The following is a 57,671-nucleotide window of genomic DNA, read 5'->3' as shown; positions in this document are numbered from 1 at the left end:
TTGACGTCCAAAAACTCGTTTTGATGCGGCAAATCCTGCGCGAATTTGATCAGTAGAAACATCCAATATCCGACCAACGCTATAAGCAGCTAAGGCATTATAAATATTATATTGTCCACCAATCTTAATTTCAAAGTCATCTCCGTCAATTTCAAATTTAGACGATTCATGATCCATATGAGTCAAGTCCGTTAAACGATACGTCAATTCGGGACGTTTGAAATCACAATTAGGACAATAATACTTCCCAAGATTGCTGTAGGTTAAAAATTTGTAGTGTAAAATATTGTTGCAGTGTGGACATAAGACACCATCTGTATTGTAATGAGCTTTTAATTCACCATCTGGAAGGTGGTCAAAACCAAAGTACACACGTTTATTAATGGTTTCTTTTGAATTGAAAATTGGAGCGTCCCCATTGCTGACAATCAAAGCCTCAGGAGCTAGCGCTGCGCCATTCAACATCATTTGATAAGTCGTATAAATTTCACCATAGCGATCCATTTGATCACGAAAAACATTCGTAAATACAATCGCTTTTGGTTTGATGTATTTTGTTACATGAATCAAACTAGCTTCATCTACTTCAAGAACAGCAGCTTTTTTCTCGGTGTTATTTGTGTAAGAATGATGTTCAAGAAAAGTTGAAATGATTCCTTGCAACATATTTGCACCAGTAGGGTTTGTAATAATTTCAGGGTATTTTTGTTTTAACACTTGATAAGTCAATGCAGTCGTTAATGTTTTACCATTCGTTCCGGTAACGATAACCACATCGTAATTTCTTGATAACGTACCTAATACAGTAGGATCTAATTTCTGTGTTAGTTGACCGGGATAACTACTTCCGCCTTTTAAGAACGTATGAAGTCCCCATTTAGTTGTTCTTCCTACTGCAATGGCAAATGCACTACGTATACTCAATTGAGTTTCCTCCAATTACTAAAAATACTTTTTTTTTGCTACTTTGATATTCTAGCACATAATTCTTGTGAAATTGTTAAAAATTGCCTAACTTGTTCATTTTAAAGACAAACTTAATCTCTTTTCTCACAATTAATGTAAGATTCTTCTATATATAAATCAGGAGAGAGGCTTCACTTTTACATAGTTTTAACGTATAATTCATAATGGATTCCTACAAGAGAAATGAGGAAAAACAAGATGGCCCAACTTTTTTTTAAATACGGAGCAATGAATAGTGGAAAGACGATTGAAATTTTGAAAGTAGCATATAATTATGAAGAACAAAACAAACCTGTCGCAATTATGACAAGCGGCTTGGATGATCGTGATGAGATTGGTGTAGTATCTAGTCGAATTGGTTTAAGACGTGAAGGAATCGCAATATTTGAAGAAACAAATATCTTTGAAACGATAAAAGCATTGGACTACGTACCAGCATGTGTATTAATTGATGAATCGCAGTTTTTAACAAAAGAACATGTCCTTCAATTGGCTCATATTGTGGATGAATTAAATATCCCAGTTATGGCATTTGGATTGAAAAATGACTTTAAAAATGAACTGTTTGAAGGTTCAGAGTACTTATTATTATACGCGGATAAAATTGAAGAAATGAAAACCATTTGTTGGTATTGCCATAAAAAAGCAACGATGAACATGCGTATGATCGATGGAAAACCTGTTTATGCAGGAGCTCAAATCCAAATAGGGGGCAATGAAAGTTATTTCCCAGTTTGTCGCAAACATTACTTCAATCCGCTATTGAAGGACGATTTGTAGCGTTCTTAGTGTTGTGAAGAAAGACAACTAAAGACACAACGATGCAATAGGCTTAGAAGAAAAGGAGAATAACTTATGTTTGATAGATTAGAAAGCGTTGAAGGACGTTATGAAGAACTAAATGAATTACTGAGTGACCCAGAGGTAGTCAGCGATACCAAACGATTAATGAAACTGACTAAAGAAGAAGCTGCTATTCGAGAAACAGTTGCAACTTACCGTCGCTACAAAGAAGTCAGTCAAGATATTTCGGACACAGAAGAAATGCTTGGTGAAAAATTAGACGCTGAGATGGCTGAAATGGCAAAAGAAGAATTAAATGATCTAAAGAAAGAAAAAACAGAAATTGAAGAAAAAATGAAAGTCTTAATGTTGCCAAAAGATGAAAATGATGACCGTAACATTATTATGGAAATTCGTGGAGCAGCTGGCGGAGACGAAGCACAATTATTTGCTGGAACTTTGTTTAATATGTATCAAAAATACGCTGACGCACAAGGTTGGAGAACTGAAGTGTTAGATGCTAATATCACAGGTATCGGTGGGTACAAAGAAATTACTTTAATGATTACTGGAGACAATGTTTATTCTAAATTGAAGTATGAAAATGGCGCTCATCGTGTTCAACGTGTTCCAGCAACCGAATCACAAGGACGTATCCATACTTCTACTGCAACTGTAGTGGTTATGCCTGAAGCTGAAGAAGTGGAACTGGATCTGCCGGATAAAGATATTCGTACAGATATCTACCATGCAAGTGGAGCCGGTGGACAGCACGTTAATAAAACAGCATCTGCCGTTCGTTTGACTCATTTACCTACAGGAATTGCTGTAGCGATGCAAGATGAACGTTCACAAATTAAAAACCGTGAGAAAGCGATGAAAGTTTTGCGTGCTAGAGTATATGATCATATCCAACAAGCAGCTCAAAGCGAGTATGATGCCGAACGGAAATCAGCAGTTGGAACCGGAGACCGTTCAGAACGTATCCGTACGTATAATTTTCCACAAAGCCGGGTTACCGATCATCGTATTGGATTGACCATTCAAAAGTTAGATCAAATTTTATCTGGTAAATTAGATGAGATTATTGATGCTCTAATTTTAAATGATCAAACAGCTAAAATGGAGCAATTGCAACATGAAGAGTAAGACAACTTATAGAGAAGTCCTGAAATGGGCTTCTTCTTTTTTAGAAAGATGTAAAAGAGAACCCATTGCTGCAGAGATCTTATTAAGAGAACGACTAGACTGGTCGAAAACGGATATCATGATGCATTTAAATGAAGAAATGCCGTCGGATGTGAAACGCCAACTTTTACAAGATGTGTCCAATCATGGGTCTGGTATCCCTATTCAACAATTATTAGGTTACTGCTGGTTCTATGACCGAAAGTTTAAAGTTACAAAAGACACATTGATTCCACGACCGGAAACAGAAGAAATTGTGGATGTTTTTTTAAAAAGCTCTTATACAGGACAGAAGAGAGCCGTTTTGGATATTGGAACGGGGACAGGAATCATTGCAATCACCATAAAAAAAGAACGGCCGCTTTACGAAGTGACCGCAACGGATATCTCATCTAAAGCCCTAAAGGTAGCTCAAGAAAATGCAACAGCATTAGAGGCAGATGTTCGCTTTCTGCAGGGTGATTTAACAGATCCTGTAAAGACTGAGACCTTTGATGTCATTCTTTCCAATCCTCCATATATATCAAACGACGAAATCAGTTATATGGATGAAAGTGTTTTGCACTACGAACCACATTTAGCCTTATTTGCTGAAAACAATGGGTTAGCTATGTACCAAAGATTAGCAAAAGAACTTCCAGCTGTTTTAAATCCAGGTGGTGAAGTATTTTTAGAAATTGGATTTAAACAAGGAGAAAAAGTTCAAGAGCTTTTTCAAGAGGCTTTCCCATTGGCTGAAGTAACCATTGAAAAAGATATGAGTGGAAATGATCGCTTGATACAAGTTAAAACAAAATAAGGATTCAATATCATTTAAATAAATGTGATGAGTTTTCTTGAAATGAACGGAGGAAAAACTGTGGAGACTATTATATATCGACCATCTGATGTGCTTAAAGCAGCTCAAAAAATCCAACAAGGTGAACTGATTTCTTTTCCTACAGAAACCGTTTATGGATTAGGAGCTGATGCAACAAACGAAGCAGCAGTTAAAAAGGTTTATTCAGCAAAGGGAAGACCAAGTGACAACCCATTAATTGTTCATGTCTCGACGATAGAAGAAGTTGAACAGTATGTACAGGAAGTGCCTGAGGTGGCTAAGAAACTAATGCAAACATTTTGGCCAGGTCCATTGACACTGATCTTTAAAGTGAAGGATCATGTTTTTGCGCCAACCGTTACGGCTGGTCTAACGAGTGTGGCTATGCGGATGCCCAATAACGAGGTGACTTTGCAACTGATTCGTGAATCAGGTAAACCTCTTGTAGGGCCAAGCGCTAATACATCTGGCAAACCAAGTCCGACAACCGCAGATCATGTTTACCACGACTTGAAAGGTAAAATAGCGGGCGTACTGGATGATGGAGACACCGGGTTAGGATTAGAATCAACTGTTTTAGATATTACGGATCCAAAGTTACCCACCATATTGAGACCAGGGGCAACAACTAAAGAAGTTTTGGAAAAAGTGATAGGAACCGTTTTTGTTGATCGTCACTTGATTTCAAGTGAGGAAGTTCCTAAAGCACCCGGCATGAAGTACAAGCATTACAGCCCTAATGAACCTGTTATTATTGTTGCTGGAGAAAGCGAAATCTGGCAAAAAGCGATTAAAACGTATCTACAACAAGGTGAAAAGATTGGTCTTTTAGCCAATCAAGATCTTCTAAATCAATTCCAAGATACCGTTACAGCTGCCTATTCATTAGGAGAAAATAAAAATATCCATGATGCTTCAAGACGATTGTATTCAGGATTAAGATACTTCGAAACAACAGATGCCACACTTATTTTAGCCGAAGCTCATGAGAAAATAGGGTTAGGCGAAGCCTATATGAATCGACTCCAAAAAGCAGCAGGTAACCATTTTTTTGATTAACCATAAATCAGTAGAATCAACTAATAAAAAAGCGTTTATTATAACTATTGAAGGGTGTGGCCGATATGAATAACATGAATTTTGATAAAGAGATCTTTGATGCCATTGAACAAGAAAGCAAAAGACAAGAGCAAAACATTGAATTAATCGCTTCAGAAAACTTTGTATCTGAAGCTGTACTTACTGCGCAAGGAAGTATTTTAACGAATAAGTACGCAGAAGGTTATCCCGGTAAAAGGTATTATGGCGGGTGTGAATTTATTGATGTTATTGAAAATTTGGCTATTGAACGTGCAAAAAAACTTTTTGGAGCAGAATATGTAAATGTTCAACCACATTCAGGTTCTAGCGCAAATATGGCAGCTCTTAATGCTTTAATAAATCCAGGAGATACTGTGTTAGGCATGGATTTAACACATGGTGGTCATTTAACACATGGTTCTCCCGTAAACTTCAGTGGCAAAACGTACCATTTTATCTCTTATGGTGTAGATAAAGAGACAGAAGAGTTGGATTATGAAGTGGTTCAAAAATTGGCCAAGCAACATAAACCTAAATTGATTATTGCAGGAGCTAGTGCATACTCTAGAAAAATAGATTTTGCAAGATTTAGAGCAATTGCGGATGAAGTTGGAGCTTACTTAATGGTTGATATGGCTCATATAGCAGGTTTGATTGCAGGAGGTTTGCATCAAAACCCAGTTCCTTATGCAGATGTTGTCACAACTACTACACATAAAACTTTAAGAGGACCACGCGGTGGAATGATCCTAGCTAAAGAAAAGTATGGAAAAGCAATCAATAGCGCTATTTTCCCAGGCATTCAAGGTGGTCCTTTAGAACATGTTATAGCGGCTAAGGCAGTAGCTTTAAAAGAAGCATCCACTCCAGAATTTAAAGAATATGCTGCTCAAATCATTAAAAATGCAAAAGCCATGGAAAGTGTTTTGAACGAATCAATTGGTCATTTGATTAGTGGCGGAACAGATAATCATCTATTGTTGTTTGATGTGACAAACTTTGGATTAAATGGAAAAGAAGCAGAAGTTCTATTAGATAAAGTCGGCATTACTGTCAATAAAAATACGATTCCTTTTGAAACATTGAGTCCTTTCAAAACAAGTGGTATTCGAATTGGAACGCCAGCTATTACAACAAGAGGATTTAATGAAGTCGATTCTAAAAAGGTAGCCGAATTCATTATTGAAACATTGACAAGTAATGGAGATGTTAAAAAAATGGCGGCTATTCAAACGCAAGTTCATCAATTGACTGCTAAACATCCATTATATAAATCTAAAGTATAATTCAGTAATTAATCTTTTTAAAATAGACGAAAAGGTAGAATAAAAAGAAAAATACTAAAAAGGTAGCACTAGACGCTAATATCCTTTACAATAGAAATGTTTAAAAAATAATGAAAAATGAGGGCTGAATACGATGTCGAAAGTTCAAGTTATGGATCATCCATTAATCCAACACAAATTAACTATTCTTCGTGATAAGAATACAGGAACGAAAGATTTTAGAGAAGCAGTTAATGAAATTGCACGCTTAATGGCATTTGAAGTTTCTAGAGATATGCCTTTACAAGATGTGGAAATCGAAACACCTTTAGTTAAATCTATTCAAAAAGAGTTAGCGGGTAAAAAAGTTGCGATTATTCCAATTTTAAGAGCTGGATTAGGTATGGTTGATGGGATGTTAGATTTGATCCCTGCAGCAAAAGTTGGACACGTTGGAATGTATCGTGATCACGAAACATTAGAACCGGTAGAATATTTTGTGAAATTACCATCAGACATCAATGAACGTCAATTGCTTGTTGTAGATCCAATGCTTGCTACAGGCGGATCAGCTATTGCAGCTATTGATTCATTAAAAAAACGCGGTGCGACAACAATTAAATTTGTTTGTTTAGTTGCAGCTCCAGAAGGTGTAGAAGCGTTAGAACAAGCTCATCCTGATGTAGATATCTATACTGCAGCATTAGATGAACGTTTAGACGAAAATGGTTACATATTACCAGGTTTAGGCGATGCTGGTGATAGATTATTTGGTACAATGTAATTTGTAAGATTGATTAAAAAAAGAGTCGTAAACCAAAGGATAAAATTCTTGGTTTATGGCTCTTTTTGTATAGAAGATAGTTTTGTTTTCTATACGCTAAGAATTAGATGATAAAAATAAGATAAATCTTATTTGCTGTTGGCGAGATATAAAGAATAAACCGTAACTGTTTTCAGAATGACAAAAATGAGTAGGTCGTATTTTGCATACTTTTATAAAAAAGTAAAAATTATGCAATTAGAATAGAAAAAACAGGATAAAAAAGAGGATTTAACGAAAAATTCAAAGTTGTATAAAACCAATAAAGAATTTGGGGCACTATAAAAGTCTGGAAAATTGTCATTGGAGAAAAATTAGAAAAACAAAAAGATGGAGGATTGGGTTGGGGATTTAAAGGAGTATATAAAAATTAGTAATCATTTTTATACAATAAAACGCTGAAAAACCCGTTTTAATAGTGATTTATTGAAAAGTAGAAATGTTTTTCATTTTCTTTTGTAATTTAAATCGAATGGTGGTATGATAACGAATGCCAGTGAAAAAAAGATGAATTTTTTTAAAACTTAGTCAGCATTTTTTACATTGCTAAAAGAATAAAAGCAAAATTGTGCCTAATCCATTTATATAGGAAAGAAAGCAGAACTATGCTAAAATGGGCGTGTGAAATTAAAATAGATGATAGTTTCACAAAATATATTTTTTTCCTGTTTGCAATTATAGATTTTAATTATGGAAAGAGGTGAACGTTGTGGATCACGAAAATCCGATTGTTACATTTTTTGGCTTAGATTTCAATGTCACCAATAATCTTGTAACAGTATCAGCGTGCGTGATTGTATTCTTGATTGCGTTTATTTGTACGAGGAATCTACAGATTAAGCCAACAGGTAAACAGAACTTTATAGAATGGATAGTTGATTTTGTAGGCAATATTACTACAAGTGCAATGTCTAAACAACAAGGAGAACGGTTTAAATTATTTGGTTTTACTATTCTAACTTTTGTATTTGTTTCAAATATTATGGGTTTGCCATTGATTTTAATTGCTGAACCTTATCAAGTATGGAAAAGCCCAACGGCTGATCCGGTGGTTACCTTAACATTAGCAGCTATGGTAATTGTTATGACACATTATTTTGGTGTACAAGAACAAGGGGTCAAGAACTACTTTATGAATAGTTTTGTTAGACCAGTCCCATTTTTATTTCCAATCAAAATTTTTGAAGAGTTTACGAATACATTGACTTTAGCTCTTCGTCTTTATGGAAATATCTACGCAGGAGAAATCTTGCTTGGATTGATAGCTTCGTTAGCTCAAAGTGGAGGGGTCTTTACTTGGGTAATTGGTATTCCTTTAGAAATGGCTTGGCAGGCCTTCTCATTATTTATCGGAAGTATCCAGGCTTTTGTTTTTACAACACTGACAATGGTTTATCTTTCTCATAAAATTGAGCACGAAGAAAGTACAGATCACATCAAAGAAGCAACTTAAGCAAATCAAGTTATAAGCTAGTAAGATATGCAGTAATCAATATCATTAAGAAAAATAACAGATGACTATATTAGGAGGAAAATGAATTATGGGTTTAATAGGAGCAGCAATCGCAGTAGCAGGAGCAGCAATCGGAGCAGCACTGGGTTCAAGTAGAGTAGTATCAAAAACAATTGAATCAATTGCTCGTCAACCAGAAATGAAAGGTCAATTACAAACATTGATGTATATTGGGATCGGTTTAGTAGAAGCTATTCCTATTATGGCAGTTGTTATTGCCTTTATCTTAGTTTTCCAATAAAAAGCTAGCAAAAAAACGAAGTATTAGAAATTGACAGGTAGAGAATAGAATTCTCTCTACCTGTTCTTTTAAAGCAACATTGAAGTATAGGTGAAGGAGTGTGGAGAATGGTCAGTCCATTGTTTGTAGGACAAATAACAGCTGGAGATTCTATTGTCACTTTGGTCTCATTTTTACTATTAATGCTAGCATTAAAGATGGTTGCTTGGAAACCTCTGATGGCAATGATGGAGAAACGAGAACAATTGATTGCAGGAAATATCGATAACGCAGAAGCGAAAAAATTAGAAGCGGATCGATTGCTTACAGAACAACAACAAGAATTAGAAGAGACAAGAAACAAAGCGAGTGCAATTATTGAACAAGCAAGAGACACTGCTGATAAAGTTGAACGAGAACAAATAGCATCCGCTAAAGTAGAAATTGCACGATTAAAAGAAGAGGCTAAAAAAGCCATTGAGTTAGAAAGAAAACAAGCTTTAGCAGGTGCACAAAACGATATTAGTCGCCTGTCTATGGATATTGCAGAGAAATTGATTGGCAAAGAATTATCTAATGAAGGGCATGCTGAACTAATCGAAGAGTATATTGAAAGGTTGGCGAATAATAATGAAATTAAATAGAAATATGAACAATCGCCAACTTGCAGATGCTTTTTATCAAGACTCTAAAGAAAAAGGGATAGTTGATGTAGCGTTTGATAATATGATGGACGTTCGTCAAGTATTAGAAACGATTCCTAATCTAGGAACAATTTTAGTAGATCCTCGTTTGGAAAAATATAAACGAGATCATCTTTTGGCAGACTTGATTCAACACTTTGATATAAATACACAAAGTTTCTTGCATATGCTTTATGACTATAATTTAATTAGTGATATTAGAGATGTCGTAAATGAATTTGAAAAAATTTACGATTACAAAAATAGGACGGTAGTTGCCAAAGTCACTACAGCTGTTCAATTGACCGATAGTCAAAAGGAACGTTTAATAGACGTTATGAAACAAAAATTAGATGCGAAAAAAGTATTATTGCATACAATCGTTGATAGACATGTTCTTGGTGGAGTAATTATAGAAGCCGAAAGTCAAGTTTATGATGGTAGTATCCGTTCTAACTTGGAAGCATTAGAAAAACAATTGATTCGATAAAAGAAGTTATGAGGTGAATCGTTTATGGGCGTAAAAGCAGAAGAAATTAGTTCACTAATCAAAAAGCAAATTGCAAGCTATCAAAGTGAATTAGTAATAGATGAAGTAGGAACAGTTAGTTACGTAGGTGACGGAATCGCCCGTGCTTATGGGTTAGAAAATGCAATGTCAGGAGAACTATTGGAATTTGCCGATGGTACTTTTGGTATGGCACAAAATTTAGAAGTAAATGACGTAGGGATTATCATCTTAGGCGAATTTACAGGGATTCGCGAAGGCGATATTGTTAAACGAACTGGTCGAATTATGCAAGTTCCAGTTGGAGAGGCAATGATTGGACGTGTAGTTAATCCTCTTGGACAACCAATTGATGGTTTAGGTGAGATCGTTACAACTAAGACTCGCCCAATTGAATCAGAAGCTCCAGGAGTTATGGATCGTCATTCGGTTAACGAACCCTTGCAAACAGGAATCAAAGCAATTGACGCATTAGTTCCAATTGGTCGTGGACAAAGGGAATTGGTTATTGGTGACCGGAAAACAGGAAAAACAACATTGGCAATTGATACAATTTTAAATCAAAAAGGCCAAGATACAATTTGTATTTATGTAGCAATTGGACAAAAAGAATCAACAGTACGTAATCAAGTTGAAACATTGAAAAAATATGGCGCAATGGATTATACGATCGTTATGACAGCAAGTGCATCTCAACCGGCTCCATTACTTTATATCGCACCTTATGCAGGATCAGCTTTAGGAGAAGAATTCATGTATAACGGCAAACATGTTTTGATTATTTTTGATGATTTAACAAAACAAGCAGCTGCTTACCGTGAACTGTCTCTCTTGTTGCGTCGTCCTCCAGGTCGTGAAGCTTATCCAGGGGATGTCTTCTACTTACATTCACGATTATTAGAACGTGCTGCAAAATTGAGTGACAAATTAGGTGGCGGTTCTATGACAGCTATTCCATTTGTTGAAACTCAAGCAGGTGATATTTCAGCTTATATTCCTACAAACGTTATTTCAATTACAGATGGACAGATTTTCTTAGAAAGTGATTTGTTTTACTCCGGTATCCGACCAGCGATTGCAGCTGGCTTATCAGTATCACGTGTTGGAGGATCAGCTCAAATCAAAGCAATGAAAAAAGTTTCTGGAACTTTGCGTTTAGATTTAGCAAGTTTCCGTGAATTAGAAGCCTTTACTCAATTTGGTTCAGATTTAGATGCTGCTACTCAAGCAAAATTAAATCGTGGACACAGAACGGTTGAAGTTTTAAAACAAGGATTGCATCAAACAATACCTGTTGAAAAACAAGTAATGATTTTATATGCTTTAACACATGGTTTCTTAGATACAGTTCCGGTTAGTGAATTAAGTCGTTTTGAAATTCAATTTTATGATTTCTTAGATAATCAGCATGCTGAAATCTTAAGTGAAATTGTTGAAACTAAAGATTTGCCAAGAACAGAGAAACTGGATGCAATCATCACTGAATTCATTACTAATTTTTTCACTAATTATATTGACTCCTCAGCTGATGCAAACGGCGGACAAACCAATTAAAGGCGGTGAATAAGAATGGCAGCCTCTTTAAATGAAATTACAAAAAAAATAAGTTCAACAAAAAAGACTAGTCAAATTACGAATGCCATGCAAATGGTATCTGGTGCAAAATTGGCAAAAGCTGAAAATACAGCAGCTGGTTTTCAAGTTTATTCTCAAAAAGTAAGAGAAATCGTTACTCATTTAGCGCATAGCCAACTTTCTTTGATTGAAAACGAAATGATTGGAACGAATTCACCTTCTAATATTGACTTTCATGATATGTTGGTTGAACGTCCTATTAAAAAGACTGGATACATTGTTATCAGTTCAGATAAAGGGTTGGCCGGTGGATACAATAGCTCTGTTATTAAATCAACAGTTGATATGATCACCAGAGACCATACTTCTCCAGAGGAGTATGTATTTATGGCTGTAGGTTCAACAGCAGCTGATTTCTTTAAAGCTAGAGGGATGAATGTTGCTTACGAACTAAATGATATCAGTGATCAACCTTCTTTTGAGGAAGTACGTACGATTGCTAGAACAGCGACTGAGATGTATAAGAATGAAGTTTTTGATGAGTTGTATGTTTGTTACAATCATCATGTAAACACAATCATGTTCCAATATAGAGCTGAAAAAATGCTGCCGTTATCCGATTTGGATGTAGCAGAAACAAAAGATTATGCAAAAGATTATATTTATGAACCATCTAAAGAAGAAATTTTAGATATTATATTGCCTCAATATGCTGAAAGTTTGATATACGGAGCAATTTTAGACGCTAAAGCTGCAGAACACGCAGCACGTATGACAGCTATGAAAGGTGCAACAGATAACGCTAAAAATATTATTGATGATTTAACAATTCGTTATAACCGAGCACGTCAAGCCGCTATAACAGAAGAAATTACAGAAATCATTAGTGGTGCTTCAGCGTCTAAGTAAATAAATGGGAGGAATAACGAATGAGTATTGGACATATTGTTCAAGTTATAGGACCTGTTGTGGATGTAGAATTTCCAATAAACGATACTATGCCTGAAATTAATAATGCTCTCATTGTTGAAAAAAATAAGAGTAAGAATGAAACAGTTGTCTTAGAGACAGCATTATTGCTAGGAAATGGTGTCATTAGAACGATTGCAATGGAAGCTACAGAAGGACTGCAACGTGGTATGAGTGTCATTGATACTGAAAAAGCGATTTCTGTTCCTGTTGGGGAAGAAACTCTAGGACGTATGTTTAATGTTTTAGGTGAAACAATCGATGAAAAAGAACCATTTCCAGAAGATGTACAACGTCATCCAATCCACCGCAATGCTCCAGTATTTGACGAATTAAGCAGTAATACTGCTATTCTAGAAACTGGAATTAAGGTTATTGATTTATTAGCTCCTTACTTAAAAGGTGGTAAAATCGGTCTATTCGGTGGAGCAGGAGTAGGTAAGACAGTTCTGATTCAAGAATTAATTCATAATATCGCTGAAGAACATGGTGGAATCTCTGTATTTACGGGTGTAGGTGAACGTACGCGTGAAGGAAATGACTTGTATTTTGAAATGCAAGGTTCTGGTGTTATCAAACGTACAGCAATGGTATTCGGTCAAATGAATGAGCCACCTGGTGCTAGAATGCGAGTGGCGTTAACGGGATTAACAATTGCTGAATATTTCAGAGATGAAGTTGGGCAAGATGTATTGTTATTTATCGACAATATTTTCCGATTTACACAAGCTGGATCAGAAGTATCGGCCTTGCTAGGTCGTATGCCATCAGCAGTTGGGTACCAACCAACTTTAGCAACAGAAATGGGACAATTACAAGAGCGAATCACTTCAACTAGTAAAGGATCCATTACATCTATTCAAGCGATCTATGTACCAGCAGATGACTATACTGACCCAGCGCCAGCTACAGTTTTCGCCCATTTAGATGCAACAACCAACCTGGAACGTAAATTAACAGAACAAGGTATTTATCCAGCCGTAGATCCTTTAGCATCAACTTCTAGTGCCTTATCTCCTGAAATTGTTGGGGAAGAGCACTATAAAGTTGCTACAGAAGTTCAACAATTATTGCAACGTTACCGTGAATTGCAAGATATTATTGCTATTCTAGGAATGGATGAATTATCTGCTGATGAAAAAATCGTGGTATCTAGAGCAAGGCGTATCCAATTTTTCTTATCACAAAATTTCCACGTAGCTGAAGCTTTTACTGGTTTGCCGGGTTCGTATGTTCCTGTTGAAGAAACAGTACGTGGATTTAAAGAAATTATTGATGGACGTTATGATCACTTACCAGAAGATGCATTCCGTAATGTAGGAAGAATCGAAGAAGTCGTGGCTAAAGCAGAGTCAATGGGTTACTAGGAGGTAAAAGTGATGAGTGAAATGCAAGTAAACATTGTTACGCCTGCTGGAATTGTCTACAATCATCGAGCAAGAAGCGTGATTGCTAAAGCAGTGGATGGAGAAATTGGTATTTTACCCAATCATATGCCAATTATTGTGCCTCTAACTATTCATTCCGTCCGCGTACAACGTGTTTCTATTGATGCTGAAGACTGGATCGCTGTAAATGGAGGCGTTATGGAAGTTAGAGATAACGTTTGTTCCATTATTGCGGATAGTGCTGAACGTGCAAGAGATATTGATGTTGAACGTGCTTTTGAAGCGAAACAGCGTGCAGAAGAAGAATTGCGTAAAACAGAAGCCATTGAGAATAAGAGTCATTCAAAACGTGCAGAAATTTCTTTAAGAAAAGCCGTTAATAGAATCACTGTATCTAAACATAAAAAAGGAAATTAAGTAAAAGTTGGAATAAAGCAGTTAGCCTGTATTTATTCCAACTTTTTTTAATTGACTAAAAAAATAACCTCATTAAGCCTGTTAGAGTGCAAATTTAAGTCAAGAGAATGTTCTTTCTGCTTCTTTTATGTTAGTATGAGAGTAAGTATTAGAAGGGAAGATAACTAAAAATATGAACTTTTTAGGTGTGCAAGCTCTTATCACTATTGTGTCGCATTTATTTTTTGTTTTGCTGACTTTTTGGGCATTAAAAGGAATACGAATAGAAAAATTGATTAAAAAAAATAGCATTGGCCAAGCTCGAGTGCTCTACTTGTTTGTGTCTATAACTATAGGATACACAGTAAGTTCATTTTTTATGGATTTCTTGCTAACATCACAAAATCTAATTTTTTTATTTTATTAAGAATTAACTAAATTTATGACAAAACATCAGTTAAGTTTGTACCTTCACATGGCTTCGTGTTATAATATTAAATGTTGTCTTGTACTATTTACCTCACACAGTTGTGATAAAGGCAATGAAAATTTTGGAGGGATACTACATGGAAAAGATTGTCGTTCGTGGTGGAAAACACCTAGCTGGTACAGTGAAAGTAGAAGGGGCAAAAAATGCCGTATTACCTATTTTAGCTGCTAGCATTTTAGCAAGTAAGGGACAAAGTAAATTAACTAATGTTCCCATATTATCTGACGTATTCACTATTAATGAAGTTTTAAGCCACTTGAATTTAACTGTTGATTTTAACGAAACTGAAAAAGAAATTACTTTAGATGCTACAAAGGAATTGCATTATGAGGCTCCTTTTGAATATGTAAGTAAAATGCGTGCATCAATCGTCGTAATGGGACCTCTCTTAGCTCGATTAGGACACGCAAAAGTTGCTCTTCCTGGAGGATGTGCAATAGGAACACGTCCGATAGATTTGCATTTAAAAGGATTTGAAGCGATGGGTGCGGAAGTACATATCGAAAATGGATATATCGAAGCATTCGCCGATCAATTAAAAGGAGCTCACATCTACTTAGATTTTCCAAGTGTAGGAGCTACGCAAAATATTATGATGGCTGCCACACTAGCTAAAGGAACAACTACCATTGAAAACGTTGCGCGCGAGCCAGAAATTGTTGACTTAGCAAACTTTTTAAATCGTATGGGTGCTAAAGTCGTTGGTGCTGGTACAGAAAGTATACGTATTGAAGGTGTAACAGAGTTAACAGGTACTGAGCATAGCATTATTCCAGATCGTATTGAAGCTGGTACATTCATGATTGCAGCTGCTGTTACGAAGGGAAATATCTTTATTGAAGATGCTGTTGCAGAACACAACAAACCATTAATTTCTAAATTAAAAGAAATGGGCGTTCAATTTAAATACGAAGATAACGGATTACGTGTTATCGGACCTCACAAATTAAAAGCAACCGATGTAAAAACAATGCCGCATCCTGGCTTCCCAACAGATATGCAAGCACAAATGACAATTGCTCAAGTGTTTGCTGAAGGTACAAGTACAATGAAAGAAACTGTATTTGAAAACCGCTATATGCATATGGAAGAATTACGTCGTATGAATGCTGAATTTAAAATTGAAGGACAATCGTTAGTTATCTATGGACCATCTGAGTTGCAAGGAGCTGAAGTAGCTGCAACAGATCTTAGAGCAGCAGCTGCATTGATCATTGCTGGTTTGGTTTCAAAAGGTTATACAAGAGTAACACATTTAGAATACCTAGATCGCGGTTATTATGAATTCCATAAAAAATTACAAGCCTTAGGTGCAGATGTAGAACGTATTGAAGAGTCTGTAGAACTTACTATGAAAGAAACTGAACTTGAGCGATTATTTTCGTAAGTATAAGTTGATAGAAAAACAATCTTTTTTATATATTTAGAAGATATATTTTAATCTAAGTCTTTTGAAGCAGACACTTAAAAAGTGTTGCTTTAGAGGGCTTATTTTAGTTTTTTCACAAATAGTCTAATACTTCAAAAGAAATTTAATGTAAGTGACTGTCTTAAACGATAAAACAATAAAAATTTATGTCACAAAAACCCTTAAATTTAGTTAAATGTCTTTAATTCGACATTTAAGAATGATACAAGTTATGCTATAATAGTAAATTAGATGGCTACTTTATTTTTAAAGAGTAGTCAATGAAGAACGAACAAGAGCTTGAGAGGAGAAACAAGTAATGGCGAGAGATATAGGGATAGATTTAGGTACAGCCAATGTATTGATTCATGTAAAAGGAAAAGGCATTGTTTTAAATGAACCTTCAGTTGTTGCAATTGATACTACAACAAAACGTGTTTTAGCAGTTGGAGAAGAAGCGTACTTAATGGTTGGACGTACTCCGGGTAACATTCGTGCTATTCGTCCATTACAAGGAGGAGTCATTGCTGATTTTGACATAACTGAAGCAATGTTAACTCACTTTATTAATAAATTAAATGTTAAGGGATTTTTATCAAAACCAAATATTTTGATTTGCTGCCCAACAAATATAACAACAATTGAACAAAAAGCGATTATTGAAGCGGCTGAGAAAAGTGGCGGAAAAAATGTTTATCTTGAAGAAGAACCTAAAGTAGCAGCTATCGGAGCGGGTATGGATATCTTCCAACCAAGCGGAAATATGGTCATTGATATTGGTGGCGGAACAAGTGATATTGCTGTTCTTTCTATGGGTGGAATTGTAACTAGTCGTTCATTAAAAGTAGCTGGAGATCAATTAGATAATGAGATTACCCAATTCGTTAAGAAAACTCACAAGTTATTGATTGGTGAACGCACGGCTGAAACAATCAAAAAAGAGATTGGAACAGTCTTCCCTGGTAAACGCGATGATTCAATGGAAGTTAGAGGTCGTGATATGATTACTGGATTGCCTAGAACAATTACGATTACTTCAGATGAAGTTCAAAAAGCTACAGCTGAATCTATGATGATGATCGTTCAACAAGCTAAAGATGTGCTAGAGCAAACGCCTCCTGAATTGTCTGCAGATATCATCGATCGTGGAGTGATTTTAACTGGTGGTGGTGCATTATTAGATGGTATTGATCTATTATTCTCTGAAGAATTAAAAGTCCCTGTATTTGCTGCTGAACAACCATTAGATTCTGTTGCATTAGGAACAGGAATCTTATTAGAAAATATGACAAAAAAAAAGCGTAAGTTTTAGAAAATAGTCGACCAAAATGAGGTGAGCTAATGACTAGGGAAAAAATAGGACTTCAAATCGCCACATTTATTCTAAAAATAGTGCTTGTGATCGTTTTAATTGCTCTCGCGTTTATTATTGGAGCGATGATCGGTTATGGTGTATTAGGCGATGGAAATCCTTTTGCTATTTTTGAAAAGGAAACATGGGTGCACATTTTTAGTTACTTTGCAAAGCCTACAATAGTCAACTAATTGTAAACCTTATAAAAAGTTAAATAAAAGAAGCAAACAACACAAGTAACATTATTTGTGTTGTTTGCTTCTTTTACTATTTAATTGATCGTAAAAAAAGTAAAGAGGGTAGATTTGCAGATACTAAATAGAGTAAAACAAAAGGAGGAAAGAAAATGAATCAAATTGGATTAGTTGGGCGTTTAGTACGAGAAGTAGAGCTTAAAGAAGTTGGTGAAGACAAAGTGGTCACTAATAATACATTAGCGGTAGCAAGAAGAGGGAAGAAAGAGAATAGTCCATCAACAGACTTTATTCCTATTGTTGCATGGGGACAAATAGCGAAACTTATCCATCTATATTGTGAGAAAGGCCATATGGTAGGGCTTACGGGAAGAATTCAATCAAGGTCTTACATCAATAAAGAAGATGAAACTATTTTTATAGTTGAAATGTTCGTAGACGAGGTACATTTTTTACAAAACAAAAAATTAGAAGCAGTTGTAAAATAATGAAAGCGATATACTTTTTGTTACAGAATCGTAATAAAACGCATAGAATATGATAATATAGAAAAAAATGATTAAAAATAAAGAGATTAAGAGACTGGTTTTGTAATAAATAGTCAAAGAAAATGGACAACAATAAACATTAAATAACACTTAAAATGAATATTAAATTAGAAAAATGTTAGTTATTAAACTTTGTTCTATCAACTTTGAACATAAAATACGCAATCAATATGAGAAAATATCCTGAAATAACATTTATTTGAATATTTAGAATCTTTACAGTTGTCTCTATGAAAACGGTACTATTTTTTGCTGTGTTACAATTCCTTAATTTTTAAGTAACCTTAACCTATATCGTACGTGATAAGATGTTTCTCGTACTGAAATAGGAGGAAAATAATCCAATGAAAAAAATAGTTTTATCTATCATTGCCTTATTTACGTTGGCATTAGGAACAACTGGAATCACAACTGTTTTAGCTTCTCAGAATGAGAAAAGCGAAAACTCATCAGATGAAACAGAAATCAAACAATCAGATGAATTAGGAACACAAAATGGTTTAGATAATTTAATAGATAAAAGAGAAGATAGCAAAGCCGTTGTTCAAATATTAGCTACTAGTCAGTCTAGTAAAGAAACCTTATTAGAACCGGTTAGTATCGAAGTGGAACAGGAAAATGCTGAGAATGAAGAAAAGAATACTGTTGACTATACAGTAGAATCGGGAGATACATTAGTAAATATCGCAACTGCTTTTGAAGTTGAGGTAAGTGAATTGATAAAATGGAATGAACACGTAACAAATGATTCACCATTGCAGGTTAACGAAGTTATCAAAATTGAAACAAATTTAACTAATGAAACAATCAAACCTGAAAAGCTTACATGGAAAACTGAAACAATCGAAGAGTCTCTCTCAGGATCAAACCAACAAGATACAGTTATAGAAGAAACAAGTGCAGCTTCTTCTGAGGCTTCAACGGAAAAGATGACGGTAGTTGCTACTGCTTATAGTCGAAATCAGCCTTCTCTAACGAATATCACTGCTTCAGGAATAGACCTAAGTCAAAATCCTCAAGTTATTGCGGTAGATCCTACTGTCATCCCTTTGGGAACTAAAGTTTATGTCGAAGGATATGGGGAAGCCATCGCTGGCGATACAGGAAGTGCAATTATTGGAAATCGTGTAGACTTGCATATGGATAGTATAGATGAGTCGTTCAAATGGGGTATTCAAGAAGTTGAACTAACCATTTTAAATTAATAGAGAAAAGAGAGTTGAAGATAATGATCTTAACTCTCTTTTTTTGACTAAATAGTGAAGATTGTGAGATGTTTCGGCATGATGCTTTAGTTGCAAGGGTAAAAAGAGTATAATAAGGTAGAGAATTTTTTTGAGAAAGAGGGTATTTCATGAATATATTAATGATTGAAGACAATCAATCCGTATGCGAAATGATGGAAATGTTTTTCATGAAAGAAGAATGGAAAGCTACGTTTGTCCAAGATGGTAAAGAAGGACTAGATGCTTTTCTAAACGATTCCGAAAATTGGGATTTGATTACGTTAGATTTAAATTTGCCAAGTATGGATGGTATGCAAATTTGTCGTGAAATACGAAAAGTCTCAAAAACAATACCCATTATTATGCTAACAGCTAAAGATTCTGAAAGTGACCAAGTCATTGGACTGGAAATTGGAGCGGATGATTATGTTACAAAACCATTTAGTCCACTAACTTTAATTGCCCGTATAAAAGCTTTATACCGTCGAGTAGATTTGATTCATGATGAAGCCGGTAAAGTAGACGAGAAAGCCTATGAAGTTGAAACAAAGTATCTTAAAATGGATAAGAGAACGCGTGAAGCTATTTTGTATGATCAGCCCATCGATAGTTTGACACCAAAAGAGTTCGAATTGCTTTATACGCTAGCTAAAAGTCCTAAGCAAGTTTTTTCTAGGGAACAGCTGTTAACGATTGTCTGGGATTATGAGTATTTTGGAGATGAGCGAACAGTGGACGCGCACATCAAAAAATTGCGCCAAAAAATTGATAAAACGGGTCCACAAGTTATTCAAACTGTTTGGGGAATAGGGTATAAATATGATGATTCGGGAGTCTCTTCATGAGATTGAATTATTTTTACCAACAAATGTTGGCCTTTTTTGCAGTTGTGACAATCGTCTTAATCATACTAGGATTTTCTTTTTTACAATTTGCCCGAAACACGGCCTATCAGAATACTGAAACTCAATTGTTTGGGTACGCTGAAGCTTTAATTGATGAAGATCTACAGATGGATAAACTAGAAAATGGACAAGTTATTTTAAAAAATCAAGGTGTGTCAATTTTTGTATTTGATAGTACAGATAGCATGATTTACCCTAGTACAACTGAAAAGTACATTAGTGGTATTTCAGATCAAGATCTTAAGAAGTTGAAAAATGGTGAGCCAATTTCATTAACTCAAAGAAATACAGATTTTTTTGGCAATCAGATCAATACTGCTATCGTTTATCAACCATTTTTCACTCAAAGTACGGGCGAATTTTACGGATTTATAGCCGTTAGTGCGCCAATCAGTACAATAGAAGCAAATCTAAAGGATATCCGAAACAATTTGTTTAGTGCATTTATTTTCTCAATTGTGGGTGCAACTATAGCTAGTTACCTTTTTGCTAAGTTTCAGGTGAAACGAATCAATCGCATTAGAAGTGCGACTCATAAAGTAGCAAAAGGAGATTTTAATGTTCATTTAGAAAACAAAGAAATGGACGAATTTGATGATTTGGCAGCTGATTTCAATAGTATGGTGGACTCTTTAAAAAGTTCCCAAGAAGAAATTGAACATCAAGAGAAGCGACGCAGACAATTTATGGCTGATGCTGCACATGAGATGCGTACACCTTTGACAACAATCAATGGGCTATTGGAAGGTTTAGAGCATGATATGATTCCAGAAAATCAAAAACAGAGAAGTATCCAATTGATGCAAAATGAAACACGACGTCTAATACGCTTAGTAAATGAGAACTTAGATTATGAAAAAATTCGGTCTAACCAAATTACTTTGCAAAAACAAACTTTTGATGCATATGAAGCATTAGAAATGATTGTTGAACAACTGAAAGGAAAAGCTCGTGATTCAGATGATGAACTGATATTAGACTGTCCAACAGAGTTAGAGGTATATGCAGATTATGATCGATTTTCTCAAATTATTGTAAATATTATCCAAAATGCTATTCAATTTACAACTAATGGAAAAATCAGTATTATAGGTTATTATGGCGAGAATGAAAGTATTATAAAAATAAAAGATTCTGGTATTGGAATGACAGCTGAAGAAATTAAAAATATATGGGAACGTTACTATAAAGCAGATATTTCAAGGAAAAATACTAAGTACGGAGAGTCTGGATTAGGTCTGGCAATTGTTCAGCAATTGGTAAATCTACATGGTGCAAGTGTTGAAGTAGAAAGTTTACCAGGCGAAGGAACAACCTTCACCTTATCTTTTCCACTTGATTTAAATGAATAGAGTAACTCGCTCTAAATCAAATAAAAAAGGGGGTTAGTAGAAGCTAAGACAATAGTCTAACTTCTGCTAGCCCTTTTTTATTTTAACTGACTTTTTTGGAATGGTAAGCGATAGGATGTAGATTAAATGGTTTTTCAGAAGCTAAAATTTGATTATCGGAAGTAACTAATATAAATGAAAAATCTTTTGTACGTGCATAGTAGCGAAGGGACATTAGCCAATCTTGTTTTGAAGAAGCCGTTTCAAAGCTGAAACAATCTTCTACTAAAATAACTTTTTTATTGCAGAGTTCATTTAACCGTAATTGCAACTGAAGAGATAGGTTTAAAGGCAATGTTTTAAAAGGTTGATCAGCTAGGACATCACTTATATTGAGTTCTTCTAATACTTCATTTACTACTAAATCAAGTGAACGTTTCATTTGATTAGATGCTAAGGACAAAACAACCAGCATGTTTTCTCGGACAGTTAAGTAATCAATAAAAGTTTCATTATTTGTAATGACTCCAGGAAAAGAGCCTAACTGTCTATTAAATTGCTTCATCAAAATAGGGAAATCAACTTCTTTAGCTGATAAACTGTAAATCGTTTTAGGTTTGATTGAAAATACAGGATGATTGTCTTTTTTTTTAAAAGAATGTTTAAACATAATAGTTCCTCCTTAGTCATGACGGTCAAATTAAGAAAGTGTGCTTTTTTTCAGTGATAACAGCAGATAATTAGGAATACCGACAACCATACAGCTATAAAAGTTAATGATTCCCGCTAAGAAAAAAGCTTGCAATGTATTATTTTGAGTAAAGGTGTTGTGTATAGATTCACCCATTAAAAAAGCATTAACGTTGAAGCGTGTAAAATCTCCATTTTCACTACTCGATAAAGGAGAATCCCCTTGTAAATGGACTAGAGAGGTATTTGGTTTTATTTCCTGTTGTAAAATTTCAGTTTCTAGATGAGAAATCTTATTCATTACAGGAGTTGTAAATAGACTGTAAATGGAAAAAAGTAGCAGAATAATCGTATTGATTAAAAGGAGTTGTTCCACTATTAATTGGGTTGTTAGCTTATAAACCCGTTCTCCCATCAAAAGATAATTTTGGTATTCTTTTTTTCTAAAGCGACTTAAAAATAACTGAATCATTACCATACTAAGCGTACCTGCAAACACGATTAAAAGAAGAAGGTACTGAAATTCTATTGTATAGTGAGTTGTAATCGATTCTAAGACTTTAAAAGGCTCATACAGTGAAGTGTGTTGTGAGTCTAAAGAAGCGATAATGTGGCTTAACTGAATAGAAGAATCTGAAAATTGTTTGGCTAATAATGCAACTACAAAAGCTAGGATAAAATAAACTAGGTAAAAGATAAGCATAAACAGAAAAAAATAAGGATGATTTTGTAAATGACGGTAAGCACGTTTAGCAATTGTCAAACACAGTACTCCTTTCTACATGAAAATTGATTCTATTTTTATTGTAATCATTAAATATGAAAAAACTGTGAAGCAATTAATAAGAGGGAATGTTAGTTAAATGATTTTTAGAGGTTCTATAATTTTTAGTGTGGATAGATGAATCAACCTACTCACCAAAAACTTCTGGAGGAATAGGGTTGCTTGTAGCCTGAATAGGATTCAATGAGAATTAGAAACCGTTAGCGCTTCAGCGATTACAGTTTATTTGAAGCTTGAAATCCGATAAGACTACAGGCTTACCGGGGGTCCCATGCTTCACAAGCAAACCTGTCCATTCCAGAAGAAATTTCATTTTGAAGCATCCACACCATTTGACGAAGAGCTTTTTTAGAACAAAAAAGGTTGAATCCTAATGGACTCAACCTTTTTCGAATATTTAAGAGATAGTTTATTACTCTGCAACCTTAACGTCAGGGGCTTCTGTTTCAGCTGGTTGTGTTTCGTCAACTGATTCAGGATCGTCTAACAATTCAGGAGCATTTGTTTTATAAAGATCAACTGTAGACTGATTGCCGTTTTGACTATAGATACTTGTAGCTTCTGTTTCTAAACTTTCATTTAAAGCTTTCATACGACTTAATTGATCCCGGTAATCGTAATCAGCAGGATTTGTCGTAACAAGACCTTCAGGAGTATAGAAACGCAAAAGATCACTTGTCAAAATACTGTCAGATAAACTTAATTGAGCATTTGCGTCTAATCTTAACTGTTCAACTTCTGCAAGAACTTCTTCTGAAGGTTCTACGATTAATTCACCTGTTTTAGTGTCATAGATAGTTGAACCATCAACAGTGTATTTAGGAGTTACAAAATTTCCGTTACGGAAGGCAACTGTTTCATCATGGTTTTCAGAGAATAAATCTGTTCCAAGTAAAACATTGTTTTTAGTATCAATACCTAATAAATGAAGAAGAGTAGGAAGACTATCGATTTGACCTCCAAATTCTTCATGGATTTTTCCATTACCTGTTCCAGGAATGTGAACCATATAAGGAACTCTTTGCATCATAGTATTGTCATAGCTTGACCAAGTCTCAGGATCTTTTCCAAGTAAAGGTGCTAATGTTTCATTTCTTGAATTAGATATACCATAATGATCACCGTAAAGAACAATGATGGAATTATCATATAAACCAGATTCTTTTAGATAGTTGAAAAATTCTTCAATAGCTTGATCTAAATAATGGGCAGTCACAAAGTAATTATCAATTGTATCATCCCCCGTTGTAGCAGCAGGAAAATCGACATTTGCTTCATCCAATGGGTAAGGAAAATGATTAGATACAGTAATAAACTTAGAGTAAAACGGTTGTGGAAGTTGTTCTAGATATTGGACAGATTCTTTAAAGAATATTTTGTCTTTCATACCATATTCTAAGGTGTTTTCTTCAGTGAATGTGTAAGATTCATCATCAAAGAAGTAATCAACACCCATTGATTTATATGTGTTGTCTCGATTCCAGAAAGAACCGACGTTACCATGGAACATAGCACTTGTATAATTTTTTTCTGAACCTAATATTTGTGAAGCAGATTGGAAAGTGTTGCTGCCTCCAACTTGTGTAAAGGCACCACCTTGGGATAAGCCAAACAAAGAATTCTCAAGGAGCATCTCAGAATCGGCTGTTTTACCTTGTCCTACTTGGTGGAAGAAGTTACTGAAACTTTGTGTGTCTTCATTGTGGTAAATACTATTGATAAATGGTGTAACTTCAAGAGATTCTCCTTGTTCGGTCTCTAATTTGTAATCAATAAGAAATTGTTGGAAACTTTCTAAATGTAAATAGATAACATTGCGATCTTCAGCAATACCAAACATTTCAGCATCAGCTCCAGCAAAATGTTCATCGACATAACTCAAGACACCTTCAATATCTGATTCGTCTGCACTTGCTTTAACTTGATTAGCTTGAGCAGTTTGATAACCATCGTAAGCTGTAAAGAAATTAATACCAAGGTATTTAACAATATAATTACGGTCAAATGTACGAGCCAATAATTGGGGACGATCACTTTCAGCTAAAGCCAAGTTACCAGCAAATAAGGTGAACCCAACAATTGTAGCTGCAAATGCATACCGTTTTTTGAATGGGCGTTTATCCATTGTCACATTCTTAGTAGCTAATAAAGCAATCAAGATGAAGATGTCAACTAAATAAAGAAAATCAGTTGCATGCAATAAAGCAAAAGTACTTGCTCCTAATCCTCCAGCAACATTTCCGGCGCCCAAGATGGTGCTGACCGATAGGAAATCCGAAAACTCTCTATAATAGAGAATATTCGCAAAGAATAAAATGGTCATTAATGTATAGACCGTTATTAAAGCGATATAGGATTTTTTTGAGCTTTTAAAGTAAAGAGCAATTGAAAATAAAATAATCGTTGTTGCAACTGGGTTAATCAATAAAATAAATTGTTGCATAACTCCTTCTACACCAAGAGAGAATTCTGCCTGATACCCTATATATGTTTTAATCCAAAAAACGATAATCGCTAAAGAAAAAAATCCCAGCCTCGTTTGTAGTAGTTTTTTTATGTTGTTCACTGTTGAATCCTCCTTAAATAAATGACCAAGTATAAATAGTATAAGTTGAAAATTACAATTTTTAAATGAGACCTGCGATAATCCTGCATCATAACACATTTTACAATTTATTTACATTATAGTCAATTTTACTCGCTTTAAAATAGCTGAATAATTTAATCAAATGACTATAGTATCAGGGATAGGTTTTTAAAAGTAAAGTTTAAGTAAAATTTAGGTACTTCGAATAAACTATCTCTTAATAATAATGTATACTTAATTCGTAATGACAAATGAGGAGGATTTTTTAATGGTATTTTTGCAACCCCTCTTTAATTGGATTGAATCAAGGTTTGGTGAATCAATCAACCACTTTCCATTAGTAGAATTAATTTTTCACAGCGTTGACCAAACATTCGTTTATTTTATTTTTTGGCTTATCGTACGTGGAGTCGTTCTAGCTGTCAAAAAAAAGAAAAAACAGCCAGTAAAATGGCGCAGAGAAATTGTTTTAAATGTGTTTATTTTTTATATCCTTCTCTTGATTCATTTAACGGTCTTTCGCGAAGATAATTCTATTATGAATGTGTCTATTGTTATGCGTCCTTTGAGCGAAATCAATTGGATACCGTTTGTAGAAACGGCAAAATTAACTCAAGGAACATCGTTGTTTGATTACTACTATAACTTATATGGAAATATTCTTTGGTTCGTTCCAATGGGTTTTGGTGCAGCTTATTTAATGAAAAGAAAGTATACTTTTTTACGCTCATTAGGTATTGGGTTAACTGTTTCGTTTTTAATTGAAACTATGCAATTTCTTTTCTTTACAGGTGTGTCGGATATTGATGATTTAATTTTTAATACTATCGGAACAATGATTGGAATTGTATTATTTGAAATAAGTCAATGGCTATATAAAAAATGGCAAAGTAAGAAAACCACTTGAAATCATAAATCAAGTGGTTTTCTTATTGCTCTCACAGCTTAATTAGATGCTATATATGGTATACTAGATAAAATAAAAAGGAAAAAGGAGTTTATAAATAGTGGAAAAATACAAATTAAAAAGACGAGCAACTCAAATGGTAAGAGATGGTTACCCAGTATTATTGAAAGAAGATTTTGTGAAAGAACCGATTGAATCTGAAGGAACGATAGTTGAATTACTCGACGACAACAAAAAATTTGTTGCACGAGCATACCTTGCTAAACAAAATAAGGGGGACGGTTGGATCTTAACGATGAATGAAAATGAAAAAATCGATCAAACTTTTTTTGAACGATTATTTAATCAAGCATTGGCCGAACGTACGGATCTTAAATTAAACGAACAAACGAATGCTTACCGATTTTTCAATGGCGAAGGTGATGGTCTTGGTGGATTGACGATTGATGTCTATGCTGATTATTATGTCTTCTCATGGTACAGTGCGGGAATCTACAAGCATCAACAAACGATTTTAAAAGCGTTTCTTGCTGTCGTTTCAGATGTCAAAGGGGTATATGAAAAAATAAGATACCAAACTAAAACGAAGTCTGAAACAAATCACGTTTATGGTGAAGAAGCACCGGAACCGTTATTAATCAAAGAAAATGGCATAACTTTTGCTACTTATTTAAATGATGGATTAATGACTGGGATTTTCTTAGACCAACGTAATGTTCGTCGTAGTATTCTTGAACATTACTCTATGGACAAAACTGTCCTAAACACGTTCAGCTACACAGGAGCTTTCTCTGTTGCTGCAGCAATTGGAGGCGCCAGCCATACAACAAGTGTAGATCTAGCCAATCGTAGTCTAGAAAAGACAAAAGAACAATTTGAAGTAAATGGATTAGATCCAGAACTTCAAACGATACGAGTAATGGATGTGTTTGATTACGTGAGATATGCTATTCGTAAACAGTTGAAATTTGATACGGTAGTTGTTGATCCACCAAGTTTTGCACGCTCGAAAAAAAGAACATTTAGTGTTTCTAAAGACTACACTGCATTATTGGAAGATATCATTGATATTACGAATGAAGATGGTGTGATTATTGCTTCTACAAATGCAGCAAATGTATCAACGGAAAAGTTTGAGCAGTTTATTGAAACAGCATTTGATCATAAAGGGATATCTTATGAAATTTTGGAAAAACATACTTTACCAGAAGATTTCAAAATCAATCCTCATTACCCACAAAGTAATTATTTGAAAGTTTATGTAATACAAAAAGGATATTAATCTTATTCAACCTACTTTGAAAAGAAAGTTTGATACAAATGAAAAAAAATAAAGTACAAAAAACAAATGCTATTCGGAGATTGGAAACCAGTGACATTGCTTATCAAGTATATGAGTTTCCTTGGAGCGAGGATCATTTAGGAGCAGATGCGGTTTTTGAGCAGTTAAACGTAGCGAGAAATCAAATTTACAAAACATTAGTTATTGTAGGTGATAAAACAGGTGTGATTGTTGCTTGTATACCGGGTACTAGTGAACTTGATTTGAAAGCACTAGCTAAAGTTAGTGGAAACAAAAAAGTAGAGTTGCTTCCCTTAACAGAACTAGAAAAAACAACAGGTTACGTTCGTGGAGGCTGTTCACCCATTGGAATGAAGAAATCTTTTCCAACCTTTATCTCTACCCAAGCTCAAACGCTGGAACAAATCATTGTTTCAGCAGGGAAAAGAGGCATGCAGATTGAAGTGAATCCTAATGAATTACGAAAATTGATAAAAGCTGAATTTGCATCGATTGAAGCGAATCAATACTGAATATAAGAATACAAAAATGAACTCCAGATCAAGATAAAAAATCTTGGTCTGGAGTTCATTTTTGTAGAATGCTTTCAAAAAGTAAGTTGACTTTACGTCACTTGACATGTAAAGTGAAGAAAGAAGGACTAAAGGGGGACAGTATGAAAAATAATACGTTAGCTTCATTAACTTGGCTAAGACTCATACGTTTTGTTAATCAAAACAATCAGTTGTCCAATGAATTTTTGAAACGTTTTAAACTGACGAGTGCTCAATTTGATGTGCTTGTCCAAATTCAAGTTTATCAACCTTTGACTCAAACAGAACTAGCTCAAAGAGTTACGGTTACTCAAGGAGGCATTTCCAGAATGTTATCTCGGCTGGAAAAAGAAGGCTATGTTCTGAGGACGCAGGAATGGAAACAAAAGACCATCAGTCTTTCGTCAAAAGGAACAAAAGTATTAGAAAAAGCAATGCCCGAGCAGCTAGATTTTCAAACATCTTTATTTGAAGATACATTAACTAAAGAAGAACTAAAAAATCTTTATAATATGTTGACTAGGCTGTATAAAAATAATGAATCAAAGGTATTACCGCCAGAATAATTTTTTGAACTATCACTTGATTAGTCAATTAAAAAGGAGAAATCAGAGATGAAGGAATATCGTATCGATGAAACAAAAGGAATGGAAGTTGGTTTGTATTCTATTGGAGATCACATGGGAAATCCTCACACTGGGAAAATGATTACTGCTGAACAACGCATAGGAGAGTTTGTTGAAGCTGCTAAACTAGCTGAACAAGCTGGAATTGATGTATTTGCACTCGGAGAAAGCCATCAAGAACATTTCACATCACAAGCTCATACAGTTATTTTGGGTGCTATTGCTCAAGCCACTAGTAAAATTAAAATAGCTAGTTCAGCAACCGTCTTAAGTGTTTCTGATCCTGTACGTGTTTATGAAGACTTTGCAACACTAGATCTGATTTCTCACGGAAGAGCGGAGATAGTTGCAGGAAGAGGATCACGTGTAGGAGCGTATAGCTTATTAGGGTATGATGTTCGTGATTATGAAGAACTATTTGAAGAAAAACTAGAGCTTTTAATGCAGATCAATAAGGAAGAGAGTGTAACGTGGGATGGGAACTATCGTGCACCACTAAAAAATGCTCAAATTCTTCCGCAACCTCAAAATGGAAAATTACCGATTTGGCGTGCTGTAGGTGGACCACCAGCTAGTGCAATGAAAGCAGGATATGCTGGTATACCAATGATGTTAACAACCTTAGGAGGACCAGCAACAAGTTTTAAGGTATCAGTAGATGTTTACCGAGAAGCTGCTCAAAGAAGTGGATTTGACCCAAGCACTTTGCCAATTGCTACAACGAGTTTGTTTTACACAGCTGAAAACTCACAAGATGCACTTCGTGATTTCTATCCACATTTAAATTATGGTATGCAAGCAATCAATGGGGCTGGGTATCCAAAACAACAATTTGCCCAATCTACTGATTACAGAGATGCTTTAATGGTAGGAAGTCCGCAACAAATCATTGAAAAAATGATTTACCAATACGAATTATACGGTCAGCAACGTTTCATGGCTCAAATTGATTTTGGGGGAGTCCCATTTGATAAAATCCAGAAAAATATCGAACTCATCGCTACCCAAATCCTCCCAGCCATAAAAAAATATACAACTAAATAAAGGATGCTGAACGACCCTGAAAGACATACAGTAAAAACAGGAAATCACAGAGAAGATGTTCCATCTTCGGCGGGATTTATCTTTTTTTACAAAGTGTCTGGGGAGTGAAGCTCAACTAGATAAAGGATGCGGAGTTCGACGTTTAGGCTCGACAGAAAAACAAAGAATTCTGAAAGGGATGTTTCACCCCCTGCAAGAATTATGTTTTTTCCGAGAGCCTGTCGAACGCAGCTCAACTAAATAAAGGATGCGGAGTTCAACGTTTAGGCTCGACAGAAAAATAAAGAATGCGGAGTATCTCGGTTAACCGAGACATATGCACATAATAACTAGCGAATGTTTAAGAAAAAGGTGAGTATAAATGAAAATAGTAGGGATTTCGGGATCGACTGTAGGAACGAAAACAAAAACAGCAATGAATTATGTAGAAATAAATTTAAAAGAAAAATACTCAGATGTAGAATTTGAATTAATCGATTTAGCAGAGTATGAAATGTTTTTTAGTGATGGAAGAAATTATTGGGAGTATGAAGGAGATACAAAAGACATTTCTGAAAAAATTATGGCTGCAGATGCGCTTATTATTGGAACACCAACTTTTCAAGCTTCTATTCCAGCATCTTTAAAAAATGTATTCGATTTATTGCCGGTTAATGCATTTCGCGATAAAGTAGTGAGTATGATCGGTACTGCTGGTACTCCCAAACATTTTCTAATGCTTGAACAACAACTAAAACCTATTTTAGCTTACATGAAAGCAACGATTGTTCCGACGTATGTATTTATTGAAGAAAAAGACTTTTATAGAAATAAAATCATCAATGAAGACATTATTTTCCGAATTGAACGATTGGTTGAAGATACAATTATGCTCAATGATGTATTTGTAGAAATGCGTAAAAAGAAAGATGAAGAATACGACTTTTAAAACAATAATGATAAGAAAATAAAAAACCACTTACTATCCATGTAGATTTTGGATGATAAGTGGTTTTTATTTTCTTAAGAACAAGATCTATCTATAGCTTATTCTTAAAATTTATAGATAAAAAATAATCGCGAATATCTTTCCAATTATTTGCACGAATATAACGATCCTCAGTTTCATTTAATGAGTTGACAAACAAAATACCGGTCCCAGAAAAGCGTTCTAACTGACGAATAGAATCATCAATCAAATAATCTGTATGAACGATACTCTTATCGCCGCAAAAAATATAATGCTGAGGATCAATGAAATCAAAATGCTCTTGTAGCCATTCATACTTCGCAGTGAAGGTTTTAGGTACATCCATAGCAGCTGTTGCAATATACAACTCATACTCTTCAGCCAACTCGCGTAAGACCATTTGGCTATCTTTCATGACTGGAATATCCCTGAAAAAGGTGTACGTATTGATGATAGGATAAAGTTCTTTAATTGTTGAAACCAGATCAAAGTTTGGATTTTCCTGTAAATACTCTTCAATAGATTCAAAAGAAACGTGGTATTCCTTTTTGAATAATTCAATAAAACTTATTTCCATATCCGCAATAACTTGATCCATATCAATCGCAATTTTCTTTTTCATAAAAACATCCTTTCAGGTTGAAAAACTCTTTATTTCGATAAAGCCAGTTCAGCAGCATGCATACCTGCGATTCTACCTGTGATAAAAGCACCCGTAATATTGTAGCCACCTGTATAGCCATTGTAATCCAATATTTCACCTGTAAAGAATAGACCCTGGGTAAATTTGCTTTCCATCGTTTTTGGATTTACTTCTTTCGTATGAATTCCTCCTCCAGTAACAAAGGCTTTTTCAATGGGCTGAGTACCATTGGCTGTAAATCGAAAATCTTTAATGAACTCAATAAACTGAATGATTTTATCTGGTGCAACTTGTTTTAATGGCATATTTTCGTCCAAACCAGCTTTAACGAATGCGAATAACAAATATCGTTCAGGTACAAGGCCTTTCAAAGCATTTTTTGTACTTTTATCGCCATCATTTTTTATTAATTTCTGAATTTGTTGTGTTAATTCACCTTTGGATACATTTGGAAGGGCATCTAGACTCATGGTAACTTCCTCTGTTTTATCACGTTTCATCGTTTGATGAACAAACATAGAACAACGTAAGACTGCTGGACCTGAAATACCAAAGTGAGTAAAAATCATGTCCATTTGATGAGAGACAACTGTTTTATTTTTTTTATTCAATACACTGAGCGCAACATCTCTTAAAGAAAGACCTTGTAAAGTCGTATCTTTGATAAAAGGTTCATCAGAGAGAATAGGCGATTCTGTAGGGTAAAGTGGCGTAATGGTATGACCCGCTTTTTTTGCCCATTTATACCCATCACCGGTTGAGCCGGTTCTTGGCATGGCTTTACCCCCTGTTGAGACGATGACACAACTGGCTTCTATAGTGCGACCATCTTGCAATTGGACACCCGTTACTTTTCCTTCATCAAATAATAAAGTGTCAACAGGAGCCTCTGTATAGATATCTATTTCTAACCTATCCATGATGCCAATCAAAGCTTCTAAAATTGTTCTTGATTTATCTGTAATAGGGAACATTCTTCCGTGATCTTCTTCTTTTAATGTAACACCATTTGATCTGAAAAAATCCATAATATCATAATTGTCGTATTGATAAAAAGCGCTGTATAAAAAGCGCCCGTTTCCAGGGATGTGAGCAATGATTTCTTCTTTATCTCGATTATTGGTAACGTTGCACCGTCCACCACCCGTAACAAGTAATTTACGCCCAAGAGAGCTGTTTTTTTCGGTTACTGCTACTTTTGCGCCATGTTCTGCTGCGGAGATAGCAGCCATCATGCCGCTAGTTCCTCCACCAACTACTAATACATCATACATTGTCATTTCTTTAGTTAACCTCATTTCTGTTCATTCCATCTGTTCAAATTTTATTTACTTACTTTATCATATTCTGGCAGTTTGTTCCATAAACCTGTAAACTGTTTTAAGATACAAGAACTTTTCTTGTTAAGAGAGTGCCTTAGCTGTTATGATGTACAAGGCGATGAAATAAATTGAAAAGGAAGATGGAACATATGGAAATTTTAATTGCACTAATACCTGCCATAGCTTGGGGCAGCATTGGATTAGTGAGCAATAAATTAGGTGGAAACTCATATCAACAGACAATAGGAATGTCAGCTGGAGCCGTTCTTTTTTCAATAGGTGTTTACTTTGTTTATCAACCAACAATTGATATGAAAATTATTTTAGTTGGATTGTTGTCAGGAGCTTTATGGTCTTTAGGACAAATGCAACAGTTTCAAAGTATGAAGTTTATTGGAGTATCCAATACTTTGCCTATTTCAACAGGATTACAATTGATTGTCAATACACTTGCGGGAGTACTGCTGTTTAGAGAATGGACAAGCACTAGAGACATTATTCTGGGAATTATTGCTATTATTGTATTGATTTTTGGTGTAACATTTACGACTGTTTCAGATACGAAAGAAACAAAAGATGATTCTAAAGAACAAAAAAAATCTGGAGCAAGAGCATTACTTTTTTCTACACTTGGATATGGATTATATACAATAACAATTAATGCTGCTGGCGTTGATGCAATGGCTGTTATTTTGCCACAAGCTGTAGGTATGCTAATTGGTTCTTTATTGTTCTCAATGAAGCAAGAGATAAAGAGCCAGTACACATTGCGTAATATTTTGACAGGATTGTTATGGGCGTTAGGAAATGTCTTTATGTTGATTTCAATGGAAAAAATTGGTTTGGCTATCAGTTTCTCACTTTCACAAACTGGGATTATCATTTCAACGTTAGGAAGTATTTGGTTCTTAGGAGAAACGAAAACAAAAAGAGAATTCCGCTATATCTTACTTGGTTGTATTTTAGTTATTGTTGGCGGTGTGCTATTAGGTTACGTTAAATCCTAAATAAATTTAATCAATAGACGGGTGGTATTAAAATGAATTACCTTAGAAAGAAGCCATTAGAAACAACTGAGAGACCATCTAATTTAAAAAGAGAATTAAAAACTATGGATTTAATCTTACTAGGTTTAGGAGCAATTGTTGGGACGGGTATTTTTGTTATTACTGGAACGGCTGCTGCTCTAACGGCTGGACCTGCATTGATTTTATCTTTTATTATTGCGGCTTTCTCATGTATCTTATCCGCTTTATGTTATGCAGAATTTGCTTCTCGAATTCCCGTTTCAGGAGGAGCTTATTCTTATGCCTATACTGTTTTTGGTGAATTGATCGGCTGGTTGATCGGTTGGCTGATGATTTGTGAGTACCTACTGGCAAATGCTTCTGTAGCTTCAGGTTGGTCAGGATATATGAACGGATTTTTAGAGGGTCTTGGTTTGGGGCTACCGGTTGCATTGCGTTCTTCTTATAACGCGGAGACTGGGGCTTACGTGGATGTAATCGCAGTATTGGTTACATTCGCTGTAACGTATGTTGTGATTCAAGGCGCTAAAAAAGCATTACGTTTAAACAATATTATGGTATTTATAAAATTTGGTTTAATTGCTTTATTTATTGGAGTAGGTGTTTTTTATGTTAAACCAGAAAATTGGACGCCTTTTGCTCCATTCGGATTAAATGGTGTTGTTTCAGGAGCGGCTGTCGTTTTCTTTGCTTTCTTAGGGTTTGACGCAGTGAGTACTGCTGCGGAAGAAACAAAAAATCCGCGTAGAGATGTTCCAAGAGGGATTATTGGTTCACTTGGAATTGCAACGCTCTTGTATATCATAGTGACACTCGTATTAACTGGAATCGTTCCTTACGCACAGCTAGACATCAAAGATCCAGTAGCTTTTGCTATACGGTTTATCGGACAAGATTTCGTTGCCGGTATTATCTCTGTAGGAGCGATCTTAACATTATTAACGGTACTCATTTCGATGACTTATGGATTAGGGCGTTTAATTTATGCGATTGGAAGAGATGGTTTACTGCCAAAAAAATTGAGTCAAGTTGATCCGAAGACAAAAAGTCCAAAAAATGCAACACAAGTAGTTGGTGTGGTTTCAGCAGTATTAGCTGGGGTAGTTCCGCTTAATAAATTAGCAGAACTTACAAATATCGTAACCTTGTTGATTTTTGTAATTATTGCGATAGGAATTATTAAATTACGTAAAGATTTTGGAGAACCAAAAGAAGGCGAATTTAAAGTACCTTTTGTACCTGTTTTCCCGATTGTTTCTGTAATGGTGTGTGTTTACTTGATGGTTCAATTATCATTATCTGTTTGGATCGCGTTCCTTATTTGGTTAACTGTTGGAGTAATTATCTATTTTATTTATGGATACAAGCACAGCGAACTCAATTAAAAGGACTAAAGGACTAAAAAATAGTAAGATGTACAAAAAGACGCTCATTCCTAAAAAGGAATGTACGTCTTTTTTTCCGCAGAAATAAAAGTGAGGAAATATTATTTTTATTACTTACTTATTCAAGGTACTTATTCTAGTAATTTCTCATCAAATACTGTAAAATTGTATGAATTGAGTGTTTGTGGTAGTTATTTTTAATTTGCTTCATACGGCACTTGTAAAGTAAAATTTTTGAGAAATGAAGGTGCAAATATGTCTTTTGTAGAGATAAAAAATGAATTTAAACGCTATAAAATGGGTGAAACAGTTATTGCCGCAAATGACGGCATCTCTTTTGAAATTGAGCAAGGAGAATTTGCAGTCATTGTTGGACCAAGTGGTGCAGGAAAATCAACAGTCCTGAATATTTTAGGCGGAATGGATTCAGCAGATGAAGGTCAGATTCTTGTAGATGGCACTGATATTGCCAAATTTAATTCAAAACAGCTGACGCAATACCGTCGAGACGATGTAGGATTTGTTTTTCAATTTTATAACTTAGTACCCAATTTGACAGCTATTGAAAATGTGGAGTTGGCATCTGAAATCTCCAACAAAGCATTGGACGCAAAAAAAGTGTTAGAAGATGTTGGATTAGGTCATCGACTAGATAATTTTCCAGCACAATTATCAGGTGGGGAACAACAACGAGTAGCTATTGCTAGAGCTTTAGCCAAACAGCCGAAACTTCTATTATGTGATGAGCCAACTGGAGCATTAGATTATGAAACTGGAAAACAAGTGTTGAAAATATTGCAGGATACTTGTAAAAATACAGGAACAACAGTTATTGTCATTACGCATAATAAAGCAATTGCACCAATGGCTAATCGAATGATTGAAATAAACAATGCGAAAGTACGTAGTGTGACCATGAATGAAAATCCTATGTCCGTAGCTGATATCGAATGGTAAGGGGTGGGAAAAAATGAAGAAAAAAGCACTATGGAAAGATATATTTAAAGAGATGGGAAAATCGAAATCACGTTTTTTTTCTATCTTTGCCATAATTACATTAGGAGTAGCTTTTTTTGCCGGCATTAAAGCAACAGGTCCAGATATGATCGATACCGCGGATCATTATTACAAAGAGACAAATCTAATGGATACCAAAGTGTTATCTACTTATGGACTTAATGATGATGATAAAGCACTATTGGAGAGCATTGAAGGCGCAGATGTTAACATGAGCTACAGTCAAGATGTAATTCTTGAGGACAGTAGTGTAGTTGCCAAATTAATTTCTTACCCTTTAAATAAAGAGACTGATCAAAATAACTATGTGGTAGCTTCAGGTCGATTGCCAGAAAAGTCTGGAGAAATTGCTTTAGATAGTAATAGCAATATGACAGATGTTTACAATATCGGCGACACAATTACTCTTTCTTCTGATGATGAAGAGACTAAATTAGAGGATTCGTTTGCTACAACAACTTTTGAAGTAGTTGGATTTGTGAACAGTCCGCAATACATTGAAAACTTCGCCAGAGGGACTAGCACAGTTGGAAAAGGAACAGTAGATGGTTTTGCCGTTATTCCTGAGGAAGATTTCTCATTGGAATTTTACACAGAAGCCTATCTATCTTTTGAAAAAAATGATTCACTTGTTTCTTATTCGCCAGAGTATGAAGATAATGTTGAAGAACAAATGGATCAAATCGAAAAAGTAGTCGAAAAAAGACCAGAAGAACGATTAGACGAAATTCGTTCTGAAGCTCAAACTGAGATTGATGATGGCCAAGCTGAAATTGATGATGCTAAAAAACAATTAGCTGATGGACAAAAACAGTTAGAGGATGCAAAAGCTACATTGGATCAAGGTCAAGAAGACTACAATGAAGGGTTAGCTACTTTGGAATCTCAAACAGCTGAGGCTCAAGCTACTATTGATCAAAAACGACAAGAATTAGAAGCAGGAAAAGCAGAATTAGCTGCAAATGAAGCTGACTTGCAAATAGCACAAACCCAACTTACTGATGCTCGAAATAATTTTGAAGCCCAAAAAGTAACAGCAGAGCAATCTTTAGCCAATGGAGAAACATTTGTTGGAAATGCTAGAGCTGTTTTAGAGGTTCCAATTGAAACTGTGCCTGTTGAAACTCAAACGAGCATCACTCAAGCAGCCAATGCTATTGATCCTTCACTTGGAGAAGCCTTTACAGGTTACTTTGCTGGAGTTGTTTCAAACAGCACGGTTTCAGCAGCAATAGAAGGAGTGTCCACTAATCTTGAAGAAACGCGGGCACAATTAAGTGCAGCAGATGCAGAAATAACAGCTAATGAGCAAAATCTTGCTCAAGGGTATGCTGATATCGAAGCTGCAAAAACAACGATTGCTGATGGGGAAGCTCAATTAGCTGAAGCTCAAGAGCAATTAAATCAGGAAAAAGCAAATGGCGAAGCAGAACTGGCTGCAGCCCTTGAAGAATTAGAAACCGGGCGAGCTGATTATGAAACGGCACTGGCTGAATTTGAAAAAGAGTCAGCAGATGCTGAAAAAGAAATTGCAGATGGTGAAGCAGAACTAGCAGATGCTAAAAAAGAATTACAAGAATTAGAGATGCCCGAGTATTATGTGCTGGATCGTTCGACGAATCCAGGATACAGCGAATTTAGTGATAATGCAGAAAGAATATCAGCAATTGCACAAGTCTTTCCTGTATTCTTTTTCTTAATTGCCGCATTAGTGTGTTTAACCACTATGACTCGTATGGTAGAAGAAGAACGATTACAAATTGGAACCTTAAAAGCTTTAGGTTATTCTAATTGGGATATTTCAAAAAAATTCTTAGTATATGCCTCATTAGCCAGTGTGTTAGGAACTATTATAGGTTTAGCTATCGGGTATCAAGTATTCCCTAACATTATTTTTAATGCCTATGGTTCTATGTATAATTTACCATCCGTTCGCATAACGTATTACATTAGTTATGGAGTAATTTCCTTTTTAATAGCTTTGCTTTGTACGGTTATGGCAGCTTATCTTGCGACAAGAGTGGCTTTAAAAAGTACAGCAGCTACATTGATGCGTCCAAAAGCACCTAAAATAGGGAAACGCATTTTGTTAGAACGCATTCCATTCATTTGGAATAGATTTGGTTTTATTCAAAAAGTTACAGCACGAAATCTTTTCCGCTATAAGCAACGCATGCTGATGACAGTTCTTGGAGTTGCAGGATGTACAGCTTTGATTTTAACCGGTTTTGGCTTATCTGATTCTATTTCGAATGTGGCGGATCTTCAATATGGCAAGGTTATGAAGTATGATGCCATTGTTGCATTAAATACAGATGCAAGTGATGATGAAAAAACTGAGTATGATGAAGAATTAGCTAAACAACCAACTGTTCAAGAATCTTTAAAGGTTAGTCAAGAAAATTATACAGTTGATGTAGAAGGAGTGAACAAGCAGGATGTTACTGTGTTTGTCCCTGAAACTACGGAAAACTTTGAAAATTATGTTCTTTTAAACGATCGATCTTCCGGTCAAGAGTATTCAATTCCTGAAAAAGGTACAATCATTAGTGAAAAATTAGCAAAACTAATTGGTGCGAAAAAAGGAGATAAATTGATTTTAACCGATTCAGACAATAATGAAGTAGAAGTAGGTATAACTGAAATCGTTGAGAATTATACTGGTCATTATGTCTACATGAATAAAGATTATTATGAAACTACTTTTGGGAAATCACCGGAATATACAACAGAATTGTTGAATTATAGTAATGAAAAAGTAGACGAAGATATACTAGGTTCTACATTGACAGCACAACCAAGTGTTTTATCGGTCAATTTTGTTAGTGACGTTAGCGAATCATTTGCAGAGACGACTGGCAGTCTAGGAATCGTCACATTGGTATTGATTATTTCAGCTGGATTATTAGCCTTTGTCGTGTTATATAATTTAACCAATATAAACGTTTCTGAACGCGAGCGAGAATTATCGACCATCAAAGTGTTAGGATTTTTCGATAAAGAAGTTACTATGTATATCTATCGTGAAAATATTATTCTTACTTTAATGGGAATCGTTGTTGGCTCATTTTTAGGAGTCTTGCTGCACAGTTTTGTATTAGATACTGCAGAAGTCGATCTTTTAATGTTCAGTCCAACCATTCAGCCACTGAGTTATCTTTACTCAGGAATTATTACTCTGATATTCTCTGGAATTGTTATGATTGCGATGCATTACAAACTCAAAAAAGTCGATATGATCGAAGCCCTAAAATCAGTAGATTAATAAAATAGGATGCGGAGAAACCCTGAAAGGCATAAAGTAAAAACAGTAAATCATAGAGAAGATGTTTCATCTTCGTCGTGATTTATCTTTTTTACAAAATGGCTGGGTTTCGTAGATCAACTAAAGGATGCGAAGTATCCCGCATAGCTCCGGAGAAACTCTGAAAGGCATAAATTTCTCAAATTTTAGTTAAATTTTGTCCCGTTAACAAATGAAAAAATAAGCTAGATAGGATTTGGGAGGTAATATCTCAATCCTGTCTAGCTTATTTTTATTTAGGTAATATACGCTAAGATACGCCAAGTATTAGGCCTGTAACTTATCAGTTGGCTTAGGTCCACCAGGTATCAGGCGATTAACTAAAATAGCAATAAAGGTTCCAATAAAAGTATCCAAAACCCTTGCTAAGGCATACAAAACAGTTTCATCCGTTGGGATACTAAAGTAAATGATCAAAAATGCAGCACTTGCTCCTACAATTCCAGGATTGTAATTTATTCGATCGCAGAATACAATAATCAAAATAACTCCAAGTGGGACACCAATCAATTCAATAAAAAAATACCACCCAATAAATTGCTGTAACAAGACTAAAATAGCGGCAAAAATAGCTCCAATAGAATTACCAAAAATTCTTGTTTTTCCGAAACTTAAACTAGTCTGCCAATCTTCTCGTAAACCAAAAACAGCTGCCAATGCAGCAATCATTGGAGGTTCTCTATCAAGCAAATGAAATAAAAGAATACATAGTCCAACTGCTAAGCCTGTTTTTATTGTACGCATACCAATTCTATAATTGCCAATTTTCATTTAGATCCATCACTTTCTATAAATAGCATTTTAGATCTCTGTCTTAAAAGTATCTAGTACTAATAATAGGGATAAGTAAATGAAATGCAAAGAAAAATTTTCAGATTTTAAATAAATGGGGTAAGATGGAAGTAGATTTTATATTAAAGGAGTGTCAACATGACCGTTTCTTTACGAGCAATAAAAATAGCATTAGCAACAACAATTGCGATTTTGATAGCTCAGGCATTTCAACTAGAATATAGTGTGTCAGCCGGAGTTGTAGCAATATTAAGCGTATTAGATACAAAGAAATCTTCTGTTACTACTGCTCTTCAACGAATAGGATCTACAGTTTTAGCATTAAGCGTAGCGACAATACTTTTTCAATTACTCGGCTTTAGTACTATTGTATTTGGATTGTATCTTCTGATCTATATCCCTTTAGCCTATAAATTCAAGGTAGAGGTAGGAATTGCTCCCTGTTCTGTACTTGTTTCTCATTTATTACTGGAACAAAGTACCTCTATTGGGTGGCTCGCAAATGAGTTGTCATTGATGCTTATAGGGGCTGGAATCGCTATTTTATTTAATTTGTATATGCCTTCCAAGGAAACTCAATTAATGCAGTTAAGAGATGAAATTGAAGAGAAGATGAAGCAAGTTCTAATGAGTTTTGATGTGATATTAAGAGAAGGACACACTAATGAAAAAGTAGAACTTTTATTAAAAGAACTTCAAATGGAATTAAAAAAAGCAGAAAAAATAGCTTATACAGAGTCCCATAACCAGTTGTTCAGTCAAAATGAGGATTATATGATTCAGTACTTTGACATGCGTCAACAGCAAGTTAAAATATTAGCAGAAATGTCGATAGATTTAAGTGTTTGTTCTTTACCAACGAAGCAAAATATGATCTTAGCACGTTTGCTTCATCAAACAGCTAACCAGCTGCATGAAAGCAATCCAGTAGTAGACTTAACAAGAGATATTCAGTCCATGTTAAATGATTTTAGAAATAGCGATTTGCCTTCAACAAGAGAAGAGTTTGAAAATCGCGCTGCGTTATTTATTCTTTTAAATGATTTTACGCGGTTTATTCAAATCAAAAAGGAATTTTTTGAACAACATAAAAGTGAATAATCAACATGAACCTCTTTTTGGTCAACTCACTAAGTTACGTAACCACAATTTTCTCAGAAAACACTGAAATTTTCAGTTTTTTTGAGGAAGTTGTATTTTTTTTATGACTGTATAAAAAGACTGTCTAACCTATACCTTCTTAAGAAAATAATGTGTAACACTACAATGTTAGTTTAGATAAGGCTTATTAGGTAGTATAGAATTAAATAGATTCTTAAATAATAAGGTTTTAAATTTCGTTTAAACCTTACAATCTAATGGTAAAATAAAAAAAAAAATAGTTCGAATTTCTATTGATTAAATATTCAGAATATTCTATACTAATCATTAGTACATCTTATTTTTACTATATTTTAATAAAACAAGCAATAATAAGTCTTTTAAATTAACTAACGCAAGTGCGTAAATTGGGGGAAAAGAATATGAAAAAAAGATTTGTAATGGGGCTTGCGTCTCTTTCATTATTGGCAACAGCGTGTGGTACTGGAAGTGGGAGTAACACAGACGAGATCACAATTGGTTCAATGTTTGAAAAAACGGGAGAAGTATCAGCTTATGGGACGGCTGAAGCAAATGCTGTCAACTTAGCAATTAAAGAGATAAATGAAAATGGTGGCGTATTAGATAAGCAAATTAATTTAATTGAATACGATACAAAATCAGATAATACCGAAGCTGCTAGTATCGCAACAAAATTAGCGACTCAAGATGAAGCAGTTGTGATTGTTGGACCAGCAACCACTGGAGCCGTTAAAGCTTCGACTCCTGCTGTAACAAGAGCAGGTGTTAGTTTAGTTACTCCGTCTGGTACAGATGATAGTTTGACCGTTGACGAGAGTGGTAAAGTTCAACCAAATATTTTCCGTACATCGTTTCAAGATTCTTTTCAAGGAATTGCTTTAGCAGAATTTGCAACAAGTGAACTAGGAGCTGAGAAAGCTGTGGTTATCGGCGATAGCTCAAGCGACTACGCATTGGGTTTAACAAAAGCTTTTGAAGGTGCATTTGAAGGGGAAATCGTAGCAGAAGAAAACTTTACTGCAGATGATACGGATTTTAACGCTATTTTAACTCGTATCAAAGATCTTGATTTTGATTTTATCTACTTGCCTGGTTATTATAACCAAGCTGGTTTAATCATTAAGCAAGCCCGTGAAATGGGAATTACACAGCCTATATTAGGTGCAGATGGATTTGGGAACCAAGCATTACTTGAATTAGCTGGAACAGAGAATGTTGATAATGTTTATTACTCAGCACATTACTCTCCAAATAGTGAAGATGCTCAAGTAAAAGAATTTATTGAAGCTTACCAAGCTGAATACGATGCAGAACCAGATATGTTTGCAGCTCTTGCATATGATACAGCTTACCTTGTAGCTCAATCAATTGAAGAAGCTGGAGAAGCCACTCCAGAAGCAATCACCGCAGCACTTGAAGAGATGAGTGAATTTGATGGCGTTACGGGTACTTTTATATTTGACGAAGACCATAATCCTGTAAAATCAACTTTAGTTATCGAATTACAAGACGGTGTCGAAGTAGGAAATACTGAAGTTACGCCCTAAATATTCAAATTAAAAGGTGCAAAGCGAGTTTTGCTTAGCACCTTTTAATATTTAAAATGAAAAGAGGTGCCATATTATGGAAGCATTTTTACAACAACTGATTAACGGACTTTCTTTGGGAAGTATTTATGCCTTGATTGCATTAGGATATACCATGGTTTATGGCATTATTAAATTAATTAACTTTGCTCATGGAGATATTTATATGGTTGGTGCATTTGTTGGGTATACAGCGATAAACTCGTTTAATCTCAGTTTTTTACCAGCCTTAATCGTATCCATGGTTTTTTGTGCTGTATTAGGCGTTTTAATTGAACGAATTGCTTATAAACCATTGCGCAATGCTACTCGTGTTGCGGCTTTGATCACCGCAATTGGGATGTCTTATTTATTACAAAATGGCATGATTTACTTGGTGGGTTCGGAAACAAGGGCTTTTCCTCAAGTCATTGAAAATAAAGTATATGAATTTGCTGGATTACAAGTTAGTCAGACACAAATTATGATTTTTGCCACAACGATTATTCTAATGTTAGCACTACAGCTCATTGTTCAAAAAACGAAAATGGGAAAAGCTATGCGCGCTGTTAGTACAGATGCAGATGCCGCTCGTTTAATGGGAATCAATGTTGATAATGTAATTTCATTTACTTTTGCACTAGGTTCATCATTAGCTGGAGCAGCCGGAGTTTTAGTGGGTTTGTATTACAATTCAATTGAACCGATGATGGGATATGCACCAGGATTAAAAGCCTTTATTGCAGCTGTATTAGGAGGTATTGGTATCATACCTGGAGCCATGTTCGGTGGATTTACAATTGGAATCATCGAAACATTGGTTAGTGGATATGGTGGCTCAATGATCAAAGATGCTGTAGTCTACTTGATTTTAATTATTATTCTTATCTTTAAACCATCAGGATTACTTGGCAAAAATGTAAAAGAGAAAGTGTAGGTGATAAAAATGAAACAATTTAATAAAAAAAATCTTGGTTGGCTCATTTTTATTGCAGCCATTTATACCCTCATTCAAATTGGGACAACTACGGGAATCATTAACGCTTTTTATGAAATTACCTTGATGACTATTTTAATCAATGTCATTTTAGCAACAGGATTGAACTTGATCATTGGTTTTTCTGGTCAGTTCTCACTGGGTCATGCAGGGTTTATGGCTATTGGAGCTTACTGTACTGGAATCATCAGCATTAAATACCCTACTGTATTTGGTCTTTTTGGTGGAATTCTATTAGGGATTACAGTGGCCAGCATAGTTGCCTTATTAGTGGGGATTCCAACTTTAAGATTAAAAGGGGATTATTTAGCTATCGCTACTCTAGGTGTAGCTGAAATTATCCGAATCGTTATTTTAAATATGGATGAGGTAACAAATGGAGCTGCGGGATTAAGTGGAATTCCCTTTATTGCCACTTGGCAAATCACATTTGCATTCATTGTTATTTCTATGATCATACTAATAAACTATATTAAGAGTAGCCCGGGACGAGCAACGATTTCTATCCGTGAAGATGAAATTGCAGCAGAATCAATGGGGATCAATACAACAAAATATAAAATTATTGCTTTTGTTTTAGGAGCAGCTTCAGCAGCAATAGCAGGTGGATTGCATGCTTCTTATTTCAGTGTTATCCGTCCATCAGATTTTACTTTTATGAAATCTGTTGATATTTTGATTATCGTTGTTTTTGGTGGATTAGGCAGTATGACAGGAAGTGTTGTTGCAGCAATCGTGTTAGGAATACTCAATGTTTATCTGCAGCCGTTTGGACAGTTGAGAATGATCATCTATTCGGTTGCACTAGTGGCTATTATGGTCTTTAAACCCTCTGGATTATTAGGAACAAAAGAATTTACGATTTCAAAATTACTAGACCGCAAGAATAAAAAATCTTCTATGAAAAAAGGGTGAGCAGAATGAGTTTACTAGAAGTAAAACAATTAACCAAAAATTTCGGTGGGCTGTCTGCTGTCTCTATGGTCAATATGGAATTAGAGGACAACGAATTAGTTGGCTTGATCGGTCCAAATGGTGCCGGAAAAACAACGTTATTTAATTTGTTAACAGGGGTTTATGAGCCAACTGAAGGAGCAATTGATTTAGAAGTAGAAGGTAAGAAAACTTCATTGATCAAGCAAAAAACGTATACAATCACATCTATGGGATTAGGCAGAACGTTTCAAAATATTCGATTGTTTAAAGATTTGTCTGTATTAGACAATGTTTTGATTGGTATGCATGAAAAAAATAAAGTAGGAACTCTAGCTAGTATCCTTAGAACGCCTGCCTATTATCAATCAGAAAAAAAATTGCGTGAAGAAGCCCTTGAACTGTTAGCTTTGTTTAATTTAGAAACAAAAACAGAGGAATTGGCAAAAAATTTACCATATGGAGAACAACGAAGATTAGAAATCGTTCGAGCATTAGCTACTAGACCCAAAATTTTATTTTTAGATGAACCAGCTGCTGGAATGAATCCGCAAGAAACGGCTAATTTGACAGCATTGATTCGACAAATACAAAAAGAATTTAAAATTACGATTTTATTAATTGAACACGATATGTCTTTAGTCATGGATGTATGCGAACGTATTTATGTATTGGAATACGGCAGAATGATTGCTCATGGAACACCTGAGGAAATCAAGAACAATGAAGCTGTTATCAAAGCTTATTTAGGTGGTGAATAGACATGTTAAAAGTAAAAGATTTATCCGTTTATTATGGTGTGATTCAAGCCACTAAAGAAATTAATTTTGAAGTCCAAAAAGGAGAAATCGTTTCTTTAATCGGTGCTAATGGTGCTGGGAAATCAACGGTTTTAAAGGCTATTTCTGGTTTGCATCGCCCAAAATCAGGTGAAATTTTCTTCAATGATCGACCGATACAAAAAGAGTCAACGCGTAAAATTGTTCAATTGGGTATTTCTCAAGTTCCAGAAGGAAGACATGTTTTCAAAGGGATGACAGTAATGGAGAACTTAGAGATGGGAGCCTTTCTTAGAAAAGACAAAAGTGAGATTCAAAAAGATTTAAAAATGGTATTTGATCGTTTTCCAGTCTTAGAAGAACGTAAAAAGCAGGATACAGCAACTCTATCTGGTGGAGAACAACAAATGGTTGCCATGGGACGAGCATTGATGTCTAGACCAAAATTATTGTTGTTGGATGAACCTTCAATGGGATTAGCCCCTCTTTTTATTAAAGAAATTTTTAATATTATTCAAATGATCAATAACCAAGGTACAACGGTTTTATTGATTGAACAAAATGCAAAAGTCGCTCTAGAAATTGCTCACCGTGGGTATGTTTTAGAGACAGGTAAAGTAGTACAAACCGGTACAGGTAAAGAGTTGTTAGCGAGTGATGAAGTACAAAAAGCTTATTTGGGAGGTTAAGGAATGGACGTAAAAAGTTATATGACATCAACTGTTGTGACTGTTTCAGAAGAAACAAAAGTCTTAGAAGCGCTTGATATTATGAAGGAAAACGACTTTCATCGTTTGCCCGTAGTAAAAAATGGACGAATGGTTGGTTTGGTTACACAAGAAATCATTCAAGAAAACTCTCCTTCTACAGCGACAAGTTTGAGCATTCATGAAATGAATTATTTACTGACTAAAACTAAAGTTGGCGATATCATGCAGAAAAGGGTTCTTACTGTTCAGGAAGATGATTTATTAGAAGAAGCTGCAGCTCGTATGCGTGACCAAGAAGTAGGTGTGTTACCGGTAGTAGAAGAGGAAAATAAAATTGTAGGTATTATTACGGATAAAGATATCTTTAGTGCTTTTATTGACATTATGGGGTACAACAATAAAGGAAGTCGGATAGTTATTGATATTCCTGAAGACCATCCAGGAATTCTTGAGGACATCACAAATATTTTAGCGGAAGCTCAAATAAGTATCAATCAGATTGCTGTTTACCGAAAAGATTATTTTACACAAGTAATCATTCAAATGGACAGTCCGGACATAAACGCGATAAAAGAAATTATAACTACAAGTGGATATACCGTTAGTTCAGCAGTTTATAAAGAAGGAAAAATAAATAACAATAATTAAAGACCCATTGCACCTCAAAATGAATTTTATTTTGAAGTGTAATGATTTTTTAGCACTCTATTTTTAATAGTGGTGATTAATGTTTATCTTCTAAATAATCACAAGTTATTAAAAAAAAAATTAAAAAAGTGACGGAAATTTGACTAACCAAATTCAAATTGGAATAGGTCGGAAAATGCTTACAAAATAGCGCTTATAATCGAATTGATTTAAAGTTTGTTTATAAAAAAAACCATTTTACCGGTTATTTCTTCGATTTATTAAGAAAGTAATAAAGTTTGTTTGGACAACTTTAAAAGAGTTTGCTATCCTAAAGGTACTTAGTAATCACACAAAGCAAATGAACCTGACAATTTTTTGAACAGCAATTATTTCGTTTATTTCATAAAATTGCTTTGGAGGGGTAATGCTTGCACATAATTTGTTGGGAATGATTTGGGATAATTTCCTGAATCATTTTTTTTATTTCATTATTTAGGTCTAAAGCCTTAGATATTTCTTAAGAAGATTTAGGTATACTGGCTATAAGAATAAAGTCAATAACTACAAACAAGCAAAAAAATGTGATGGAGGGTTTTAAAATGAAACAGGTTAAAAAAATTGGACTAACAGCTTTAGCATCAATGAGTTTATTGGGCGCATCTTTACTTGTTATGCCGCAATCTGCTAGTGCAACGACAAATGGGATCGATACAACAGTAGTAGATGAAAAATGGGGTAAACCGACTTTTATTTATGGTGGTGGATTATCTGAAAGCCAAATAACAGAAACAGAAAACCTTTTAGAAATTGAAAATCCAGAAAACGTAGCTGTTGGAAGTGTGACAGGTCAAGACTTGATCAATTATTTAGGTGATGGTTCAGGAAATACATCTAGTATGATTTCATCCGTATTGGTACAGAAGCAAGATGCTGGTGAGGGTGTAGATGTCGAAATCGTAACTCCAGAAAACATTAGCCAAATCACACAAGATCAATATGCAAATGCTGCTATTACTGCAGGAGTAAACGACGTGAAAATCGAAGTAGCAAGTGTCAGCAAAGTTACGGGAGAAAGTGCCTTAACAGGTATTTACAAAGCTTTTGACGTTAACGGAGAAGAATTAGATCAAGAACGTATGGAAGTAGCGCAAGATGAATTAGAAACAACAAATGATATTGCACAAGAAAATGCTGATAATGAAGAATTTGATACTGCTAAATTTGATCAAGCTATTATTGATATCAAACAAAGTTTAGCAGAATTAAAAGAGCAGCAAGGTGAACTAGCTACGAAGGAAGATGTTGAACGCATCATTAATGAAGCGTTAGAAAAGAACAATTTACAAGATGCAGTTACACAAGATCAAATCGACCAATTGATGGCTTTATTTGAAAAATATCAACAAACAAGTGCCATTGATTCTGCAGAAGTAAAAGAACAATTAAAAAACTTATCTAATACAGTTCAAGATAAATTTGGCGATGCTTTGAAACAAGCTGAAGATAGCGGTTTAGTGGACAAAGTTGGCAATTTCTTTAGTCAAATATGGAATGCTATTGTAGGGTTATTTAATTAAGATGCAGGATCGCTAAGAAGAAAACATTCGCTGAAAAATAAATATTTGTTCGACAAATTAAAAACCTTATTGCGTTTATGTAGACGCAATAAGGTTTTTTTAATTAATTTAGAGTAAATTTCCGTTTGAGTAGATGCAACAAAGGTTAGTTCGATCAACTCAGAGTCGATTTCCATTTGAGTAGACAGAATAAAGCTTGAATTTGCAAAATTGCTTATTTATATAAAAGAGAGAAGTAAGAAAAATTATTCGAAATCGTAGTGAAGTCCCCAGTCTTTTCTTAATGTATCCATAATTTCCATTACATCATGTGTAAGAGCAAGTGATGGATTTGGACCATCTGACAGAATCATGTTGGTAATATCAGCTATTTCATAATTCATAGCTTGCTTCGTATCTCCAGCTTCAATGGTTTCCACTGAACCATCCGGCATAGTTAATGTGGCTTTATCTGCTCGTGGAAAATCAGTGACGGTGATAAAACCATTTTCAAAAGCTACAATTCCTGTTTTTGGCATTTTAGCCCTAAAGGTAAGTGAAATAGAAGCCAGTTCATCTTGATCATTTTTTAATAAAATACCCGACTGCTCATCTACCCCTGTTTCATAAAAATTCATGGTTGTATGAATTTCTTTAGGTTGACTTGTTAAGAAAAAGCGGGCAAATGATAAGGCATAAATTCCAATATCTAATAAAGCTCCACCAGCAAGATCTTTATTAAAAAAACGATTGGTTGGATCTTCTTCTTTTAAACTTCCAAATGAAACTTGAATCATCTTTAATCTTCCAAGAGATCCGTTTTGAGCGATTTCTTTTAGTTTATGGTAAAGGGGCATATGGTAAATGACCATTGCTTCTGCTAAAACTAATTTTTTTTCTTCAGCTAATGTCATAGCTTGAGTTAGTTGATCATTATTCATGGTAATGGCTTTTTCTGACAAGACATGTTTGCCGTGTTCTAAACTTTTTAAAATCAATTCAGCATGATGACTATGTGGTGTAGCAATGTAAACCACATCAATAGATGGATCTTCTAGTAGTGCATCATATGAACCATATGATTTTTCAATCGCATGTTTTTGGGCAAATTCAGCTGCTTTTTCATCATTTCGTGAACCAGCACCATAAAGTACAGCATTCTCAACATCGAACGTTTCAGCAAATTCAGTTGCAATTTGACCTAAACCTAAAATTCCCCAATTTACTTTTTTCATAGAAAGCCTCCTAAAAATTTAATTAAACAGTAGTAACTCTATTCTACCATTGAAAAACACTGGATTGAAAGAGTAAAGTAACCCAAACTATTTTTTATAAAAAAACCTATAGAATTAAGGTATTCAAATTTGAAAGTTAACGCAATAGGTGTAAAATAAAGATAGCACTTATTTGATAGATTTATTAACTGAAAGGGGAATGATCAAGATGCATGAAGCGTTAGTAGAAATTGTTTTAAGAGCAATAAAGGAGCAGTTTGTTAGCGAAAAAGCTTTTTACACCTCGCAATTAGGCATTTCACCACAAAGTTGGGACCGATGGAAGAAAGGCAACCAAGGGTTAAAACCCGAAAATATGAATAAAATTTCGCGATTATTTACAGATTATGAATGGATGCTGGTTCAAAAAGTTTGTCGAAATGCTACATTTTTCCAAGAAGTCAAAGCCAATCCAGTTAATGAATATCTAGCGATTAAATTTCATGTCGCACAAAAGTGGGTAAACAGCGGTATTGCTGATCTTGAATTTAAAAAAGAAACAGAAGAACAACTGACTGAATACCATCGAAAGCAGAATACGACTATTCTTAGAATTGAAGTAGAGTACGATTTTTGGAGTTACAAAGACATCATCGAATTACGTTTACCTGGAGTTATCCAACAACAAATAAAAACTGATAAACCAAATTTATTAGAATGGTTCAATCAAAATATTCAGGATACGGAGCTCAACTAAAAAAAGATGCTTAGTGACCTGAAAGAGACTCAAATATAACAAGTATATGACACAACAAAATAATAACCCACTACATTAGACTTATTGTAGTGGGTTATTATTTACATCTAGCTTATGCGCTGATATGCTCTTTTTTTGGAGCGCTTTCTTTTGACCACAGCAATGAAATGCTTTATTCTTAAGCTGTTAAATAGATAAAGAAGGAAGGGCTTCGCATGCTAATTGATTCTTATCCGTATTTGTTATTTAATGGTAATGCAGAAGAGGCGTTGAACTTTTATGCAACTGTTTTTAAAGCAGAGATTTTAGATATGAGCAAATTCAAAGATATGCCATCACACCCAGATAACCCTGTACTGCCTGACGAAATTCAAAATAAAGTGATGAATGCAACCTTGCAGCTTACAAATGGAAGCTATTTGATGTTTTCTGATAATCCATTTGAAGGTGAAGCCGGTTATAAACAAGGTAACAACGTATCTGTTACTTTAGTTTATGAAACAGCAGAGGAAACTCGCGAGGTCTTTGACCAATTGAAAGTAGATGGGAAAATAGGGATGCCGCTCGAGGAAACATTTTGGAGCCCTTTATACGGAGATGTTGTTGATCGGTTTGGAGTTGAATGGCAGATTTCGACCTTTGTGCCTAGCATGATGGATAAAGTTGAATAAACAGATTGAAAAAGAAATGTTATGGAAAAAATCCTAGTAAATGAAAGCTGATAGAAGATAATTAAAAGAAGAGGTTGGGATTTTTATCCAACCTCTTCTTTTAATTAAATCATAATTTTTAAATCATTGGGTTTTAAAAGTTTTGATTTGATAAGAAATGGTTTAATTAGCAGAGTTAAAATAGCCGGTAAAACAACAACTACGAATAGATAATAAAAAGTAGCAGTCATTCCTTGAGAAGAAGCGATACCAAAAACAGCTACTAGTGCGCATAATCCCATCCCAGCAATTTCAGCAGAAGCTTCCAGACCAAAAATTAGAACCCCCAGTGGAGCTAAAAACGTTCCAAGAATTAAGGGGAATAATGCCACTTTGGGGTGTTTAAGAATATTCCCTGTTTGAAGTTTTGGTGTAATGATTAGTTGAGCTAGAAATGTACCGGCGTCATTATCTTTCAAGCTAAGAAAAGCAAAGACTGTGAATTGCACACTACACCCAATTAAAGCAGCTGCGCCAGCAGAACCATCTAGCTGCAAAGCGAGGGCAATGGCTGCAGATGAAGCAGGAGATAAAATAAGTAAGCCGAAAATCAGTCCTAGAACCATTGAAGATAAAAGAGGAAAGCCAGCTACAGAAGAAGTAATCAACAAAGAGACGTTATTTAGTGTATAGGCGATTGGGGCAGACAAAAAATAACCCACTATCCCACTGATCAAGATGCTTGTAAAAGGCACTAGTATCATATTAAATCGCGTTTTGTTAAATAAAAAGGTACCCACTGCAATGGCGATACCAATTGCAACCAAAGCGCCGACAGGTTCACCACTTTTTAAAGAAAGTACGCCATCAGAAAATGTATAGGCACGTCCGCCAATAACGCCGGCTGCTGTTGCACTCAATAAAGTTAAGATATCGGTCTTTAAATAATAACTAATGCCAATACCTAGACCAGGAATCAATAAAGTCTTTGTAACCGCACCAATCGTAATGAGTGTGGAAAAGCCCAACAATTCTCCAATACTTTGAATCAACAGTCCAATACCTAACGTTACCACTACAGCAGCAGCAATACCTTGTGAAGCTTTGTAAAGGTGATCTGCTAATGTTTCATTTTTCATTCATAATCCTCCATAAAAAGATTTACTGTTAAAATTAATCGGTATTAATGTTATTATAAAGGAGTAAAATCAAAAGTACATTAACTTTACATCATAGTGTGTTTTTGATGTATCACATTAAGTAAAAGTAGATTGGAGTCTTTAAAAAATGAAGAAAAATTTAGCACTACTACTGATAGCAACAGGTATATTAGGAGGGTGTGAACAATTCAACCAAGAAGCATCCGTACAATCTAGTAAATCTGCAGAAACGAGTTCTTCAACTGTTTCTTTAACACCAGAAGAAGAACAAAAATTAGCAGAAGAAGCAGAACATCAAGCCATGCTAGATGCTTTACCAGATGTTTCAACAGAAGATTGGAATCTAGAATTAGTCAATAACTGGAAAAAAATTGATGAATCGATTGAAAGACCTTTAAGCGCTTTGCCAAATGGTTTACTGGTAGACCAACGAATTATTGAAGAGTATATTGCGATGACCGAGGCTGGAAAAGAAGCAGGTTACGAAATCATAGCTGTTTCCACATTCCGTTCCGTTGATTTGCAGACAACCAATTACAATAATAGAATTCAAGAGTATCTAGATCAAGGACACTCAAAAGAAGAAGCAGTCAAGTTAACGGAAGACTATATTGCTATACCTGGTGGCAGTGAGCATCATACAGGTCTTGCAATTGATGTAATGGATACTGAATGGGCGAATTCTGGAAAAGGATTGATTCCTGAATTTGATACTCAAGAATCTCAAAAGTGGCTAGTTGAACACGCAGCTGATTATGGATTTGTTCTTCGATTCCCTAAAGGTAAGGAAGAACAAACAGGAATTGAATATGAATCATGGCATTTTCGTTATGTTGGCAAAGATAATGCTGCCTACATGAAGAACTATGATTTATCTTTAGAAGAGTATATCGCCTTATTAAACGAAGCTGGTAAGTAATTTCATTTCATGAATTTTTTTAATGAGAGGAAGAAAGATGTGCCCCTTAAAAAACAAAAAAAGAAAATCTACAAAACAACTAAACGTAAGAATAACAAAAAAATCGTTCCTAGCTATATCATGATGACTCTTTTTGTTTTTGTATTTATCTTCCTTGGTACACTTTATTTCTTAAGTCAAGAGGTCTCAGAAGTGCACATACCGCAAGAGGAGACTTTAAATGAAGAACAATTTATTGTTCAAATTGCAGATTATTCTAAAGTGCTGCAAGAAAAGTATGGAGTATTGCCGAGTATCAGTATTGCACAAGCGATACTTGAATCAGATTGGGGTAATAGTGAGCTTTCAGTTAAAAATAATAATTATTATGGAATCAAAGGCAGTAATTCAGAGCCAACAGCAACAATGACGACTAAAGAATATGTTGACGGCGAGTGGATTGAAATTAAAGCTGATTTCAGGAAGTACGCAACTTGGCAAGAGTCTATGGAAGATCATTCTGAATTGTTTATTAAAGGAACAACATGGAATGAAAATCAATATGAGAAAGTCTTAACAGCAACGGATTATAAAAAAGCTGCTTATGCTTTACAAGAAAGCGGCTATGCTACAGATCCCGATTATCCAGAAAAATTGATTCGACTGATTGAACAATACAACTTAAATCAGTATGATTAAATAAGAAGACTTGGCTCATTCTTTAAAATGAACCAAGTCTTCCTACTTATAAAGAAAGAAATCGCTTCATAAATTTTCAGAATGATAGCAATTAGAGTAAAGATTCGTTAAAATAAATAGTATGAATCTAACCAATGAGGTGAAAAAATGGAAGAAAAAAAAGGGTCTCCAAGCATTACAACTGATTTAAGAAAACATTATGTTACGGTTCCAGAAATTATTGATACAGCTAGCGGTATTATTATAAACGGAAAAAGATTCCGTTCATTAATATTTACAACTGATATTGCAATAATTATGAACAATGATGCAGATGCGGTTATTGCAGTATATCCATTTTCACCTCATCCAGCGATTATTCAAGGGATTACAAATGTAGCAAGTATGCCTGTTTTAGCTGGCGTAGGTGGGGGTATTACAAATGGGCACCGCTCGGCAAATATTGCCTTATTTGCTGAAGCACATGGCTGTATTGGAGTCGTGCTAAATTCTCCGACTCCCACAGAAACATATCAAGAAATAGACCAAGTAGTGGATATTCCAATTATTTCAACCATTGTTTCTGAATTTTCGGATATTCAAGCAAAACTGGATGCTGGAGTAGATATTCTTAATGTCAGTGGAGCAGCACGTACAACGCATATTGTACGTGAAATACGTAAAAAATTCCCAAAAGTACCGATTATTGCAACAGGTGGACCGACAGATGAAAGTATAAAAGCAACCATAGCTGCTGGCGCAAATGCGATTACATATACACCGCCAAGCAATGGAGAATTATTTAGTGAATTAATGAAGAAATACCGAGGTCAAGAAGAAATGAATTATGAGCAACGCCAAGAATTAGAAGAGACAGAATAAATAAAAGGTTGGTGTAGGAATGAAAAATCGAAACAACACAAAAGGCAAGAAACTTCCAATATGGGCAATAGTGAGTATCGGAGTTGTTTTTCTTGCAGTAATTGGTGGAGGAATCATAGGGTATACAGCATGGGCTGAAGCACGAAATGAAAAGGCTGCTCAAAAAACAGCAGATACTTTTATTGCTGCTTTAGAAAAACAAGATTATGCAGCTATGGGCGAAGTAGTTTCAGAAGAATCTCTGAAAGCAATTGATTACACAAAAGATACTATGACGGAGCGTTATGAAACAGTATATGGAGGTATAGGAGCAGCAAAGTTAACAGTGTCTGATTTGAAACTTGCGCAAGATGAAGAAAGCAATCAATATACTATATCTTATACAGTAGGCATGGAAACTGCTTTAGGTTCATTAGATGAAAAGCTCTATGAAACGACCTTATCCCAAATTGATAATGAGTATCAAGTAGATTGGAATACACATCTTATTTTCCCTGATATGGAACCAGCAGACAAAATCTCTATTATCACAACTGTCGGCGAAAGAGGAGATCTTTTAGATAAAGATGGATCTCCATTAGCAACAGAAGGTACTTCTTGGCAAGCTGGGATGCAGCCTTCCGCTTTAGGAGAAGAAGATCAGAGAACAACAAACTTAGAAAAAATTGCAGAAACATATGATGTCACATTAGAAGAATTGGAAAATCTTTTAAAACAAGGATGGGTAACACCTGATAGTTTTGTTCCATTTAAAACTATGGCTAAGGATGCAGAATTGCCTCAAGTTGCTGGAGTAGTGTATCAAGAAATTACTGCCCGTACTTATCCTTTAAATGAAGCAGCAGCTCACTTAATTGGATATGTTGGAGAAGTTTCTGCAGAAGATATTGAAAAAGATCCCACTCTAAGAACTGGAGACAGTATTGGAAAAGCTGGTTTAGAAGCTGCCTACGATGAACGGTTAAGAGGACAAAAGGGTGGACGCATAGAGATTCAAACAAGTGACGGCGAATTGAAAACGGTATTACAAGAAACAGAAGTCCAAAATGGGGAAGACATTACACTGACCATTGATGCTGAAATGCAGCAAGCCGCTTACGATCAATTAACAGGAGAGAGTGGCTCATCTGTTTTCATGAATCCAACAGATGGCAGTTTGTTAGTATTAGTTAGCACACCATCTTATGATGCAAACTTAATGTCAAGTGGCATTAGTTCAGAGGATTATCAAGCGTATACTGATGATCCAATGAGTCCGTTTCTCGCGCGTTACGCAGCTGGTTATGCACCAGGATCAACGTTTAAAGTGGTCACGGCAGGAACAGGCTTAGATGCAGGAACGATCGTTCCAGAAGAAACGCAGGAAATCGACGGATTATCTTGGCAAAAAGATGCTTCTTGGGGCGACTATAAAATAACTCGTGTTAAGGATACGCCAAGTGTGAATTTAGCAGATGCATTTGCGTATTCAGATAATATTTATTTTGCACGAGAAGCATTGAAAATGGGTAGGGAAGTCTATGAAGCAGGCTTAGCCAATTATATTTTTGGCGAAGATTTGAAATTACCAATTGCAATGAATCCAGCACAAATATCTAATAGTGGCACACTGGATTCAGAAGGGCTCTTGGCAGATACCTCATTTGGTCAAGGTGAATTGTTGCTTAATCTTATTCAACAAGCAGTAACCTATACTCCTTTTGCGAATAATGGAAATCTTGTTTACCCTAAATTGACGGCTGATCAAGAAACAGCAGAAGCCAAACAAGCTGTTACATCAGAATCAGCAGCGATTATTAAAGAAGATTTAGTTCAAACAGTACAAAAAGAATACGGATCCTCTCATAAACTAGCTGTTATTGGCCAAAAAATTGCAGCTAAAACAGGTACAGCAGAAACAAGAGAAGCTGAAACAGAAGGCGAAGATGCAGAAACAAATGGATTCTTATTAGCCTTTGATGCTGAAAATAGTAGTTACTTGATGATATCTATAATTGAAGGGGAATCAAGTGGAACTGTAATCGATGCGATGCTTCCAATGCTTGAAAAAATGGATACTTACTAGTAAAAGACTAGTAGTTGAAATTAGTTGGAAAAAGTGGTATATTATTTTTACTTTGTTAAAAAACAGAAAAATTTGAAGGAGACAATGATAAATGAATTCAGACCCCGATAGTCAGTCGTTGATAGGACAGATATTAATTATCGTTATATTGACAGCAATTAATGCATTTTTTGCATCAGCAGAAATGGCATTCGTTTCGATAGATCAAGGAAAAATAAGAGAAAAGGCAGCTAAAGGTGATAAGAAGTCTTTGAATATCTTGAAGCTGTTAAGCAACTCAGATAACTTCTTAGCTACTATACAAGTAGCCATAACTTTAGCAGGATTCTTTTCAAGTGCATCCGCAGCAACCAGTTTTGCAACGCGCCTCGAACCCTATTTATCAACTATTCCAGGTGGGGCACAAATAGCAACATTTGTCGTGACGATCGTGCTATCTTATATAACCCTTGTATTTGGGGAATTATATCCAAAGCAAGTAGCTCTACAAAAAGCTGAAGAGGTTGCTCGTGTTACTTCTGGTACGAT

56 protein-coding genes (2 of these 56 running past the window's edge) are annotated in these 57,671 nt (G+C 35.1%); 47 read left to right on the top strand and 9 right to left on the bottom strand.

Going from position 1 to position 57,671, the window contains the following annotated elements:
- Nucleotides 1-924, bottom strand: partial view of a MurT ligase domain-containing protein gene (locus tag ACKI3H_RS04115; protein ID WP_407371011.1) — the 5' portion only. 426 nt of this gene lie to the left of the window's left edge; 924 of the gene's 1,350 nt are visible here — the first part of the coding sequence; the start codon lies at nucleotides 922-924; the stop codon falls past the left edge of the window.
- A gap of 240 nt (nucleotides 925-1,164) precedes the next feature.
- Between ACKI3H_RS04115 and ACKI3H_RS04110 the strand changes: the two genes are divergently transcribed.
- The 22 genes from ACKI3H_RS04110 (at nucleotide 1,165) to ACKI3H_RS04005 (ending at nucleotide 21,654) form a co-directional block, all read left to right on the top strand.
- Entirely contained in the window at nucleotides 1,165-1,746 is a 582-nt protein-coding gene (locus ACKI3H_RS04110) for a thymidine kinase (protein ID WP_407371010.1), read from the top strand.
- A gap of 75 nt (nucleotides 1,747-1,821) precedes the next feature.
- Nucleotides 1,822-2,898 (top strand): peptide chain release factor 1, encoded by a 1,077-nt coding sequence (prfA, locus tag ACKI3H_RS04105; RefSeq protein WP_407371009.1) that lies wholly within the window; start codon nucleotides 1,822-1,824, stop codon nucleotides 2,896-2,898.
- Nucleotides 2,888-3,736, top strand: coding sequence for a peptide chain release factor N(5)-glutamine methyltransferase (prmC, locus tag ACKI3H_RS04100; protein ID WP_407371008.1), 849 nt, complete (start codon nucleotides 2,888-2,890; stop codon nucleotides 3,734-3,736). Before prfA ends, prmC begins: the two co-directional genes overlap by 11 nt.
- Before the next feature lie 60 nt (nucleotides 3,737-3,796).
- Nucleotides 3,797-4,816, top strand: coding sequence for an L-threonylcarbamoyladenylate synthase (locus tag ACKI3H_RS04095; protein ID WP_407371007.1), 1,020 nt, complete (start codon nucleotides 3,797-3,799; stop codon nucleotides 4,814-4,816).
- A gap of 65 nt (nucleotides 4,817-4,881) precedes the next feature.
- Nucleotides 4,882-6,123 (top strand): serine hydroxymethyltransferase, encoded by a 1,242-nt coding sequence (glyA, locus tag ACKI3H_RS04090; protein ID WP_407371006.1) that lies wholly within the window; start codon nucleotides 4,882-4,884, stop codon nucleotides 6,121-6,123.
- 133 nt (nucleotides 6,124-6,256) lie between these two features.
- Nucleotides 6,257-6,886 carry a uracil phosphoribosyltransferase gene (gene upp / locus ACKI3H_RS04085; RefSeq protein ID WP_407371005.1) on the top strand — a complete coding sequence of 210 codons (630 nt, stop codon included), beginning with the start codon at nucleotides 6,257-6,259 and terminating at the stop codon, nucleotides 6,884-6,886.
- Between the two features lie 748 nt (nucleotides 6,887-7,634).
- A complete protein-coding gene (atpB, locus tag ACKI3H_RS04080) occupies nucleotides 7,635-8,378 on the top strand; it encodes a F0F1 ATP synthase subunit A (protein WP_407371004.1) in 744 nt (247 codons plus the stop codon).
- An 88-nt stretch (nucleotides 8,379-8,466) separates the two neighbouring features.
- On the top strand, nucleotides 8,467-8,679 hold the full coding sequence (gene atpE, locus ACKI3H_RS04075) for a F0F1 ATP synthase subunit C (protein WP_013711301.1): 213 nt from the start codon (nucleotides 8,467-8,469) through the stop codon (nucleotides 8,677-8,679).
- A 107-nt stretch (nucleotides 8,680-8,786) separates the two neighbouring features.
- The gene (atpF, locus tag ACKI3H_RS04070; RefSeq protein WP_407371003.1) at nucleotides 8,787-9,302 is read left to right on the top strand and encodes a F0F1 ATP synthase subunit B; all 516 of its coding nucleotides are present in this window, start codon (nucleotides 8,787-8,789) and stop codon (nucleotides 9,300-9,302) included.
- Nucleotides 9,289-9,831: an ATP synthase F1 subunit delta gene (gene atpH, locus ACKI3H_RS04065; RefSeq protein ID WP_407371002.1), complete on the top strand. Its 543-nt coding sequence runs from the start codon at nucleotides 9,289-9,291 to the stop codon at nucleotides 9,829-9,831. Before atpF ends, atpH begins: the two co-directional genes overlap by 14 nt.
- 24 nt (nucleotides 9,832-9,855) lie before the next feature.
- Nucleotides 9,856-11,403: a F0F1 ATP synthase subunit alpha gene (gene atpA / locus ACKI3H_RS04060; RefSeq protein ID WP_407371001.1), complete on the top strand. Its 1,548-nt coding sequence runs from the start codon at nucleotides 9,856-9,858 to the stop codon at nucleotides 11,401-11,403.
- A gap of 15 nt (nucleotides 11,404-11,418) precedes the next feature.
- Nucleotides 11,419-12,333, top strand: coding sequence for a F0F1 ATP synthase subunit gamma (locus ACKI3H_RS04055; protein ID WP_407371000.1), 915 nt, complete (start codon nucleotides 11,419-11,421; stop codon nucleotides 12,331-12,333).
- Between the two features lie 20 nt (nucleotides 12,334-12,353).
- The gene (atpD, locus tag ACKI3H_RS04050) at nucleotides 12,354-13,760 is read left to right on the top strand and encodes a F0F1 ATP synthase subunit beta (protein WP_407370999.1); all 1,407 of its coding nucleotides are present in this window, start codon (nucleotides 12,354-12,356) and stop codon (nucleotides 13,758-13,760) included.
- A 12-nt stretch (nucleotides 13,761-13,772) separates the two neighbouring features.
- On the top strand, nucleotides 13,773-14,198 hold the full coding sequence (locus ACKI3H_RS04045; RefSeq protein ID WP_407370998.1) for a F0F1 ATP synthase subunit epsilon: 426 nt from the start codon (nucleotides 13,773-13,775) through the stop codon (nucleotides 14,196-14,198).
- 172 nt (nucleotides 14,199-14,370) lie between these two features.
- Nucleotides 14,371-14,604, top strand: a complete 234-nt coding sequence (locus ACKI3H_RS04040) for a DUF1146 family protein (RefSeq protein ID WP_407370997.1) — start codon at nucleotides 14,371-14,373, stop codon at nucleotides 14,602-14,604.
- 139 nt (nucleotides 14,605-14,743) lie between these two features.
- A complete protein-coding gene (gene murA, locus ACKI3H_RS04035) occupies nucleotides 14,744-16,054 on the top strand; it encodes a UDP-N-acetylglucosamine 1-carboxyvinyltransferase (RefSeq protein WP_407370996.1) in 1,311 nt (436 codons plus the stop codon).
- Between the two features lie 340 nt (nucleotides 16,055-16,394).
- Nucleotides 16,395-17,387 (top strand): rod shape-determining protein MreB, encoded by a 993-nt coding sequence (gene mreB / locus ACKI3H_RS04030; protein WP_407370995.1) that lies wholly within the window; start codon nucleotides 16,395-16,397, stop codon nucleotides 17,385-17,387.
- A 29-nt stretch (nucleotides 17,388-17,416) separates the two neighbouring features.
- Nucleotides 17,417-17,620, top strand: coding sequence for a DNA-directed RNA polymerase subunit beta (locus tag ACKI3H_RS04025; protein ID WP_407370994.1), 204 nt, complete (start codon nucleotides 17,417-17,419; stop codon nucleotides 17,618-17,620).
- A 155-nt stretch (nucleotides 17,621-17,775) separates the two neighbouring features.
- Nucleotides 17,776-18,111, top strand: a complete 336-nt coding sequence (locus ACKI3H_RS04020; protein WP_407370993.1) for a single-stranded DNA-binding protein — start codon at nucleotides 17,776-17,778, stop codon at nucleotides 18,109-18,111.
- Nucleotides 18,112-18,515: 404 nt separating this feature from the next.
- Nucleotides 18,516-19,376: a 3D domain-containing protein gene (locus ACKI3H_RS04015; RefSeq protein WP_407370992.1), complete on the top strand. Its 861-nt coding sequence runs from the start codon at nucleotides 18,516-18,518 to the stop codon at nucleotides 19,374-19,376.
- A 149-nt stretch (nucleotides 19,377-19,525) separates the two neighbouring features.
- Complete coding sequence (locus tag ACKI3H_RS04010) at nucleotides 19,526-20,242, top strand: response regulator transcription factor (protein WP_350450499.1); 717 nt, start codon at nucleotides 19,526-19,528, stop codon at nucleotides 20,240-20,242.
- On the top strand, nucleotides 20,239-21,654 hold the full coding sequence (locus tag ACKI3H_RS04005; RefSeq protein ID WP_407370991.1) for an ATP-binding protein: 1,416 nt from the start codon (nucleotides 20,239-20,241) through the stop codon (nucleotides 21,652-21,654). The genes ACKI3H_RS04010 and ACKI3H_RS04005 overlap by 4 nt, the downstream gene beginning before the upstream one ends.
- Before the next feature lie 82 nt (nucleotides 21,655-21,736).
- Here ACKI3H_RS04005 and ACKI3H_RS04000 read toward each other — a convergent pair whose 3' ends face one another.
- From ACKI3H_RS04000 to ACKI3H_RS03990, 3 genes are all read right to left on the bottom strand, one after another.
- Nucleotides 21,737-22,303, bottom strand: coding sequence for a hypothetical protein (locus ACKI3H_RS04000; protein ID WP_407370990.1), 567 nt, complete (start codon nucleotides 22,301-22,303; stop codon nucleotides 21,737-21,739).
- 30 nt (nucleotides 22,304-22,333) lie between these two features.
- Nucleotides 22,334-23,086, bottom strand: a complete 753-nt coding sequence (locus ACKI3H_RS03995; RefSeq protein WP_407370989.1) for a hypothetical protein — start codon at nucleotides 23,084-23,086, stop codon at nucleotides 22,334-22,336.
- A gap of 433 nt (nucleotides 23,087-23,519) precedes the next feature.
- Nucleotides 23,520-25,673, bottom strand: a complete 2,154-nt coding sequence (locus ACKI3H_RS03990) for an LTA synthase family protein (RefSeq protein ID WP_407370988.1) — start codon at nucleotides 25,671-25,673, stop codon at nucleotides 23,520-23,522.
- A gap of 289 nt (nucleotides 25,674-25,962) precedes the next feature.
- On the opposite strand from ACKI3H_RS03990, the gene ACKI3H_RS03985 reads away from it, so the two are divergent.
- The 6 genes from ACKI3H_RS03985 to ACKI3H_RS03960 all read left to right on the top strand — a co-directional run bounded on the left by ACKI3H_RS03985 (nucleotide 25,963) and on the right by ACKI3H_RS03960 (nucleotide 31,035).
- On the top strand, nucleotides 25,963-26,601 hold the full coding sequence (locus ACKI3H_RS03985) for a VanZ family protein (RefSeq protein ID WP_407370987.1): 639 nt from the start codon (nucleotides 25,963-25,965) through the stop codon (nucleotides 26,599-26,601).
- Nucleotides 26,602-26,701: 100 nt separating this feature from the next.
- On the top strand, nucleotides 26,702-27,883 hold the full coding sequence (locus ACKI3H_RS03980; protein WP_407370986.1) for a class I SAM-dependent rRNA methyltransferase: 1,182 nt from the start codon (nucleotides 26,702-26,704) through the stop codon (nucleotides 27,881-27,883).
- A gap of 38 nt (nucleotides 27,884-27,921) precedes the next feature.
- Entirely contained in the window at nucleotides 27,922-28,416 is a 495-nt protein-coding gene (gene ybaK / locus ACKI3H_RS03975; RefSeq protein ID WP_407370985.1) for a Cys-tRNA(Pro) deacylase, read from the top strand.
- Between the two features lie 143 nt (nucleotides 28,417-28,559).
- On the top strand, nucleotides 28,560-29,003 hold the full coding sequence (locus tag ACKI3H_RS03970; protein WP_407370984.1) for a MarR family winged helix-turn-helix transcriptional regulator: 444 nt from the start codon (nucleotides 28,560-28,562) through the stop codon (nucleotides 29,001-29,003).
- A gap of 48 nt (nucleotides 29,004-29,051) precedes the next feature.
- A complete protein-coding gene (locus tag ACKI3H_RS03965; protein WP_407370983.1) occupies nucleotides 29,052-30,107 on the top strand; it encodes an LLM class flavin-dependent oxidoreductase in 1,056 nt (351 codons plus the stop codon).
- Between the two features lie 361 nt (nucleotides 30,108-30,468).
- A complete protein-coding gene (locus ACKI3H_RS03960; protein ID WP_407370982.1) occupies nucleotides 30,469-31,035 on the top strand; it encodes an NADPH-dependent FMN reductase in 567 nt (188 codons plus the stop codon).
- A 91-nt stretch (nucleotides 31,036-31,126) separates the two neighbouring features.
- Here the strand turns inward: ACKI3H_RS03960 and ACKI3H_RS03955 are convergent, their stop codons facing one another.
- Together ACKI3H_RS03955 and ACKI3H_RS03950 are read right to left on the bottom strand one after the other, a co-directional pair.
- Nucleotides 31,127-31,678 (bottom strand): 5' nucleotidase, NT5C type, encoded by a 552-nt coding sequence (locus ACKI3H_RS03955; protein WP_407370981.1) that lies wholly within the window; start codon nucleotides 31,676-31,678, stop codon nucleotides 31,127-31,129.
- 29 nt (nucleotides 31,679-31,707) lie between these two features.
- Entirely contained in the window at nucleotides 31,708-32,979 is a 1,272-nt protein-coding gene (locus ACKI3H_RS03950; protein ID WP_407371375.1) for an NAD(P)/FAD-dependent oxidoreductase, read from the bottom strand.
- 191 nt (nucleotides 32,980-33,170) lie between these two features.
- Between ACKI3H_RS03950 and ACKI3H_RS03945 the strand changes: the two genes are divergently transcribed.
- The 4 genes from ACKI3H_RS03945 to ACKI3H_RS03930 all read left to right on the top strand — a co-directional run bounded on the left by ACKI3H_RS03945 (nucleotide 33,171) and on the right by ACKI3H_RS03930 (nucleotide 39,716).
- A complete protein-coding gene (locus ACKI3H_RS03945) occupies nucleotides 33,171-34,028 on the top strand; it encodes a GRP family sugar transporter (protein ID WP_407370980.1) in 858 nt (285 codons plus the stop codon).
- A gap of 32 nt (nucleotides 34,029-34,060) precedes the next feature.
- On the top strand, nucleotides 34,061-35,434 hold the full coding sequence (locus tag ACKI3H_RS03940) for an amino acid permease (RefSeq protein WP_407370979.1): 1,374 nt from the start codon (nucleotides 34,061-34,063) through the stop codon (nucleotides 35,432-35,434).
- A gap of 255 nt (nucleotides 35,435-35,689) precedes the next feature.
- The gene (locus tag ACKI3H_RS03935; RefSeq protein ID WP_407370978.1) at nucleotides 35,690-36,391 is read left to right on the top strand and encodes an ABC transporter ATP-binding protein; all 702 of its coding nucleotides are present in this window, start codon (nucleotides 35,690-35,692) and stop codon (nucleotides 36,389-36,391) included.
- 13 nt (nucleotides 36,392-36,404) lie between these two features.
- The gene (locus ACKI3H_RS03930) at nucleotides 36,405-39,716 is read left to right on the top strand and encodes an FtsX-like permease family protein (protein ID WP_407370977.1); all 3,312 of its coding nucleotides are present in this window, start codon (nucleotides 36,405-36,407) and stop codon (nucleotides 39,714-39,716) included.
- A 306-nt stretch (nucleotides 39,717-40,022) separates the two neighbouring features.
- Here ACKI3H_RS03930 and ACKI3H_RS03925 read toward each other — a convergent pair whose 3' ends face one another.
- Entirely contained in the window at nucleotides 40,023-40,526 is a 504-nt protein-coding gene (locus ACKI3H_RS03925; protein ID WP_407370976.1) for an FUSC family protein, read from the bottom strand.
- A gap of 159 nt (nucleotides 40,527-40,685) precedes the next feature.
- Between ACKI3H_RS03925 and ACKI3H_RS03920 the strand changes: the two genes are divergently transcribed.
- From ACKI3H_RS03920 to ACKI3H_RS03885, 8 genes are all read left to right on the top strand, one after another.
- Nucleotides 40,686-41,648: an aromatic acid exporter family protein gene (locus ACKI3H_RS03920; protein WP_407370975.1), complete on the top strand. Its 963-nt coding sequence runs from the start codon at nucleotides 40,686-40,688 to the stop codon at nucleotides 41,646-41,648.
- A 422-nt stretch (nucleotides 41,649-42,070) separates the two neighbouring features.
- Nucleotides 42,071-43,216, top strand: coding sequence for an ABC transporter substrate-binding protein (locus ACKI3H_RS03915; RefSeq protein WP_407370974.1), 1,146 nt, complete (start codon nucleotides 42,071-42,073; stop codon nucleotides 43,214-43,216).
- 76 nt (nucleotides 43,217-43,292) lie between these two features.
- Nucleotides 43,293-44,171 carry a branched-chain amino acid ABC transporter permease gene (locus tag ACKI3H_RS03910; RefSeq protein WP_350450480.1) on the top strand — a complete coding sequence of 293 codons (879 nt, stop codon included), beginning with the start codon at nucleotides 43,293-43,295 and terminating at the stop codon, nucleotides 44,169-44,171.
- Between the two features lie 9 nt (nucleotides 44,172-44,180).
- Complete coding sequence (locus tag ACKI3H_RS03905; protein WP_407370973.1) at nucleotides 44,181-45,146, top strand: branched-chain amino acid ABC transporter permease; 966 nt, start codon at nucleotides 44,181-44,183, stop codon at nucleotides 45,144-45,146.
- 5 nt (nucleotides 45,147-45,151) lie between these two features.
- Nucleotides 45,152-45,925 carry an ABC transporter ATP-binding protein gene (locus tag ACKI3H_RS03900; RefSeq protein ID WP_407370972.1) on the top strand — a complete coding sequence of 258 codons (774 nt, stop codon included), beginning with the start codon at nucleotides 45,152-45,154 and terminating at the stop codon, nucleotides 45,923-45,925.
- Complete coding sequence (locus tag ACKI3H_RS03895) at nucleotides 45,922-46,632, top strand: ABC transporter ATP-binding protein (protein ID WP_407371374.1); 711 nt, start codon at nucleotides 45,922-45,924, stop codon at nucleotides 46,630-46,632. Before ACKI3H_RS03900 ends, ACKI3H_RS03895 begins: the two co-directional genes overlap by 4 nt.
- Before the next feature lie 3 nt (nucleotides 46,633-46,635).
- Nucleotides 46,636-47,301 carry a CBS and ACT domain-containing protein gene (locus ACKI3H_RS03890; RefSeq protein ID WP_407370971.1) on the top strand — a complete coding sequence of 222 codons (666 nt, stop codon included), beginning with the start codon at nucleotides 46,636-46,638 and terminating at the stop codon, nucleotides 47,299-47,301.
- Between the two features lie 581 nt (nucleotides 47,302-47,882).
- Complete coding sequence (locus ACKI3H_RS03885; RefSeq protein ID WP_407370970.1) at nucleotides 47,883-48,860, top strand: DUF1002 domain-containing protein; 978 nt, start codon at nucleotides 47,883-47,885, stop codon at nucleotides 48,858-48,860.
- Between the two features lie 245 nt (nucleotides 48,861-49,105).
- Here ACKI3H_RS03885 and ACKI3H_RS03880 read toward each other — a convergent pair whose 3' ends face one another.
- Nucleotides 49,106-50,074, bottom strand: coding sequence for a Gfo/Idh/MocA family protein (locus ACKI3H_RS03880; protein ID WP_407370969.1), 969 nt, complete (start codon nucleotides 50,072-50,074; stop codon nucleotides 49,106-49,108).
- Between the two features lie 208 nt (nucleotides 50,075-50,282).
- Here ACKI3H_RS03880 and ACKI3H_RS03875 point away from each other — a divergent pair, with 208 nt between their 5' ends.
- The gene (locus ACKI3H_RS03875) at nucleotides 50,283-50,810 is read left to right on the top strand and encodes a hypothetical protein (RefSeq protein ID WP_407370968.1); all 528 of its coding nucleotides are present in this window, start codon (nucleotides 50,283-50,285) and stop codon (nucleotides 50,808-50,810) included.
- A gap of 215 nt (nucleotides 50,811-51,025) precedes the next feature.
- Entirely contained in the window at nucleotides 51,026-51,481 is a 456-nt protein-coding gene (locus ACKI3H_RS03870) for a VOC family protein (protein ID WP_407370967.1), read from the top strand.
- A gap of 104 nt (nucleotides 51,482-51,585) precedes the next feature.
- On the opposite strand, the gene ACKI3H_RS03865 is transcribed toward ACKI3H_RS03870, so the two are convergent.
- Nucleotides 51,586-52,599, bottom strand: a complete 1,014-nt coding sequence (locus ACKI3H_RS03865) for a PTS sugar transporter subunit IIC (RefSeq protein ID WP_407370966.1) — start codon at nucleotides 52,597-52,599, stop codon at nucleotides 51,586-51,588.
- 148 nt (nucleotides 52,600-52,747) lie between these two features.
- On the opposite strand from ACKI3H_RS03865, the gene ACKI3H_RS03860 reads away from it, so the two are divergent.
- The 5 genes from ACKI3H_RS03860 to ACKI3H_RS03840 form a co-directional block, all read left to right on the top strand.
- Nucleotides 52,748-53,539, top strand: coding sequence for a M15 family metallopeptidase (locus ACKI3H_RS03860; RefSeq protein WP_407370965.1), 792 nt, complete (start codon nucleotides 52,748-52,750; stop codon nucleotides 53,537-53,539).
- Between the two features lie 39 nt (nucleotides 53,540-53,578).
- Nucleotides 53,579-54,217: a glycoside hydrolase family 73 protein gene (locus ACKI3H_RS03855; RefSeq protein WP_407370964.1), complete on the top strand. Its 639-nt coding sequence runs from the start codon at nucleotides 53,579-53,581 to the stop codon at nucleotides 54,215-54,217.
- Between the two features lie 147 nt (nucleotides 54,218-54,364).
- The gene (locus tag ACKI3H_RS03850; RefSeq protein WP_407370963.1) at nucleotides 54,365-55,078 is read left to right on the top strand and encodes a hydrolase; all 714 of its coding nucleotides are present in this window, start codon (nucleotides 54,365-54,367) and stop codon (nucleotides 55,076-55,078) included.
- 19 nt (nucleotides 55,079-55,097) lie between these two features.
- A complete protein-coding gene (locus tag ACKI3H_RS03845) occupies nucleotides 55,098-57,143 on the top strand; it encodes a penicillin-binding transpeptidase domain-containing protein (RefSeq protein WP_407370962.1) in 2,046 nt (681 codons plus the stop codon).
- A gap of 91 nt (nucleotides 57,144-57,234) precedes the next feature.
- Nucleotides 57,235-57,671, top strand: the beginning of a protein-coding gene (locus ACKI3H_RS03840; RefSeq protein WP_407370961.1) for a hemolysin family protein. It continues 907 nt past the right edge of the window; only the first 437 of its 1,344 coding nucleotides appear in the window; its start codon is at nucleotides 57,235-57,237; its stop codon lies beyond the right edge, outside the window.

This window comes from Carnobacterium sp., from assembly GCF_045617425.1.
Taxonomy (GTDB): Bacteria; Bacillota; Bacilli; order Lactobacillales; family Carnobacteriaceae; genus Carnobacterium_B.
The sequence above is the reverse complement of the archived record's forward strand: the minus strand, read 5'-3'. Positions and strand labels throughout refer to the sequence as shown.

Excerpts from the sequence above, each read along its gene's own strand:
- ACKI3H_RS04110 (WP_407371010.1), top strand. The coding sequence starts at position 1,165 with ATGGCCCAACTTTTTTTTAAATACGGAGCAATGAATAGTGGAAAGACG.
- prfA (WP_407371009.1), top strand. The coding sequence starts at position 1,822 with ATGTTTGATAGATTAGAAAGCGTTGAAGGACGTTATGAAGAACTAAAT.
- prmC (WP_407371008.1), top strand. The coding sequence starts at position 2,888 with ATGAAGAGTAAGACAACTTATAGAGAAGTCCTGAAATGGGCTTCTTCT.
- glyA (WP_407371006.1), top strand. The coding sequence starts at position 4,882 with ATGAATAACATGAATTTTGATAAAGAGATCTTTGATGCCATTGAACAA.
- upp (WP_407371005.1), top strand. The coding sequence starts at position 6,257 with ATGTCGAAAGTTCAAGTTATGGATCATCCATTAATCCAACACAAATTA.
- atpE (WP_013711301.1), top strand. The coding sequence starts at position 8,467 with ATGGGTTTAATAGGAGCAGCAATCGCAGTAGCAGGAGCAGCAATCGGA.
- atpF (WP_407371003.1), top strand. The coding sequence starts at position 8,787 with ATGGTCAGTCCATTGTTTGTAGGACAAATAACAGCTGGAGATTCTATT.
- atpH (WP_407371002.1), top strand. The coding sequence starts at position 9,289 with ATGAAATTAAATAGAAATATGAACAATCGCCAACTTGCAGATGCTTTT.
- atpA (WP_407371001.1), top strand. The coding sequence starts at position 9,856 with ATGGGCGTAAAAGCAGAAGAAATTAGTTCACTAATCAAAAAGCAAATT.
- ACKI3H_RS04055 (WP_407371000.1), top strand. The coding sequence starts at position 11,419 with ATGGCAGCCTCTTTAAATGAAATTACAAAAAAAATAAGTTCAACAAAA.
- atpD (WP_407370999.1), top strand. The coding sequence starts at position 12,354 with ATGAGTATTGGACATATTGTTCAAGTTATAGGACCTGTTGTGGATGTA.
- ACKI3H_RS04045 (WP_407370998.1), top strand. The coding sequence starts at position 13,773 with ATGAGTGAAATGCAAGTAAACATTGTTACGCCTGCTGGAATTGTCTAC.
- ACKI3H_RS04040 (WP_407370997.1), top strand. The coding sequence starts at position 14,371 with ATGAACTTTTTAGGTGTGCAAGCTCTTATCACTATTGTGTCGCATTTA.
- murA (WP_407370996.1), top strand. The coding sequence starts at position 14,744 with ATGGAAAAGATTGTCGTTCGTGGTGGAAAACACCTAGCTGGTACAGTG.
- mreB (WP_407370995.1), top strand. The coding sequence starts at position 16,395 with ATGGCGAGAGATATAGGGATAGATTTAGGTACAGCCAATGTATTGATT.
- ACKI3H_RS04025 (WP_407370994.1), top strand. The coding sequence starts at position 17,417 with ATGACTAGGGAAAAAATAGGACTTCAAATCGCCACATTTATTCTAAAA.
- ACKI3H_RS04020 (WP_407370993.1), top strand. The coding sequence starts at position 17,776 with ATGAATCAAATTGGATTAGTTGGGCGTTTAGTACGAGAAGTAGAGCTT.
- ACKI3H_RS04015 (WP_407370992.1), top strand. The coding sequence starts at position 18,516 with ATGAAAAAAATAGTTTTATCTATCATTGCCTTATTTACGTTGGCATTA.
- ACKI3H_RS04010 (WP_350450499.1), top strand. The coding sequence starts at position 19,526 with ATGAATATATTAATGATTGAAGACAATCAATCCGTATGCGAAATGATG.
- ACKI3H_RS04005 (WP_407370991.1), top strand. The coding sequence starts at position 20,239 with ATGAGATTGAATTATTTTTACCAACAAATGTTGGCCTTTTTTGCAGTT.
- ACKI3H_RS04000 (WP_407370990.1), bottom strand. The coding sequence starts at position 22,303 with ATGTTTAAACATTCTTTTAAAAAAAAAGACAATCATCCTGTATTTTCA.
- ACKI3H_RS03985 (WP_407370987.1), top strand. The coding sequence starts at position 25,963 with ATGGTATTTTTGCAACCCCTCTTTAATTGGATTGAATCAAGGTTTGGT.
- ybaK (WP_407370985.1), top strand. The coding sequence starts at position 27,922 with ATGAAAAAAAATAAAGTACAAAAAACAAATGCTATTCGGAGATTGGAA.
- ACKI3H_RS03970 (WP_407370984.1), top strand. The coding sequence starts at position 28,560 with ATGAAAAATAATACGTTAGCTTCATTAACTTGGCTAAGACTCATACGT.
- ACKI3H_RS03965 (WP_407370983.1), top strand. The coding sequence starts at position 29,052 with ATGAAGGAATATCGTATCGATGAAACAAAAGGAATGGAAGTTGGTTTG.
- ACKI3H_RS03960 (WP_407370982.1), top strand. The coding sequence starts at position 30,469 with ATGAAAATAGTAGGGATTTCGGGATCGACTGTAGGAACGAAAACAAAA.
- ACKI3H_RS03955 (WP_407370981.1), bottom strand. The coding sequence starts at position 31,678 with ATGAAAAAGAAAATTGCGATTGATATGGATCAAGTTATTGCGGATATG.
- ACKI3H_RS03950 (WP_407371375.1), bottom strand. The coding sequence starts at position 32,979 with ATGACAATGTATGATGTATTAGTAGTTGGTGGAGGAACTAGCGGCATG.
- ACKI3H_RS03945 (WP_407370980.1), top strand. The coding sequence starts at position 33,171 with ATGGAAATTTTAATTGCACTAATACCTGCCATAGCTTGGGGCAGCATT.
- ACKI3H_RS03940 (WP_407370979.1), top strand. The coding sequence starts at position 34,061 with ATGAATTACCTTAGAAAGAAGCCATTAGAAACAACTGAGAGACCATCT.
- ACKI3H_RS03935 (WP_407370978.1), top strand. The coding sequence starts at position 35,690 with ATGTCTTTTGTAGAGATAAAAAATGAATTTAAACGCTATAAAATGGGT.
- ACKI3H_RS03930 (WP_407370977.1), top strand. The coding sequence starts at position 36,405 with ATGAAGAAAAAAGCACTATGGAAAGATATATTTAAAGAGATGGGAAAA.
- ACKI3H_RS03925 (WP_407370976.1), bottom strand. The coding sequence starts at position 40,526 with ATGAAAATTGGCAATTATAGAATTGGTATGCGTACAATAAAAACAGGC.
- ACKI3H_RS03920 (WP_407370975.1), top strand. The coding sequence starts at position 40,686 with ATGACCGTTTCTTTACGAGCAATAAAAATAGCATTAGCAACAACAATT.
- ACKI3H_RS03915 (WP_407370974.1), top strand. The coding sequence starts at position 42,071 with ATGAAAAAAAGATTTGTAATGGGGCTTGCGTCTCTTTCATTATTGGCA.
- ACKI3H_RS03910 (WP_350450480.1), top strand. The coding sequence starts at position 43,293 with ATGGAAGCATTTTTACAACAACTGATTAACGGACTTTCTTTGGGAAGT.
- ACKI3H_RS03905 (WP_407370973.1), top strand. The coding sequence starts at position 44,181 with ATGAAACAATTTAATAAAAAAAATCTTGGTTGGCTCATTTTTATTGCA.
- ACKI3H_RS03900 (WP_407370972.1), top strand. The coding sequence starts at position 45,152 with ATGAGTTTACTAGAAGTAAAACAATTAACCAAAAATTTCGGTGGGCTG.
- ACKI3H_RS03890 (WP_407370971.1), top strand. The coding sequence starts at position 46,636 with ATGGACGTAAAAAGTTATATGACATCAACTGTTGTGACTGTTTCAGAA.
- ACKI3H_RS03885 (WP_407370970.1), top strand. The coding sequence starts at position 47,883 with ATGAAACAGGTTAAAAAAATTGGACTAACAGCTTTAGCATCAATGAGT.
- ACKI3H_RS03880 (WP_407370969.1), bottom strand. The coding sequence starts at position 50,074 with ATGAAAAAAGTAAATTGGGGAATTTTAGGTTTAGGTCAAATTGCAACT.
- ACKI3H_RS03875 (WP_407370968.1), top strand. The coding sequence starts at position 50,283 with ATGCATGAAGCGTTAGTAGAAATTGTTTTAAGAGCAATAAAGGAGCAG.
- ACKI3H_RS03870 (WP_407370967.1), top strand. The coding sequence starts at position 51,026 with ATGCTAATTGATTCTTATCCGTATTTGTTATTTAATGGTAATGCAGAA.
- ACKI3H_RS03865 (WP_407370966.1), bottom strand. The coding sequence starts at position 52,599 with ATGAAAAATGAAACATTAGCAGATCACCTTTACAAAGCTTCACAAGGT.
- ACKI3H_RS03860 (WP_407370965.1), top strand. The coding sequence starts at position 52,748 with ATGAAGAAAAATTTAGCACTACTACTGATAGCAACAGGTATATTAGGA.
- ACKI3H_RS03850 (WP_407370963.1), top strand. The coding sequence starts at position 54,365 with ATGGAAGAAAAAAAAGGGTCTCCAAGCATTACAACTGATTTAAGAAAA.
- ACKI3H_RS03845 (WP_407370962.1), top strand. The coding sequence starts at position 55,098 with ATGAAAAATCGAAACAACACAAAAGGCAAGAAACTTCCAATATGGGCA.